43 protein-coding genes and 1 pseudogene (2 of these 44 running past the window's edge) are annotated in these 57,671 nt (G+C 59.1%); 12 read left to right on the forward strand and 32 right to left on the reverse strand.

From position 1 onward, the window contains the following. The 3 genes in view from BN5935_RS11260 to BN5935_RS11270 are tightly spaced (at most 3 nt apart) and all read right to left on the reverse strand, a layout consistent with a single transcriptional unit that may run on beyond the window. Positions 1-683, reverse strand: partial view of a TolC family protein gene (locus BN5935_RS11260; protein WP_064976165.1) — the 5' portion only. It extends 682 nt beyond the left edge of the window; the window shows 683 of its 1,365 coding nt (coding positions 1-683); it begins with the start codon at positions 681-683; its stop codon lies off the left edge, out of view. A gap of 3 nt (positions 684-686) precedes the next feature. After that, a complete protein-coding gene (locus tag BN5935_RS11265; RefSeq protein ID WP_064976166.1) occupies positions 687-3,869 on the reverse strand; it encodes an efflux RND transporter permease subunit in 3,183 nt (1,060 codons plus the stop codon). Positions 3,870-3,872: 3 nt separating this feature from the next. Continuing rightward, positions 3,873-5,045, reverse strand: coding sequence for an efflux RND transporter periplasmic adaptor subunit (locus BN5935_RS11270; protein ID WP_064976167.1), 1,173 nt, complete (start codon positions 5,043-5,045; stop codon positions 3,873-3,875). A 164-nt stretch (positions 5,046-5,209) separates the two neighbouring features. On the opposite strand from BN5935_RS11270, the gene BN5935_RS11275 reads away from it, so the two are divergent. The 10 genes from BN5935_RS11275 (at position 5,210) to BN5935_RS11320 (ending at position 15,805) form a co-directional block, all read left to right on the forward strand. After that, positions 5,210-6,058 carry a helix-turn-helix domain-containing protein gene (locus tag BN5935_RS11275; protein WP_064976168.1) on the forward strand — a complete coding sequence of 283 codons (849 nt, stop codon included), beginning with the start codon at positions 5,210-5,212 and terminating at the stop codon, positions 6,056-6,058. A 93-nt stretch (positions 6,059-6,151) separates the two neighbouring features. Beyond that, the gene (locus BN5935_RS11280; RefSeq protein ID WP_064976169.1) at positions 6,152-7,204 is read left to right on the forward strand and encodes a class I fructose-bisphosphate aldolase; all 1,053 of its coding nucleotides are present in this window, start codon (positions 6,152-6,154) and stop codon (positions 7,202-7,204) included. A gap of 14 nt (positions 7,205-7,218) precedes the next feature. Then, positions 7,219-8,238: a 2-hydroxyacid dehydrogenase gene (locus BN5935_RS11285; RefSeq protein WP_064976170.1), complete on the forward strand. Its 1,020-nt coding sequence runs from the start codon at positions 7,219-7,221 to the stop codon at positions 8,236-8,238. A 2-nt stretch (positions 8,239-8,240) separates the two neighbouring features. Then, positions 8,241-8,990, forward strand: coding sequence for a 2,3-diphosphoglycerate-dependent phosphoglycerate mutase (gpmA, locus tag BN5935_RS11290; protein ID WP_064976171.1), 750 nt, complete (start codon positions 8,241-8,243; stop codon positions 8,988-8,990). Between the two features lie 423 nt (positions 8,991-9,413). Then, a complete protein-coding gene (locus tag BN5935_RS11295) occupies positions 9,414-10,256 on the forward strand; it encodes an aldo/keto reductase (RefSeq protein WP_064976172.1) in 843 nt (280 codons plus the stop codon). A 5-nt stretch (positions 10,257-10,261) separates the two neighbouring features. Continuing rightward, a complete protein-coding gene (locus BN5935_RS11300) occupies positions 10,262-10,801 on the forward strand; it encodes a flavodoxin family protein (RefSeq protein ID WP_064976173.1) in 540 nt (179 codons plus the stop codon). Positions 10,802-10,830: 29 nt separating this feature from the next. Beyond that, positions 10,831-12,312 carry a 4Fe-4S binding protein gene (locus BN5935_RS11305; protein ID WP_064976174.1) on the forward strand — a complete coding sequence of 494 codons (1,482 nt, stop codon included), beginning with the start codon at positions 10,831-10,833 and terminating at the stop codon, positions 12,310-12,312. Between the two features lie 12 nt (positions 12,313-12,324). After that, complete coding sequence (locus BN5935_RS11310) at positions 12,325-13,707, forward strand: aldo/keto reductase (protein WP_064976175.1); 1,383 nt, start codon at positions 12,325-12,327, stop codon at positions 13,705-13,707. 106 nt (positions 13,708-13,813) lie between these two features. Further along, the gene (locus BN5935_RS11315; protein WP_064976176.1) at positions 13,814-15,169 is read left to right on the forward strand and encodes an MATE family efflux transporter; all 1,356 of its coding nucleotides are present in this window, start codon (positions 13,814-13,816) and stop codon (positions 15,167-15,169) included. A gap of 54 nt (positions 15,170-15,223) precedes the next feature. Further along, positions 15,224-15,805, forward strand: coding sequence for a Crp/Fnr family transcriptional regulator (locus BN5935_RS11320; RefSeq protein WP_064976177.1), 582 nt, complete (start codon positions 15,224-15,226; stop codon positions 15,803-15,805). Positions 15,806-15,813: 8 nt separating this feature from the next. Here the strand turns inward: BN5935_RS11320 and BN5935_RS11325 are convergent, their stop codons facing one another. From BN5935_RS11325 to BN5935_RS11335, 3 genes are read right to left on the reverse strand one after another with little or no spacing between them, the layout of a single operon-like run. Continuing rightward, entirely contained in the window at positions 15,814-17,211 is a 1,398-nt protein-coding gene (locus BN5935_RS11325) for an efflux transporter outer membrane subunit (RefSeq protein ID WP_064976934.1), read from the reverse strand. Continuing rightward, the gene (locus tag BN5935_RS11330) at positions 17,208-20,306 is read right to left on the reverse strand and encodes an efflux RND transporter permease subunit (RefSeq protein ID WP_064976178.1); all 3,099 of its coding nucleotides are present in this window, start codon (positions 20,304-20,306) and stop codon (positions 17,208-17,210) included. Before BN5935_RS11330 ends, BN5935_RS11325 begins: the two co-directional genes overlap by 4 nt. A 6-nt stretch (positions 20,307-20,312) precedes the next feature. Continuing rightward, a complete protein-coding gene (locus BN5935_RS11335) occupies positions 20,313-21,578 on the reverse strand; it encodes an efflux RND transporter periplasmic adaptor subunit (RefSeq protein WP_147625817.1) in 1,266 nt (421 codons plus the stop codon). A 244-nt stretch (positions 21,579-21,822) separates the two neighbouring features. Between BN5935_RS11335 and BN5935_RS11340 the strand changes: the two genes are divergently transcribed. After that, positions 21,823-22,899 carry an MBL fold metallo-hydrolase gene (locus tag BN5935_RS11340; RefSeq protein WP_064976179.1) on the forward strand — a complete coding sequence of 359 codons (1,077 nt, stop codon included), beginning with the start codon at positions 21,823-21,825 and terminating at the stop codon, positions 22,897-22,899. A gap of 38 nt (positions 22,900-22,937) precedes the next feature. On the opposite strand, the gene BN5935_RS11345 is transcribed toward BN5935_RS11340, so the two are convergent. The 19 genes and pseudogenes from BN5935_RS11345 to BN5935_RS11430 form a co-directional block, all read right to left on the reverse strand. Then, complete coding sequence (locus BN5935_RS11345; protein WP_064976180.1) at positions 22,938-24,647, reverse strand: sensor histidine kinase; 1,710 nt, start codon at positions 24,645-24,647, stop codon at positions 22,938-22,940. Between the two features lie 3 nt (positions 24,648-24,650). Beyond that, on the reverse strand, positions 24,651-25,772 hold the full coding sequence (locus tag BN5935_RS11350; RefSeq protein WP_064976181.1) for a histidine kinase: 1,122 nt from the start codon (positions 25,770-25,772) through the stop codon (positions 24,651-24,653). A 2-nt stretch (positions 25,773-25,774) separates the two neighbouring features. Next, on the reverse strand, positions 25,775-26,530 hold the full coding sequence (locus BN5935_RS11355) for a hypothetical protein (protein ID WP_204244909.1): 756 nt from the start codon (positions 26,528-26,530) through the stop codon (positions 25,775-25,777). Positions 26,531-26,534: 4 nt separating this feature from the next. Then, positions 26,535-27,104 (reverse strand): K(+)-transporting ATPase subunit C, encoded by a 570-nt coding sequence (locus BN5935_RS11360; RefSeq protein ID WP_064976182.1) that lies wholly within the window; start codon positions 27,102-27,104, stop codon positions 26,535-26,537. Between the two features lie 15 nt (positions 27,105-27,119). Continuing rightward, positions 27,120-29,162 (reverse strand): potassium-transporting ATPase subunit KdpB, encoded by a 2,043-nt coding sequence (kdpB, locus tag BN5935_RS11365; protein WP_064976183.1) that lies wholly within the window; start codon positions 29,160-29,162, stop codon positions 27,120-27,122. A gap of 13 nt (positions 29,163-29,175) precedes the next feature. Continuing rightward, the gene (kdpA, locus tag BN5935_RS11370) at positions 29,176-30,867 is read right to left on the reverse strand and encodes a potassium-transporting ATPase subunit KdpA (protein WP_064976184.1); all 1,692 of its coding nucleotides are present in this window, start codon (positions 30,865-30,867) and stop codon (positions 29,176-29,178) included. A 4-nt stretch (positions 30,868-30,871) separates the two neighbouring features. Then, on the reverse strand, positions 30,872-30,985 hold the full coding sequence (locus tag BN5935_RS15220) for a potassium-transporting ATPase subunit F (protein ID WP_317041640.1): 114 nt from the start codon (positions 30,983-30,985) through the stop codon (positions 30,872-30,874). A gap of 358 nt (positions 30,986-31,343) precedes the next feature. Next, complete coding sequence (locus BN5935_RS11380) at positions 31,344-32,678, reverse strand: sigma-54-dependent transcriptional regulator (protein WP_064976186.1); 1,335 nt, start codon at positions 32,676-32,678, stop codon at positions 31,344-31,346. Positions 32,679-32,816: 138 nt separating this feature from the next. Further along, positions 32,817-34,814, reverse strand: coding sequence for a glycoside hydrolase family 97 protein (locus BN5935_RS11385; protein WP_064976187.1), 1,998 nt, complete (start codon positions 34,812-34,814; stop codon positions 32,817-32,819). Between the two features lie 17 nt (positions 34,815-34,831). Continuing rightward, positions 34,832-37,054 carry a glycoside hydrolase family 3 N-terminal domain-containing protein gene (locus BN5935_RS11390; protein WP_064976188.1) on the reverse strand — a complete coding sequence of 741 codons (2,223 nt, stop codon included), beginning with the start codon at positions 37,052-37,054 and terminating at the stop codon, positions 34,832-34,834. A gap of 93 nt (positions 37,055-37,147) precedes the next feature. After that, positions 37,148-37,702: an RNA polymerase sigma-70 factor gene (locus tag BN5935_RS11395; protein WP_064976189.1), complete on the reverse strand. Its 555-nt coding sequence runs from the start codon at positions 37,700-37,702 to the stop codon at positions 37,148-37,150. An 85-nt stretch (positions 37,703-37,787) separates the two neighbouring features. Then, positions 37,788-38,000, reverse strand: a pseudogene (locus BN5935_RS15730) (glycoside hydrolase family 95-like protein); the annotation flags it as partial. 119 nt (positions 38,001-38,119) lie between these two features. After that, positions 38,120-39,712 (reverse strand): DUF4832 domain-containing protein, encoded by a 1,593-nt coding sequence (locus tag BN5935_RS11400; RefSeq protein WP_147625818.1) that lies wholly within the window; start codon positions 39,710-39,712, stop codon positions 38,120-38,122. A 4-nt stretch (positions 39,713-39,716) separates the two neighbouring features. Further along, positions 39,717-41,243, reverse strand: coding sequence for a DUF4874 domain-containing protein (locus BN5935_RS11405; RefSeq protein ID WP_162272073.1), 1,527 nt, complete (start codon positions 41,241-41,243; stop codon positions 39,717-39,719). 26 nt (positions 41,244-41,269) lie between these two features. Then, positions 41,270-43,117 carry a SusE domain-containing protein gene (locus BN5935_RS11410; RefSeq protein WP_064976192.1) on the reverse strand — a complete coding sequence of 616 codons (1,848 nt, stop codon included), beginning with the start codon at positions 43,115-43,117 and terminating at the stop codon, positions 41,270-41,272. Between the two features lie 35 nt (positions 43,118-43,152). Continuing rightward, a complete protein-coding gene (locus tag BN5935_RS11415; RefSeq protein WP_064976193.1) occupies positions 43,153-44,526 on the reverse strand; it encodes an FISUMP domain-containing protein in 1,374 nt (457 codons plus the stop codon). A gap of 19 nt (positions 44,527-44,545) precedes the next feature. Continuing rightward, complete coding sequence (locus BN5935_RS11420; RefSeq protein WP_064976194.1) at positions 44,546-46,081, reverse strand: RagB/SusD family nutrient uptake outer membrane protein; 1,536 nt, start codon at positions 46,079-46,081, stop codon at positions 44,546-44,548. Positions 46,082-46,094: 13 nt separating this feature from the next. Next, positions 46,095-49,457 (reverse strand): SusC/RagA family TonB-linked outer membrane protein, encoded by a 3,363-nt coding sequence (locus tag BN5935_RS11425; RefSeq protein WP_162272074.1) that lies wholly within the window; start codon positions 49,455-49,457, stop codon positions 46,095-46,097. Positions 49,458-49,516: 59 nt separating this feature from the next. Beyond that, entirely contained in the window at positions 49,517-50,506 is a 990-nt protein-coding gene (locus BN5935_RS11430; RefSeq protein ID WP_064976196.1) for a FecR family protein, read from the reverse strand. A gap of 205 nt (positions 50,507-50,711) precedes the next feature. On the opposite strand from BN5935_RS11430, the gene BN5935_RS15340 reads away from it, so the two are divergent. Beyond that, positions 50,712-50,879 carry a hypothetical protein gene (locus BN5935_RS15340; RefSeq protein WP_162272075.1) on the forward strand — a complete coding sequence of 56 codons (168 nt, stop codon included), beginning with the start codon at positions 50,712-50,714 and terminating at the stop codon, positions 50,877-50,879. Positions 50,880-51,330: 451 nt separating this feature from the next. Here the strand turns inward: BN5935_RS15340 and BN5935_RS11435 are convergent, their stop codons facing one another. The 7 genes from BN5935_RS11435 to BN5935_RS11465 all read right to left on the reverse strand — a co-directional run. Further along, positions 51,331-52,272, reverse strand: coding sequence for a GDP-L-fucose synthase family protein (locus BN5935_RS11435; RefSeq protein WP_064976197.1), 942 nt, complete (start codon positions 52,270-52,272; stop codon positions 51,331-51,333). A gap of 6 nt (positions 52,273-52,278) precedes the next feature. Next, positions 52,279-53,367 (reverse strand): GDP-mannose 4,6-dehydratase, encoded by a 1,089-nt coding sequence (gene gmd, locus BN5935_RS11440; protein ID WP_064976198.1) that lies wholly within the window; start codon positions 53,365-53,367, stop codon positions 52,279-52,281. A 156-nt stretch (positions 53,368-53,523) separates the two neighbouring features. Beyond that, on the reverse strand, positions 53,524-54,282 hold the full coding sequence (locus tag BN5935_RS11445; protein ID WP_064976199.1) for a WecB/TagA/CpsF family glycosyltransferase: 759 nt from the start codon (positions 54,280-54,282) through the stop codon (positions 53,524-53,526). Positions 54,283-54,386: 104 nt separating this feature from the next. Further along, positions 54,387-55,232 carry a hypothetical protein gene (locus tag BN5935_RS11450; protein ID WP_064976200.1) on the reverse strand — a complete coding sequence of 282 codons (846 nt, stop codon included), beginning with the start codon at positions 55,230-55,232 and terminating at the stop codon, positions 54,387-54,389. A 1-nt stretch (position 55,233) separates the two neighbouring features. Then, complete coding sequence (locus tag BN5935_RS11455) at positions 55,234-56,253, reverse strand: glycosyltransferase (RefSeq protein ID WP_064976201.1); 1,020 nt, start codon at positions 56,251-56,253, stop codon at positions 55,234-55,236. Between the two features lie 5 nt (positions 56,254-56,258). Continuing rightward, positions 56,259-56,801, reverse strand: coding sequence for a serine acetyltransferase (locus BN5935_RS11460; RefSeq protein ID WP_064976202.1), 543 nt, complete (start codon positions 56,799-56,801; stop codon positions 56,259-56,261). Between the two features lies 1 nt (position 56,802). Further along, on the reverse strand, positions 56,803-57,671 hold the 3' portion of the coding sequence (locus BN5935_RS11465) for a glycosyltransferase (RefSeq protein ID WP_064976203.1). 163 nt of this gene lie beyond the right edge of the window; 869 of the gene's 1,032 nt are visible here — the last part of the coding sequence; its start codon lies off the right edge, out of view — the gene reads right to left on this strand; the stop codon is at positions 56,803-56,805.

Below are 57,671 nucleotides of genomic sequence, written 5' to 3' on the forward strand. Positions count from 1 at the left end.
CGCTGGTATGCGATGTCGTGCAGCGATGCCTCGATCGAAAGCGTATTGCCTTCGTACTGGGCCACGCCGGCTTCGTTGGTCATACCGGCCTCCTTCATGGCGCGCATCGTCTCGACGCTCTGACGCCACTTGGCCGCCGTCTCCTCCGTCACCGCATACTGGCTGTCGAGCATCAGCAGCGTGTAGTAGAGGTTAGCCACGCTCGAGATGAGCTGGGTCTTTACAGCCTGCTCGTACTCTTTGCTCTGGAGATAGAGCGCTTTGGCTTTGCGCTTGGCGTTCGTCAGGCCGTTGAAGATGTCGATCTGCCAACTGGCCGTCACGGGAATCGAGAAGCTTTTCGACGGTGCGGAACCGTCGAAGCTGCTCAGGCTGCCCTGCGGAGCGAAGTTGAACGACGGCAGATAAGCCAGACGCGCCGATTTGAGCGTCGCCTCGGCCTCCTTCACGCGCCAGCCTGCCGACTGCAGGTCGGTGTTGTTCTCCAGCGCCAGCGCGATCAGCGCTTGCAACTGGGGATCGGTGAACATCTCCTGCCAGCGGATGTCGCCCAAGGTCGTCGAGTCGGCGGTCTCCGCCGTGCCGTAGAGCCCTGCGGTGGTCACCTCGGGACGGGTATAGGGTTTATAGATGCCGCAGCCGGTCAGCGCCGCTGCCGCGCATATTATCAGGATCTTTTTCATGTGTTACTCCTCTTTCTCATTTTTACACTCTTCCAGTTCGGCACGCACGGCCCACTGGGGGTCGGGGTCGAATTCCAAGGGTTTAACCTTCTCCTGCAGCGTCTGGAAGATGATGAACAGCGTCGGCACGAGGAACAGCAGCGCCAGCGTTCCGACGATCATACCGCCGATGACACCTGCACCGAGGGTCGAGTTACCGTTGGCGCCTACGCCGTGCGAGAGCACCAGCGGGATCATACCGAACACGCAGGTAAGGACGGTCATCAGGATAGGACGCAGACGGGCCTTGGCAGCCGATACGGCGGCCTGCGTGAGGCTCATGCCTGCGGCGCGGCGGTCGGCGGCGTACTCGGTGATCAGAATGGCCGTCTTCGACAGCAGACCGATCAGCATGATGATACCCGTCTGGAGATAGATGTTGTTTTCCATACCCATCATCTTGGCCAGCAGGAACGAGCCCATCAGACCGCACGGTACCGACAGAATGACGGCGAACGGAATGAGGAAACTCTCGTACAGGGCGCTCAGGATGAGGTAGATCAGCAGGATACAGATACCGAAGATGATAACCGTGTTGCTGCCCGTCTGCGCCTCCTCACGCGTGATACCGTCGAACTCGTAGCCGTAGCCCTTGGGCAGGACCTGTGCGGCGACCTCCTGAATGGCCTTGATGGCGTCACCCGACGAATAACCGTCGGCGGCCGTACCGTTCACGGCGATCGAGCTGTACATGTTGAAGCGGTTCAACACTTCGGAGCTGTAGACGCGCGTCAGGTTCACGAACTGGCTCAGGGGAGCCATCTCGCCGCTGTTCGAGCGCACGAAGACGTTGTTCAGCGACTCGGTGTCGAGACGGTATTTCGGGTCGGCCTGCATCGTCACATAGTACATCTTCGAGAAACGGTTGATGTTCGAGACATACTGGCCGCCGTAGTAGCCCGCCAGCGTCGAGAGGATCGAGGTCGGCGATACGCCGGCACGCTTGGCCTTCGCAGCGTCGATGTCCACCATGTACTGCGGGAAGTTGATGTTGAAGGTCGAGTATGCGCGGGCGATCTCCGGACGCTGGTTCAGTGCGCCGATGAATTGCAGGTAGACGTTGTAGAAGTCGGTCAGCTCGCCGCCGGCCTTGTCCTGCAGGTTCATGGAGAAACCGGTCGAGGTACCGTAACCCGAGATCATCGGCGGTGCCACGGCGAAGATCTGTGCGTCCTTGATATCGGCGGTACGTCCGTAAATCTGGCCGATAACGGCGTTCACGTCGTCCTCCTTCTTCGGGCGCTCGTCCCAGTCCTTGAGTTTGATGATGGCCATACCGTACGACGAACCCTGTCCGGCGATCATACCGTAACCGGCCACCTGCATGTAGTCGCGGATCTGCGGGATGCCGTCGATGCGCGCCGAAACCTGCTCCATGACCTTGTGGGTCTCTGCGAGCGAGGAACCCGGGGCCGTGGTGACGTTGACCATGATCGTACCTTGGTCCTCGTCGGGAACCAGACCCGTCTTGGTGGTGTTCATCAGCAGCACCAGCGCCGCCATGGCGAGTCCGAGCGTCGACCACATCAGCCACTTGTGCTTGATGAAGAGCAGTACGCCGTGCTTGTACTTGTTGACCAGCGCGCTGAACGACGTGTTGAATGCCTTGCGGAAGCGTGCTGCGAAGTTGTCGCGCATCTCGCCGTTCTCGTCGAGGTACGGCTTCAGAATCATGGCGCAGAGGGCCGGCGACAGCGTAAGTGCGTTGACGGCCGAGATACCCACGGCCACGGCCATCGTGATACCGAACTGCGTGTAGAACACACCCGACGTTCCGCCCATCATGGCGACGGGGATGAACACGGCCATGAAGACCAGCGTCGAGGTTACGATAGCCGAGGTGATACCCGACATGGCGTCGACGGTGGCCATGAAAGAGGACTTATATCCCACGTCGAAACGTGCTTGGACAGCCTCCACCACGATAATGGCGTCGTCGACGACCGTTCCGATCGCAAGAACCAGTGCGAAGAGGGTCAGCAGGTTGATCGAGAATCCGGCGAATGCGAGGAAGCCGAACGTACCGACCAGCGACACGAGGATCGAAGCCGTGGGGATGAGCGTCGAGCGGATGTCCTGCAGGAAGACGTAGACCACTAGAATCACGAGGAGGATAGCCTCGAACAGGGTCTTGACCACCTCTTTCATCGAGGCGTAGAGGAAGTCGTTCACACTCTGCAGGTGGGCGACGGCGACGCCTTTCGGCAGTTCGGCCTGCACCTCGTCAAGCAGTGCGTTGACGTCGTTCACGACCTGCGTGGCGTTCGAGCCGGCGGTCTGGAAAATCATGGTGCTGACGCCCGGGTGGCCGTTCGTATAGCCTTTGTAAGCATAGGATTCGCTGCCCAGCTCGATGTCGGCGACATCTTTCAGGCGCAGGACCGAACCGTCGGGCTTGGCCGAGATCACGATCTCGCCGAACTCTTCGGGCGTCTGGTGGCGTCCGCGGTATTTCATCGTGTACTGGAACGTGTTCTGGGAGTTCTCACCCAGCGTACCGGTCGCCGACTCGATGTTCTGTTCGGCCAGCGCTGCCGTCACGTCCGACGGAATGAGCTTGTACTGAGCCATGATGTCGGGCTTCAGCCAGACGCGCATCGAGTAGTCGGCGCCGAGGGTGAACACCTCGCCGACACCGTGGATACGCTGGATACGCGGCTCGATGTTGATCTTCGAGTAGTTCGACAGGAAGGTCTCGTCGTAAGAGTCGTCGGGGCTGTAGAGCGAGAAGATCTTCACCATGGAGGTCTGACGCTTCATGGTCATGATACCGATCTGCGTAACTTCGGAGGGAAGCTGGCCGGTGGCGCGCGATACCTTGTTCTGCACGTTGACGGCCGCCATGTCGGCGTTGATGCCCTGACGGAAATAGACCGTTACGGAGGCGCTTCCGACGGCTGCGCTGGAGGTCATGTAGGTCATGTCCTCCACACCGTTGATGGCCTGCTCGAGCGGTACGATGACCGACTTCTGAATCGTCTCGGCGCTGGCGCCCGGATACGAGGCGCGCACCATAACCGTCGGGGGTGCGATGTCCGGATACTGCTCCACGGGCAGCGTCGCAAGACCGATCAGACCGGCGATTACGATTACGATTGATATGACCGACGCCAGTACGGGTCGTTCGATAAAATGCTTGAGTGTCATAGGTTATTCCTCTTTTTCGGTTTGGGACTGGGCGGCAGCCTCATCGGTTGCGGGAGCGGCGGCTTCGGCTGCGGCCTGACCCTTGATACGGATGGGCGTGCCTTCGCGCAGCAGACCTACGCCTTCGGCTACGATCACGTCGCCCGGTACGAGACCCGTGCGTGCGATGTATTCGCGGCCGTTGGAGATCTTCTCGACGTCGATCATCGACGAAACGGCCTTGCCGTCCACTACCTTATATACATAGACTTTGTCCTGAAGTTCGAACGTTGCGGCCTGCGGAACGGCGATGCAATCCTTGTAGATGCTCGGCAGGATGACGTTGCCGGCACCGCCGCTGTGCAGCAGTCCGTTGGGGTTGGGGAACGCCGCGCGCAGCGACACGCTGCCCGTCGAGGTGTCGATGACGCCGCTGATCGACTCCACGCGGCCCGCCTGATCGTAGATTGAGCCGTCGCTGAGCTGCAATTGTACGGCCGGCATGCTCTTGAGCGTCTCGGCGATCGAACCGTACTGGCGCGTGAGACCCAGCAGTTGGTTCTCGTTCATCGAGAAGTAGACGTACATCTCCGAATTGTCCGACACGGTGGTCAGCGGCTGCGGAATCGAAGCGCTCACCAGTGCGCCGACACGGTACGGCAGCGTGCCGACCACGCCGTTGGCCGGAGCCTTCACGACCGTATAGGAGAGGTTGTTGGCGGCGTTCACGCGCTGGGCTTCGGCCTGTGCGAGCTGTGCCTTGGCCGTCAGCAGGGTGTTGTTGGCCGTCGACAGGTCGTACTGCGAAACGACGTTCTTGGCAAAGAGTTCCTTTTTGCTGTCGTAGGTGAGCTGTGCCGTGGCTACGCCGGCCTTGGCGGCCTCGACGTTGGCTTCGGCAGTCTGCAGGGCTGCCTTGTAGGGCACCTGATCGATGATGAAAAGGGTCTGGCCTTTCGATACCTGCTGGCCCTCGTTAACGCAGAGTTCCGAGATCGTGCCCGAAACCTGCGGATAGATTGCGATGTCCTGACGTCCGCGGATGGTCGCCGAGTAGTTGCTCGGGATCTCGCGGTCGGTGGTGGCGACGGTCATCACGGCGTATTCGCCGGGTCCCATTGCCGTAGGCGCCTGCCCACAGGCGACGGCTGCCATGCAGTAGGCCACTAAGGCAGCCTTCACAAATGTTTGCTTCATAACTTTTCCTTAACTTTATATACTAAAAAACTTTTTCAGGTGCAAAAGTATCTTAAAAACGGTGATGATGTGCCTTATATTGCGAACAGTTTTGGGACTTTTCGGAACAAAAATGGGAGTTTTATCGAATAATTCACTATTTTTGTTCGAAAAAAGAAATAACTATGGCTCAAGTAAATCCGATAATCACCACCCCGGAAGAACAATTCGTCGTCGGAGAGTCCGATTTCGCCTTCTTCAGCAACTACGCGTGCCGGATCGAAGGCGGAGCGTTCCTGTTTTGCCGCAGCGGCCGTGCCGAGGCTTCGGTCAATCAGTATCAGGGCGAGGTGCGGCGCAATACGATGGTGCTGCTGCTGCCGGGCTCGGTGCTGATGCTCACCGACCGCACGGAGGATTTCCGGGTGACCTTCTGCGCTTTTTCGCGCGACCTCTTCTCCGAGGCGGCGTTCCGCTTGGACCCTTCGTTCTTCCGCGCCCTGCGCGAGCGCCCGATCTCCTACCCGCCGACGCGGATCGTCGAGGGGGCTGCGATCTGGTTCCAGATGGCGGCCTACACCTACCGCGACCGGAGCAACGTGTTCCGGAACACGATCATCAAGAACCGCCTGCAGAACGTGCTGCTGGAGAGTTACGACAAGATGCAGCGCTTCGCCGCGCGGCAGCCGCGGACACCCGAGATCACCACGCGGCAGACCGACCTTTTCCAGCGTTTCGTGGCCCTCGTGCACGAGCATTGTTCGCAGGAGCGCGAGGTTTCGTTCTATGCCGACAAGCTCTGCATCTCGACCCGTTACCTCTCGACCATCGTGCGGAGCGTGGCGAGGAGCTCGGCCAAGGAGTTCATCGACCGTGCGGTGATCCTCGAGATCAAGATGATGCTCCAGTCCACCGACCTTTCGGTACAGGAGATCGCCTACCGGCTCCGGTTTCCCGACCAGTCGTATCTGGGGCGCTTTTTCAAGAAGCGCACCGGGGAGTCGCCCACCGAGTACCGCAACACGCGGAAATAACCTGCCGGGGATGAAACTTGCGGCGGCAAGGATCGTATTGTATTTGGAACCGGATTTGCAAGTAAGATATAAATCCTTAAAACGCGTCTGATTATGAGCAAGACTGTTGAAATTCTCGGGGAGCAGGCCGGCTACTACCTCTCCCATGTATGCCGTACCATCGACAAGAAGTCGTTGTACCTGCCGGGTCCCGACACCGTGGACCGCATCTGGACGGATTCCGACCGCAACATCCGCACGCTGGGCAATCTCCAGTGGATTCTCGCCAACGGCCGTCTGGGCGGCACGGGCTATGTCTCGATCCTGCCTGTGGATCAGGGCATCGAGCACTCCGCGGGGGCCTCGTTCGCCCCGAATCCCGCCTATTTCGATCCGGAGAACATCGTCAGACTGGCCCTCGAGGGCGGCTGCAACGCCGTGGCTTCGACTTTCGGCGTACTCGGGTCCGTGGCACGGAAATATGCGCACAAGATTCCGTTCATCGTCAAAATCAACCACAACGAGCTGCTCTCCTACCCCAACACCTATGACCAGGTGATGTTCGGAAACGTGAGGGAGGCCTGGAACATGGGCGCCGCCGCCGTGGGGGCGACGATCTATTTCGGCTCGGAGCAGAGCCGCCGGCAGTTGGTCGAGATCGCCCGCGCCTTCGACGAGGCCCACGGACTGGGCATGGCGACGATCCTGTGGTGCTACCTGCGCAACGAGGGTTTCAAAAAGGAGGGTGTCGACTACCACGCTTCGGCCGACCTGACGGGGCAGGCCGACCATCTGGGCGTGACGATCAAGGCCGACATCGTGAAGCAGAAACTCCCGTCGAACAACGGCGGGTTCCGGGCCGTCGGGTTCGGCAAGACCAGCGACAAGGTCTACACGGAGCTGACCTCCGACCACCCCATCGACCTTTGCCGCTATCAGGTGGCCAACGGCTACATGGGCCGCGTGGGGCTTATCAACTCGGGCGGCGAGTCGCACGGGGAGTCCGACCTGAAGGAGGCCGTCACGACGGCCGTCATCAACAAGCGCGCCGGCGGCATGGGCCTTATCAGCGGCCGCAAGGCTTTCCAGCGCCCGATGAAGGAGGGAATCGCACTGCTGCACGCCATTCAGGACGTTTATCTCGACGACGAGGTGACGATTGCATAAATACGTTTAATCGCATGAAAATAACGCTTTTCGGAACACAACCTTACGACAAGGAGTCTTTCGAGCGCATCCGCGACGCTTACGGATTCGACATATGCTACCACCGCAGCCACCTGAACGCCAATAACGTGGCGCTCGCCAAGGGTTCCGACGCGGTCTGCATCTTCGTCAACGACACGGCCGACGCCGAGACCATCCGCCAGTTGGCCGATCTGGGCGTGAAACTGATTGCGCTGCGCTGTGCGGGTTTCAACAACGTCGACCTGAACGCCGCGGCCCGCTGCGGCATTCCCGTGGTCCGGGTCCCGGCTTACTCGCCGCACGCCGTGGCCGAACATGCCGTGGCGCTGATGCTGGCGCTCAACCGCAAGGTCCACCGCGCCTACTGGCGAACGCGCGACGGCAATTTCTCGCTCCACGGCCTGCTGGGATTCGACATGTACGGCAAGACCGCCGGCATCGTCGGCACGGGCAAGATCGCCCGCGAGCTGATCCGCATCCTCAAGGGCTTCGGCATGGAGATCGTGGCCAACGACCTCTACCCCGACCGGAAGTACGCCGCCGAGGCGGGCATCGCCTATGTGTCGCTCGACGAGCTTTACAGCCGTGCGGACATCATTTCGCTGCACTGCCCCCTGACCGACCAGACGCGCTACATGATCGGCGACGTGGCCATTTCGCACATGAAACCCGGCGTCATTCTCATCAACACGGGCCGCGGCCAGTTGATCCACACCGAGGCGCTGATCGACGGCCTGAAGGAGAAGAAGATCGGAGCCGCGGGACTGGATGTCTACGAGGAGGAGGCCGCCTATTTCTACGAGGATACCTCGGACCGCATCATGGACGACGACGTGCTGGCGCGCCTCTTGTCGTTCAACAACGTGATCGTCACCTCGCATCAGGGGTTCTTCACGCGTGAGGCATTGGATAATATAGCGCACACGACAATGCAGAATATCAGCGATTTCGCGGACTGCCGCGAGCTGGTCAACGAGGTGCGCGCCGAACCCGAAAACGCAGTTGCAAAATAGCTATGAAAAAGATCGTTTTGCTCCGCCACGGCGAGAGCGTATGGAATAAGGAGAACCGGTTCACGGGGTGGACCGACGTGGATTTGAGCGAGAAGGGCGTCGCCGAGGCCGTGAAAGCCGGAGAGACGCTGCGCAAGGAGGGCTTTTGTTTCGGATGCGCCTATACCTCTTATCTGAAACGGGCCGTGAAGACCCTCGACGCCGTGCTCGACAAGATGGATCAGGACTGGATTCCGGTGACCAAGACGTGGCGGCTCAACGAGAAGCATTACGGCATGCTCCAAGGGCTGAACAAGCGCGAGACGGCCGAGAAATACGGCGACGAGCAGGTGCACGTCTGGCGCCGCAGTTACGACGTGGCCCCCGCGCCTTTGGCCGAGGACGACCCGCGCAATCCGCGCTTCGATCCCCGTTATGCCGGGATTCCCGACGCCGAACTGCCCCGCACCGAGTCGCTCAAGGACACCGTGGCCCGCACGATGCCCTACTGGGAGTGCGAGATACTGCCGGCGCTGGCCCGTTACGATCAGGTGCTGGTCGTGGCCCACGGCAACAGCCTGCGCGGTATCATCAAGAGTCTGAAAGGCATTTCCGACGAGGCTGTTTCGGAGTTCAACCTCCCGACGGCCGTGCCCTATGTCTTCGAGTTCGACGAGGGGCTGGGCTATGTGAAGGACTATTTTCTGGGCGACCCCGCCGAAATCGCCAAACTGATGGAGGCGGTTGCCAATCAGGGGCGCGGGGCTGTGTAGGTAATAGTCGGTTTGTTCGCTCTGGGGCCGGTTCTTTGCTGTCAGGCATAGGGCTGGCCCTGAATGTGTAAAATTGGTATGCCGAACCGTAATCCGGGTACGGATTTATTGCACGGACCGCCCTAATTTTGCATCGTGAAACCAAACCCGCACGAACCGATGAAAGTATACCGTTGCAACGCCCCCCCCCTTTCCGTTCGGTCTTTTCCGAAGGAATACCGGCAGATGGGGAAAAGAACCCCGAATTATTTGAAATTTTTGATAACTTTGCGCTCGGCGAAGTGCCCGGGCGCGGCTGACGTGCATCTTGGCGTCGAACGTCGCTTCGCAGGGCTACGCCGCATTCCGGGCGACGCTCGATGCGGCGCTCGGGACGGGCGTCATACCTGCGCAGCATTACCCGAAAAATAAAAATTGAAAGTTATGAAATATGTGAAATTGAATAACGGCGTCGAAATGCCGATCCTCGGCTTCGGCGTCTACCAGATTTCGGACCCCGAGGTCTGCGAGCAGGCCGTTTACGACGCCCTGACGGCGGGTTACCGCTCGATCGACACCGCTGCGGCCTATGAGAACGAGGAGGCTGTGGGCCGCGCGATCCGTCGCAGCGGCATCCCCCGCGAGGAGCTGTTCATCACCACGAAACTGTGGATCAGCGATGCGGGCTATGATGCTGCTAAAAAGGCGTTTGAGGAGTCTATGTTAAAGTTGGGCTTGAACTATCTGGACCTCTACCTGATCCACCAGCCGTTCGGCGACGTCTACGGTTCGTGGCGCGCCATGGAGGAACTTTACAAGGAGGGCCGCATCCGGGCCATCGGCGTGTCGAATTTCTATCCCGACCGCCTTCAGGACCTGATCCTGCACAACGAGGTCACGCCGGCGGTCAATCAGGTCGAGACGCATCCTTTCCACCAGCAGACCGCCGCCGGGGAGTTCATGCGCTCGAAGGGCGTGCAGATCGAGTCGTGGGCGCCGTTCGCCGAGGGTAAGAACGGGCTGTTCGCGAATGAGCTGTTGCTGAAAATAGCCGCCAAATACGGCAAGACGGTGGCGCAGGTCGTCCTGCGCTGGCTGATTCAGCGCGACGTGGTCTGCATCCCCAAGTCGGTGCACAAGGAGCGCATTGCCGAGAATTTCGACGTTTTCGGTTTCGAACTGGACGACGACGACATGGCGGCAATCGCCACGCTGGACCGTCCCGAAAGCAGTTTTCTGGATCACCGCGATCCGGAAGTCGTTGAATGGCTGAGTAATCTGCATTAGAAATTATGGCAAAGAAAGTTTTGATACTCTCCTCCAGCCCGCGCCGCGGCGGAAATTCCGACCTGCTGTGCGACCGTTTCATGGAGGGAGCCCGCGAGGCGGGTCTCGAGGTCGAGAAGGTGTTTCTCAAAGACCTGAAAATCAACTATTGCACGGGGTGCAACCGCTGTTACAACGGCGAGCATCCCTGCCCGCAGCAGGACGATGCGGCCGGAGTGCTGGCGAAGATGGTCGCCGCGGATGTGATCGTGATGGCCTCGCCGGTCTATTTCTATACGGTGTGCGGCCAGATGAAGACGCTGATCGACCGCTGCTGCGCCCGCTATACCGAGATGACCGACAAGGAGTTCTATTTCATCCTGACGGCCGCCGAGGAGAGCATCCCGATGATGGAGCGCACGGTGGAGTGCTTCCGCGGTTTCCTCGACTGCCTCGAGGGTCCCACGGAGCGAGGTGTGGTCTACGGTGTCGGGGCTTGGCACGTCGGCGAGATCAAATCCTCGCCCGCGATGCAGGAGGCTTACGAACTGGGCCTTCGGGCGTAAAAAGGACTGTGTAACAAACTTAAATAAAAATGCTGCGAAAAATCCGGATCGCTGCGGCGCTCCTCTTCTTCGTACTGATCACGCTGCTGTTCCTCGACTTTACGGGGACTCTCCATGCGTGGTTCGGGTGGATGGCGAAAATCCAGTTCCTGCCCGCCCTGCTGGCTGTGAATGTCGGCGTGGTGCTCTTGTTGGTGGTGTTGACCCTGCTTTTCGGACGGGTCTACTGTTCGGTCATCTGCCCGCTGGGGGTGATGCAGGACGTCGTATCGTGGTTCGCCGGGCGGCGTAAGAAGCACCGCTACCGTTTCAGCTACTCCCCGGCGCTCACATGGCTGCGCCGGACGATGCTCGCGGCGTTCATCATGGCGATGCTGGCGGGCGTCGGGTGGCTGATCGCCCCGTACAGCGCCTACGGCCGCATCGCTTCGAACCTTTTCGCGCCGGTTTATGCGTGGTGCAACAACGGATTGGCGTGGGCGGCCGAACGCATGGACAGCTACGCGTTCTATTCGGTGGAGGTGTGGGTCAAAAGCCTCGGGATGTTCCTCATCGCCGTCGTGACGTTCGTGGCGCTGGCGGTTCTCGCTTGGCGCAGCGGGCGCACATGGTGCAACACGGTCTGTCCGGTGGGAACGGTGCTGGGGGCGATTTCGCGTTATTCGCTCTTCAAGCCGCGCTTCGACGTTTCGAAATGCAACGGCTGCAAGCTCTGCTCCCGCAACTGCAAGGCGTCGTGCATCGACCCGGCGAACCATACGATCGATTACAGCCGTTGCGTGGCCTGCATGGACTGCCTCGAATCCTGCCGTCAGGGAGCCATCACCTATACGATGCGGCGCCCCGAACGAGCATCAGCTTCCCAAGCTGATGCTCGCCGGACCGACGTTTCGCGGCGCCGGTTTTTCGGCGTGGTGGGGCTTTTCGCCTACACCGCCCTGCGTGCGCAGGAGAAGAAGGTCGACGGCGGGCTGGCCGTGATCGGGGAGAAGAAAATCCCGAACCGTGCCGTGCCGATCCTGCCCCCGGGAGCGCAGAATACGCGCCACTTCACGGCGCACTGCACCTCGTGCCAGTTGTGCGTGTCGGTCTGTCCGAATCAGGTGCTGCGTCCTTCGGGGCGGTTGTCTATGCTGATGAAACCCGAGATGTCGTACGAGCGCGGCTACTGTCGTCCGGAGTGCGCCCGGTGTGCCGAGGTGTGCCCCACGGATGCTATCCGCCTTGCGGACTTCGCGGAGAAATCGGCGACGCAGGTGGGCCATGCGGTGTGGATCGCCGACAACTGCGTGGTCAACACCGACGGTGTGACCTGCAACAACTGTGCGCGGCATTGTCCCACGGGGGCGATCAAGATGGTTCCCCGCGATCCCGGCGACCCGAAATCGCCGCGCATCCCGGCCGTGAACGAGGAGCGCTGTATCGGCTGCGGGGCCTGCGAGAACCTCTGCCCGGCACGTCCGTTCAGCGCGATCTATGTCGAAGGTCACCAGCGTCAGCGAATCATTTGAAAAACGGAAGAGATGGAGAAGAAAAAGATAGACCGCCGCGAGTTTCTGAAGGTCCTCGGAGTCGGGGCCGCCGCGACGACCGCGGGACTTTACGGATGCGGAAAGCGGGGACAGGGGACGGCGACCGCCGCCGTCGGCGAGGTTCCGACGGATAAGATGACTTTCCGCACGACGCCCGCGACCGGCGACCGGGTGTCGCTGCTGGGCTACGGCTGCATGCGCTGGCCCTTGCTCGGGACGCCTGCGGCCGACGGCAATCCGATCGATCAGGAGGCTGTCAACGAGTTGGTCGACTATGCCATTGCCCACGGGGTCAACTATTTCGACACGGCGCCTGTCTACATTCAGGGTTTTTCCGAGAAATCGACGGGCATAGCCCTCAAACGGCATCCGCGCGACAGGTTCTTCGTTGCGACGAAGATGTCCAATTTCTCGAACTTCACGCGCGAGAATTCGCTGGCCATGTACCGCCAGTCGCTGGCCGACCTGCAGGTCGATTACCTCGACTACTACCTGCTGCACTCGGTGGGCGGCGGCAAGGGTGTCGAGACGTTCGACGAACGCTTCATCGACAACGGCGTGCTCGACTTCCTGCAGCGCGAGCGCGAGGCGGGGCGCATCCGCAACCTCGGATGGTCGTTCCACGGCGACCAGAAGGTCTTCGACCATCTGCTGGCGATGCACGACAGTGGCGAGGCCAAGTGGGATTTCGTGCAGATACAGATGAACTACGTCGACTGGAAGCACGCTTCGGGGCGCAACGTCAATGCCGAATACCTCTACGGCGAGCTGGAGGAGCGCGGTATTCCGGCCGTGATTATGGAGCCGCTGTTGGGCGGCCGGCTGTCGCGGTTGAACGACCATCTGGTCGGGCGTCTCAAGGAGCGGCGGCCGACGCAGAGCGCCGCTTCGTGGGCGTTCCGCTTCGCGGGTTCCTACCCCGGGGTGCTGACCGTGCTGAGCGGCATGACCTACATGGAGCACCTGCAGGACAACATCCGCACCTATTCGCCGCTCGAGGAGCTGGCGCCTGCGGAGTACGAACTGCTGGAGGATACGGCGCAGGTGATGCTGAAATACCCCACCGTGCCCTGCACCGAGTGTCAGTACTGCATGCCCTGCCCCTACGGGCTGGATATTCCGGCGATCTTCGCCCACTACAACCGCTGTGTGAACGAGGGCAATGTCCCCAAGGACCGGCAGGACCCGGCTTACCGGGAGGCCCGCCGGGCGTTCCTCGTCGGTTACGACCGCTCGGTTCCGAAACTCCGGCAGGCGAGCCGTTGCATCGGCTGCGACCAGTGCGTGTCGCATTGCCCGCAGTCGATCAAAATTCCCCAGCAGTTGCGCCGTATCGACCGGTTCGTCGAGCAGCTCAAACAGGGAACGCTCTGACGCCGCACACAAGGCCCCTCCGGAAAATCGGAGGGGCTTTTTTTACCAAATGATAACTTTTGCCCGGCCGGAAGACCCTATCTTTGCAGTCCAAAAAACAGGAGTTATGAAAGACAGTATCGATTTCGGCAGCATGGATATTCCGAAATTGTTCCGGAAATTGCTGATCCCCACCGTACTGGGGATGGTTTTCTCGGCCGTGTTCGTCATCACGGACGGGATTTTCGTGGGCCGCGGCATCGGCAGTGATGCCTTGGCCGCGGTCAACATCACCGCCCCGCTGTTCCTCATCAGCACGGGCGTCGGGCTGATGTTCGGCGTCGGGGCCTCGGTCGTGGCCTCGATCCACCTTTCGCAGGGGAAGGTCAAGGTCGCACGCATCAACGTGACGCAGGCCGTGGTGGTTTCGTCGCTGCTGCTGGCGGCATACAGCTTCCTCATCACTTGGTATGCTCCCGGGGTGGCCCGGCTGCTGGGCAGCTCGGAGCGTCTGCTGCCGCTGGCCGTGGAGTACATGCACTGGTTCGCGCCGTTCCTGCCCTTCAGCGCCCTGCTCAGCTCGGGGATGTTCTTCATCCGTCTCGACGGGTCGCCCAACTACGCGATGCTCTGCAATGCCGTTCCGGCGGTCATCAACATCGCGCTGGACTATGTTTTCATCTTCATCTTCGGTTGGGGGATGATGGGCGCCGCGCTGGCCACGAGTCTGGGCTATATCGTGGGCGCCGCGATGATCCTCGTCTACCTCGGCGACCGCCGGCGGGTCGTGCGCTTCGAACGGGTGAAACTGAGCCGTAAAAGCATGCGCCTGACTGGGCGCAATGTGGGATATATGTGCCGTCTGGGCCTTTCGACTTTCCTGTGCGAGGGGGCCATTGCGACGATGATGTTTGCCGGAAACTACGTCTTTATCCGCCATCTGGGCGAGGACGGCGTGGCGGCGTTCAGCATCGCCTGCTACTTCTTCCCGATCATTTTCATGGTCTACAACGCCATCGGGCAGTCGGCCCAGCCGATCCTGAGCTACAATTTCGGTGCAGGCAACGGCGTGCGTGTGCGCAAGACGTTCCGGCTGGCGCTGATGACGGCCGTGGTGCTGGGACTGGCCTTTTTCGGCGTGACGGCGCTTTTCAGCCGTCAGATCGTGGCAATGTTCATCGACAGCGCCTACCCCGCTTACGACATTGCCGTCCGGGGACTGCCGCTGTTCGCGTCGGGATTTGTCTTCTTTGCCGTGAACATCGTGGCGATCAGCTATTTCCAGAGTGTCGAGCGGGCGCGTCCGGCCATGCTCGTCACCGTCCTGCGCGGGTTTGCCTTCATGGTGGCCTGCTTCTTCGGGCTGCCCCTGCTGCTGGATGTACGGGGCATCTGGCTGGCCGTGCCGCTGGCCGAGGTACTGACATTCGGGGTCGTCATGGCGATCTACTATCGGACGAGGCGGCTTGTGGCGGCCCGATAAATTTGCTGCTGCTCTCGATTTGCACTATCTTTACCACCTCAAACCTTGTAAGGCATGGAGGCATTTATCGAAAAATTCAGCCGGAAGTACAATCTTCCCGCGGCAGACTGCCAGCGGCTCGTGGGCAAAATGGAGCGGCGGGCATTCCGCAAAGGCGAATGCGTGGTCCGCGAGGGCGAGCGCAACTCCGATTTCTACGTCGTGAGCCGCGGCATCTGGCTGGGCCGTTACTGTAACGACGGCGTGGATGTCTCGGTGTGGTTCGCGGGCGAGGGTGAAGCGCTCTTTTCGACGTGGGGATATGTCGGCAACGAGGCTTCGAAAATCACCATCGAGGCGATGTGCGATGCCGAACTTTACGGCATCTCCAAGGCCGATCTGGAGGAGTTTTTCGCCTCGTCGGTCGGGGCGGCCAATTTCGGGCGGTGGATCTTCGAGGAGCAGTTCCTCGCATTGGAAAACTGGCTGCTCGGCGGCGGAGGTATTTCGCGGGCCGAGGAACGTTATCGGGCGCTGATGGCCGAGAGCCCCGAACTGCTGCAGGTCGTGCCGCTGAAGCATATCGCCTCCTACCTCTGGATCACTCCGCAGTCGTTGAGCCGTATCCGGGCCAAAATGGGGAAGAAAAAAGGCTGACCTGAAGGTCAGCCTTTCTTTTCGTGCTCCGGGGTCTCCCATCCGCCGCCGAGGGCCTTGTAGAGCCCGACCAGCGCCAGATGCTCGTTGCGCACAGCCTTGCTCTCCTCGACCTGTGCGTCGAAGAATTTCCGCTGGGCGTCGAGTACGTCGATGTAGCGGATCACCCCGTTTATGTACTGCAACTTGGCCAGCACGACATACTGCCGGGCTGCCTCCTTGAGGTTGAATTTCAGTTCGGCGGTCCGGCGCATGTTGCGGTAGGCCACCACGGCATCGTTGACCTCCCGGAATACCTCCAGCACCTTCTGCTCATAGGCCAGCCGGGCCTGATCGTAGGCCGCCAGCGCCGCGCGGTATTTCGCCCGTTTCGACCCGAAGGCGAAGAGCGGCGTCGTGAGATTGCCGACGGCATAGGAGAACGGCGATTCGATGAGCCCTTTGAGGGCGTCGTTCTCGAGTCCGCCCGTCAGCGAGATCGTCAGCCGCGGGAACCGGTCGGCATAGGCCATTCCGGCGGCGGCCATCGCCGCCTTGAGGTTCTGCTCCGACTGCCGCACGTCGGGACGGCGCTGCAACAGTGTCGAGGGCAGTCCCACGGCCAGCGAGTCGGGCATCGTGACGTTCATGTTCATCTTGCTGCGCGCCACGCGGGCGGGATAGCCTCCCGCGAGCACCGATATCTGGTTCTCCTTCTGGGCGATCTTCAGTTCGAGGTCGGGGATCAGCGCCGAGGCGCTCGCCAGCTCGACTTTCGCCTGCTGGTAGGCCGTCTCGGAGGTCAGGCCGCCTTCGAAACGCAGCCGGGCCTGCCGCATGCTCTCCTCGCGGGTCTCCACCGTGCGGCGCACTACGTCCAGTTCGTGATCCAAGGCCGTCAGTTCGAAATAGGCCGTGGCGACCTCGGCGATGAGCGTCATCTGCAAGGCCCGCGCCGCCTCGACCGAGGCGAGGTACTCCGCCGCCCCTTTCCGCTTGGCCCACCGCAGGCTGCCCCACAGGTCGGCCTCCCAGCTCAGGGTCGCCTTGACGCTGAATTCGGCGTCGCTCGTCGATTTCTCGCCGTAATAGTCGTTGGTCTCGTTGTCGGCCAGCACCAGCCCGCCGAGCGACGGAAGCCGTGCCGCCTTGCTCACGCGGTAGAGCTCCTCCAACTGGCGGATGCGCGCTTCGGCGGACTGCATGTTGCGGTTGCGGTCGAGCGTGCGGCCGATCAGCCGGCAGAGCGTCGTGTCGGTGTAGACCTCCCACCACGCCAGATCGCCGATGGTCAGCGAGTCGCTGCGTCCGGCGACGATCTGGGCCGGGAGATTCAGTTCGGGGGCCGGGCATTTCTTCTGCACGGAGCAGCCGCTCGCCGCCGTCAGCAGCAGGGCCCCGAGGATATATAAGTTGCTTCGTTTCATCGTGTAGTCCATTTTTCTTTCGCTTTATACACCCAGACGAAGAACAGCGGTACGAAGACGATGCCGACGGTGATGGCCACCAGCATGCCGAAGAAGACGCCCGTGCCGATGCCCTGCCGGCTGGCCGACCCGGGACCGCTGGCGAAGACCAGCGGCAGCATGCCGAGGATGAAGGCCAGCGAGGTCATGACGATGGGCCGGAAACGCAGGTGCGCGGCCATGATGACGGCCGTGAGGATGTCGCGGCCCTTTTCGACCTCGTCCTTGGCGAACTCGACGATCAGGATGGCGTTCTTGGCCACCAGACCCACAAGCATCACCAGTCCGATCTGGAAGTAGATGTTGTTCTCCAGCCCGCAGGCCCAGTTGCCCAGATAGGCGCCGATACCGGCGATCGGCAGTGAGAGAATCACCGCAATGGGGATCAGCCAGCTTTCGTACTGCGCCGCGAGGAACAGGAAGACGAAGAGGAAAGCCAGCGCCAGCACATAACCCGTCTGGCCGCTGACGTGCTTCTCCTGATAGGAAAGGCCGCTCCACTCGACGCCGATCGACTGCGGCAGGTGGCGGCGGGCGATCTGTTCGAGGATGGCCATGGCCTGTCCCGAACTGTACCCTTGGGCCGCCTCGCCCGAGATGGTCGCCGAGTTGAACATGTTGAAGCGCCGGATGGTGCCCGGCCCCGTGGTGTAGGAGGTCGTGCCGAGGGCCGTGATGGGAATCATCGCCTTGTCGGCGCCCCGCACGAAGAAGAGCCCCAGATTCTCCCGCTGGGCCCGGTACGGGGCTTCGGCCTGGATGTAGACGCGGTAGATGCGGTTGAACAGGTTGAAGTCGTTGACATAGACCGACCCGGTGAAGGTCTTCATCGTCGAGAAGATGTCGGCCATCGGCACGCCCAGCATCTGGGCCTTGTCGCGGTCCACGTCGAAATAGAGCTGCGGGATGTCGTTCTGCATCGACGCTGAAAGGCCCGTCAGCTCCTTGCGCTTCGAAGCATAGTGCAGCAGCGTGTCGACGGCGTGCTGCAGGTCGCTGTATGAGGCGTTTCCGCGGGCCTCGAGCACCAGTTCGAAACCGCCCGAGGCGCCCAGTCCCGGAATGACGGGCGGCGTCGAGAGGTAGACCTTGCTTTCGGGATAGCGGCGCATCTCCTCGCGGATGCCGTTCATCAGTTCGCGGATGTCCGAGGTCTTGCGTTCTTCCCACGGCTTGAGGATCACCGTCAACTGGCTGCGCGACTGGTTGGTGCCCACGCGGGGGCTCGATCCGGTGACGTTGAGCACATATTCCACATCTTCGAGCGACATCAGGTACTCCATGGCGCGGTCTGTCACGCGGCGCGTGCGTTCGAGCGTGGCTCCCTCAGGAAGTTCCAGCTCGACGGTGAAATAACCTTGGTCCTCCTGCGGCATGAAGCTCTGGGGTACGACCCGGTTGAGCACCCACAGCGCCACGAGCGTCAGCCCGAACAGCGCCAGCATGCGTTTCGAGTGGCGCACGCCGCCGCGGATCATCCGTTCGTAGAACTTGTTGCCGTTGGCCAGCCAGATGTTGATGCGGCGGAACAGGCGGTTTTTCTTCCGCCCCGAATCGGGACGCAGAATCAGGGCGCAGAGGGCCGGCGAAAGCGTCAGGGCCACGAACGTCGAGATCAGCACCGAGACGGCGATGGTGATGGTGAACTGGCGGTAGAGCTGGCCGGTGATGCCCGAGAGGAAGCTCACGGGGACGAACACGGCGCACAGCACCAGCGACGTGGCGATGATGGCGCTGCCCAGTCCGCTCATGGCCTTCTTGGTGGCTTCGTAGGGCGAGAGGCCCTCCTCGTCCATCGTGCGTTCTACGGCCTCGACGACCACGATGGCGTCGTCCACGACGATGCCGATGGCGAGGATCAGTCCCAGCAGGGTCATCATGTTGAGCGAGAAGCCGAAGGCCAGCATCACGCCGAACGTTCCGATGAGCGAGATCGGCACGGCGATGGTCGGGATCAGCGTCGCGCGCCAGTTCTGCAGCGAGAGGAAGACCACGAGGATCACCAGCAGCAGCGCTTCGAACAGCGTGTGGTAGACCTCCTTGATCGACTGCGAGATGTAGGAGGTCATGTCGAACGGTATTTTATAAGAGATGCCCTCGGGGAAACTGCGGCTGATCTCCTCCATCGTTTCGCGCACCGAACGCGCCACCTCCATGGCGTTGGCGCCCGGCAGCATGTTGATGTTCATCACGGCTGCGTTGCCGCCGTTGATGCCGCTCTCGGTGCTGTACGACGAGGCTTCGAGCGAGATGCGGGCCACATCGCGCAGACGGATGAGCGATCCGTCGGGGTTGGCGCGGACGACGATCTCCTCGAATTCGCGCACCGACGAAAGGCGTCCGCGGGCGGTGATCGGGATGGTGACGTCGAGTCCCGAAATGGGCTGCTGGCCCAGTACGCCCGCCGCCGATTCGCGGTTCTGATCCTTGAGGGCCTTCTGCAGGTCCTGAACCGTCAGTCCGAGGTTGGCCAGCCGGTCGGGCTGCACCCAGACCTGCATGGCGTAGTAGCGGCTGCCGACGTTCGAAACGCTGCCGACGCCCTTCACGCGGCGCAGCATGTCCAGCACGTTGAGCGTGGCGTAGTTCGAAAGGTAGATTTCGTCGAACTTGGGGTCGTTCGACAGCAGCGTGATGGTCATCAGGCGGCTCGAAGCCTGCTTCTGGACCGAGATGCCGTTCTGTATGACTTCGGCCGGGAGGCGCGCCTCGGCCTGCTTCACGCGGTTCTGGATCTCGACGGCCGCCAGATCAGCATCCGTTGAGATGTCGAAGGTGATCGTGGCGGAGAAACCGCCCGAGTTGCTGCTCGTCGACTCCATGTAGAGCATGCCGGGCGTACCGTTGAGCTCCTGCTCGATGGGTGTGGCGACGGCCTGCGTCACGGTCTGGGCGCTGGCACCGGGATACGATGCCGAGACCTTCACCACCGGGGGCACGATCTGAGGATACTGGTCCACGGGCAGCAACACCAGTCCCAGCAGGCCGACGATGACAATGACGATGGAGAGAACGGTCGAGAAGACGGGCCGGTCGATAAAGAAATCCGATTTCATGGCTCGTTATTTTTCAGACGTCTCCGTCTCGGTTACAGGGCCCTTTTCCGGGGCGGGTACGGGGTCCACCTTGTCTCCGTGGGTGAGTTTGTGGAAGCCCTCCACAACGATTTTCTCGCCGGGAACGACGCCCCGCTCGACGATCACGCGGTTGTTGACCTCGGGGCCGAGTTCGATCATGCGGCGCTCGGCGATGCTGTCGGGCCGGATGACGAAGACATAGGCGCCACCCTTCTCGATGACGACGGACTTGGTCGGGACGACCGTGGCGTTCTCGCGCACGTCCAACAGCAGGCGTACTTTGGTGATCTGCCCCGGCAGCAGGATGCGGTCGGGGTTGGCCATCTCGGCCCGCACGGAGAAGGTTCCCGTTTCGGGATCGACCTGCGGGTCGGCGAAATCCACCAGTCCGCGCAGCGGATACTGCGTGTTGTCGGCCAGCGTGATGGTGATGTAGGGGTCCCACTTGCGGGTGGAGTCCTTCTGGCCCAGATTGACGTTGCGGGCCTTGCTTTTGAGGTAGTCGAGACCCGTCATGCTGAAATCCACGCGCACGGTGTCGCTCTTGACCACCGTCGCCAGCAGCGATTTGCCGTTGGGACCCACGAGCGTGCCGATGTCGACGCTGCGCTCGGAGATGTAGCCCGAGAGCGGCGAGCTGACGGTGGTGTAGCTCAGGGCCGTTTCGGTCTGCGTGAGGTCGGCCTCGCTCATAGCAACGGCTGCCGTGGCGCTCTCGTAGGAGGCGATGGCGTTGTCGAGGTCCAACTGGCTCGCGGCGTTCTGCTCGTAGAGCGGACGGATGCGCTTCAGGTCGCGCTCGGCCTTGAGGGCCATGGCCTTGTCCTTGTTCAACTGGGCCTTGGCCTTGTTGGCGCGCGCCTGATAGAGCTTGGGGTCGATGATGAACAGGGGCTGCCCTTTGCGGACATAGGTACCCTCTTCGAACATCATCTTTTCGAGGAAGCCCTCGACGCGGGCGCGGATCTCGACGAACTGCTGGGCGCGGATGCGTCCGACGTATTCGCCGTAGAGTTCGATATCGTCGGTCTGGACGGGTTCGACTTCGACCACGGGCCAGACGGGTTTTGCGGGTTCGGGACGCAGCCACCACCACACTCCTCCGGTCGTCACGACGGCAACTGCGGCGATGATGATCCAAGTGCGTCGGGAGAAGCGGCGGACCTTGCTGCCGGCCTCTCTGCCCAGTTTCAGCGTGCGGCGGCCTGTCAGGACCGCCTGCTGCCTGATTGTATCACGGGATATTTTCATTGCTTGACATCTATGTATTGATTGCCTGGTATGGATGTCCGGTATTAAGGTGCAAAATTAGGATTTTTTTGTCAATCTGCTTTCCATCCGAACACAAATTGGGCGAATATGGTGCCGAAATGCCTGTTTTTGTTGTATAAAAGATGGTCCGAACGGTAATTCCGGTAACAAAATCCGTAATCCGTATACCAAAAGGCCGGAAAAACGGGTTTATATTTGTACGCTGATTAAAACGCCTTTACGAATGTCCTGCCGAAAAACAAAACGTGTCATGCTCATACTCCTCGGAATCGTCTGCCTGCTGGCCGCTGCGGTCGTGCTGTTCATCAACCAGCCTTCGTTCGGGCGGCTGCCCCGCGGTGAGCGGCTGGCGCGGATCGAACGTTCGCCCAATTACCGCGACGGGCAGTTCCGCAACCGCGAACGCACCCCGCAGTTCACCTCCGACCGGGGGCGTGTGCGGACCATGCTGGGATTCCTGTTCCGTTCGACGGACGACCTGCGCCCCGCGGAGCCCGTTCCGGCCGTCAGAACCGACCTGCTGTCACTCGATCCCGCGCAGGACCAACTGGTCTGGTTCGGCCACTCCTCCTACCTGATCCTTTCGGGCGGACGGCGGATACTCGTCGACCCGGTTTTCCGGAGCGCCGCTCCGCTGGCGTTCCTGAACAAGGCTTTTAAGGGCAGCGACCTCTACCGCCCGGAGGATATGCCCGCGATCGACCTGCTCGTCATCAGCCACGACCATTGGGACCACCTTGACTACCGCACGGTCCGCGAACTGAAGGACCGCATCGGAAAGGTCGTCTGTCCGCTGGGCGTCGGCGAACATTTCGAGCGCTGGGGATTCGCCCCGGAGCGGATCGTCGAACTGGATTGGGACGAGGATGCCAGCCCCGTGGAAGGATTCCGGGTCTTCTGCCTGACTTCGCGCCATTTTTCGGGCCGGGGACTGAATCCCAACAAGTCGCTGTGGGCCTCCTACCTGTTGGAGACCCCTTCGCAGACTATCTACATCGGCGGCGACGGCGGTTACGGCAGTCATTTCGCGCAGATCGGGCAGCGGTTCCCGGAAATCGACCTTGCGATTCTCGAAAACGGGCAGTACAATGCCGACTGGCGCTATATCCACACGCTGCCCGATCAGTTGCCGCGGGCCGCGGCCGATCTGGGGGCCCGGAGAGTGCTGACGGTCCACCACTCGAAATACGCGCTGGCGCTGCATCCGTGGGACGAGCCGCTGAAGACCGCCGCGGCGATGGCCGGGCATGAGCCGCCCACCGTCCTGCGTCCCGTCATCGGGGAGGTCGTCGAACTCTGAATGAAGAAGCCGCCGGAATTCCGGCGGCTTCTTTTGTGTCAGGCCGGGAGCAGAATCGAGAAGCAACTCCCCTTGCCTATCTCGCTTTCGACCGAGATCGTGCCGCCGTGGGCCTCGACGAACTCCTTCGAGATGGCCAGCCCCAGCCCGCTGCCCTGAACTTTGGTTCCGGGAACGCGGAAATAGCGTTCGAAGATACTCGTATGGTAACGCGGGTCGATGCCGCGGCCGAAGTCGCGCACATAGATCTCCACAGCCTTTTCGCGTTGCACGGCGCCGATGATGATGCGCGATTTCTCGGGCGAGTGGTGAATGGCGTTCGACAGCAGGTTGGTGATGACCCACGCGATCTTCTCGTTGTCGACGAAGAGTTTCGAGATCTTCTCGGGGTAGTCCACCTCGACGAAGCAGCAGAACCGGTCGGCCAATACCTGCGTCGCCTTTACGGCGTAGTTTATCAATTCGATAGGCTTGGTTACCTTAGGTATCAGTTTAAGTTTGCCGGTCTCGATCTGGGTCATATTCAGCAATTCGCCGGTGATCGACAGCAGGCGGTCGCTGCTCTCCTTGATGCTCTCCACGAGCTGTTTCTGTTCGCCGTTGAGCTCGCCCAGACGGGCGTCGCCCAGCAGTTGCAGGCTCATCAGGATCGAGGAAATCGGGGTTTTCATCTCGTGCGAGACGGTCGAGATGAAGTTGGTCTTGGCCGAATCAAGCTCCTTGAAGCGGGTGATGTTGTTCAGCACGATCAGGTTGCCCACGAACTGCCGTTCGCTGCCGCCCACGGGGGTGATGAAGAGCGGCGTGTTCTCCACCTGAAAATAGCTCTCCTTGTTGTCGGCATAAATTTTCAGCGGTTCGGGGTCCTCTTTCTTCTCGCAGAGTCCGCGGATCAGCCGCCGCAGCAGGTCGTTCGAGAGGGCTACTTCGGTGGCGTTGCGCCCCACTACCTCCCGCGGAAGATTCAGCACCGAGAGCGCCTCGCGGTTCATGAAGAGGATGCGGCGGTCGGGGTCCAGCCCCACGATCGGCTCGTGGAGCGTGTCGACGATCGCTTCGATCCGTTTTTTAGCCGCCATCAGGTCGTCGAGCGAACTGCGGCGGTATTCGTCCAATTTGGCGGCCATGTCGTTGAACGACTCGGCGACGGATTCGAATTCGCGGTTGCCCGGGAAGTCGAGCCGCTGTTCGTAGTTGTGGTTGGCGATCTCGGTGATGCCCCGTTTCAGGGCGTCGATCGGCCGCAGCACCAGCCGCGGGAACCAGACGAGGATGGCCCCGGCGATCACGGCGCAGAGCCCCGCCACGACGATCAGCCACCACATGACATAGTCGGCACGCTGCTCGACGGCCGAGCTCTTGGCACGGATGGCCGCCATGTTGAGTTCCATGATGCGGAAGAGGTCCTGCCGCACGGTCCGGATTTCGGCCTCGGTCACGGGATCGCTCAGCGAGGCGATGTGGCGTGAGAGCGCCGAGGTGCTCTCACGCTCGCTGATCTCGGTGATGTTCTGCTGCTGCAGGGCGAGGTTCTCGCGCAGGATGTGCCGCGAAACGGAATCTTCGCCGATGTTGTTGAGCGATTGCAGCATGCCGCCCGCATACTGCAGCGAATTGTAGTTGTCGGCGAGGATGGTTCCCGTCGCCTGCGACAGTTGCCGCACATAGCTGACGGACTGGATGCCCAGCAGCAGGATCATGGCGAAGAGGATGCCGATGCCCAGCGTGATTCTCCGTTGTATTTTCATAATTTATGAAAAGATAAAAAGATCGATGTTCATGCGCGACAGCTTTCCGATGAGCCGCCGCAGGCCGAATGCGCCTTTCAGCAGCGAAATTAGCGAAAATTCGGGACGTCCGATGCAGACGATGTTGATTTTTTGTTCGCGGCAGAATCCGACGATGGTCTCCACCGGGGCGTTGGAGTGTTCACGGCGGATTTCGCCCCCGAGTTCCGCGGCGAGGTTCAGGTTGTTCATCAGGTAGCGCTGGCGGGCCAGCGGGATGCGGTCGGCGGCCTCGCGGTCGCTCTGGACGTAGAGTACCGTGAACGAGGTGTTCAGGTGCGTGGCCATGCGCGCCGTCTTGCGGATGACCCGGCGGGCGCGTTTCTCGCTGCTGTCGATCACGGCCAGCAGTTTGTCGTGGCGGAGCTTGTCCCCCTCGGCCATCTGGTTCTCGACCTTCTTCTCGACGCGCAGCGCCACCTCCTTCAGCGCCAGTTCGCGCAGTTGCAGCAGGTTGTCCTGAGTGAAGAAGTTGCCGAGCGCCGCGGCGATCTTGTCGGGACGGTAGATCTTTCCGGCCTTCAGGCGGCCGATCAGCTCGTCGGCCGTGAGGTCGATGTTCACCACCTCGTCGGCCATGGCCAGCACGCTGTCGGGAACCCGCTCGCGGACCTCGACGCCGGTGATCTTCTCCACGGCCTCGTTCAGCCCCTCGATGTGCTGGATGTTGACGGCCGAGATGACGCTGATTCCCGCGTCGAGAATCTGCATCACGTCCTGCCACCGCTTGGGATTGCCGCTGCCCTCGATGTTGGTGTGGGCCAGCTCGTCCACAACGACGATTTCGGGATGCAGGTTGATGATCCCCTGCGTGTCCATCTCCTCGAGCTCCTTGCCCTTGTAGAAGAGCCTGCGGCGCGGCACGAACGGAAGCCCTTCGACGAGGGCTTCCGTTTCGGTGCGGCCGTGCGTTTCGATATAGCCGATGCTGACGTCCACCCCCGCATCGAGCAGTTGGCGGGCCTCCTGCAGCATGCGGTAGGTCTTGCCCACGCCGGCGCTCATGCCGATGTAGACCTTGAACTTGCCGCGGTGCGAACGCCGGATCAGTTCCAGAAAGCGCTGAACGCTGTCCTGCTTCTCCATCGTTACATCCGGAATGAGAATCCGCCCACGAAATTCACGTCCTCCGCCGCGGGGTTCCAGCCCAGCGACGTGAAGATGCCGAGTTGGAGCGATCCGAGCACGGTCCAGCTCTTCCCGGCGTTCAGGAAGATGTTCTGGACGTAGAAATCGCGGTCGATGCCGTAGGTGCCGACGGCGTTCCACGGCACGATGCCGATGCCGGCCTTCATCTCCACGCCCTTTACGGCGAAAGGATACGAGGCTTCGGCATAGGTGGCGTAGGCACGCTCCCCTTTCGTGTTGACATCGGCGGCGCCGAACAGCACGGTGTTCCACGCCAGCGTGAGGGGTACCTGCTCGCTGATGCGCCATGCGATGCCCGCCTCGACGCGGTGGGGCGAATCGGCCCCGAAGCGAAAGTAGCTGTGGCTGACCGTACCGCGGTCGCCGGCGCCGCCCTCCCAGTAGAGGTCGGCCAGCGAGAGGGTCACGGGACCGAGGGTGTAGGCTAACGTCAGGTCCATCTCCTTATAGGAGGTGGCGGCGAAGTCCACTGATCCCCATGTCGTCGCCGAGAAGTTCCCGGCGGTCATCGTCAGCGTGGGTTGCAGGCTGGCTCCGGCTTCCCAGACGCCGCGCCAGATGTAGCCGCTCACCACATCCGTGCCTCCCGAGAATTTCACGCCGCGTTCTTGGGCACAGAGGTCGGCGGTCAGGAAGACCGCCAGTGCGGTCATCAGGATGAATATCCAGCGTTTCATGGTCTTGTCGATTTTCATGGGTTTAGTTTTTACTCATTTCTTCCAGCGCGACGTTCAGGCGCAGGACATTGACTTTTGCCGTTCCGAAGAGTCCCAGCCACGGTTTTTGGGTCTGGGTGTCGACTAGTCGCTGCACGGCCGCGACGTCCAGTCCGCGGGCTTCGGCCACACGCTGCACCTGAACCTGTGCGCCGCGGGGCGAGATGTCGGGATCGAGACCCGAGCCGCTGGCCGTGACCATTTCGGCCGGAACCTCTTCGCGCGAAAGGTAGGGATGCGCCGCGAGGAAATTCTCGATGCGCTGTTCCACCTCGGCGAGGTATTCGGGGTTGGTCGTGGCCTTGTTGCTGCCGCCGGAGCCGCCGCCGTTGTAGTCCACGGCCGAGGGACGGCCCCAGAAATGGGCGCTGTCCGTGAAAGACTGCCCCACGTTCGCGGCGCCGACGATCTGTCCGTCGAGCGTCACCACGTCGGCCTTCCCGCCGTTGGGACCTGCGACGGCCGATACGCCGCGCAGTACGAGCACATAGCCCACGCCGAGCAACAGGCACATTGCCAGCGTTATTTTGAGTGAAATCCAGAGGTTTTTCATGGTTGAAGCGATACTTTAAAAGAACACACTTATTAACATATCAATCAGCTTGATGCCGATGAACGGAACGATCACGCCGCCCAGACCGTAGATGAAGAGGTTGCGGCGCAGCAGGGCCGAGGCTCCGATGGGTTTGTAGGTCACGCCGCGCAGGGCCAGCGGGATCAGCAGCGGGATGATCAGGGCGTTGAAAATCACCGCCGAGAGGATGGCGCTTTCGGGCGAATGGAGGTGCATGACGTTCAGGGCGCCGAGTGACGGGATCGAGGCAATGAACAGCGCCGGGACGATGGCGAAATACTTCGCCACGTCGTTGGCGATGGAGAAGGTCGTGAGCGTGCCGCGCGTCATCAGAAGTTGCTTGCCGATCTCGACGATCTCGATCAGCTTCGTGGGGTCGTTGTCCAGATCGACCATGTTGCCCGCCTCCTTGGCGGCCTGCGTGCCGCTGTTCATTGCCACGCCCACGTCGGCCTGCGCCAGCGCCGGGGCGTCGTTCGTGCCGTCGCCCATCATGGCTACCAGCTTGCCCGACTGCTGTTCGCGGCGGATGTATTCGAGCTTGTCCTCGGGCCGGGCTTCGGCGATGAAGTCGTCGACGCCCGCTTTCTCGGCGATGTATTTGGCTGTCAGCGGATTGTCGCCCGTGACCATCACGGTCTTCACGCCCATCCGGCGCAGGCGCTCGAAGCGCTCGCGGATGCCGGTCTTGATGATGTCCTGCAGTTCGATGACGCCCATGATCCGCTCGTTCTCGCAGACCACGAGGGGCGTGCCGCCGTTTTCCGAAATGCGGCGCGTCGTGGCGGCGATCTCCGCCGGGCAGGTGTTGTCCTGTTCCGCGGCGAGACGCAGGATCGCTTCGGCGGCGCCTTTGCGGATGCGGCGTCCGTCGGGCATGTCGACGCCCGAACTCTTGGTCTCGGCGGTGAATTTCACCATGCGGACCCCGACCATCGACACCGGGTCGATGCGGACCCCTGCGTCGGCGCCCAGTTCGACGATGGATTTGCCTTCGGGCGTCGGGTCGGCGACGGACGAGAGGACGCAGAGACGGATGAACGCCTTTTTGTCGACTCCGTCGACCGGGTAGAAATTCGTGGCCTTGCGGTTGCCGATGGTGATGGTGCCGGTCTTGTCCAGCAGCAGCGTGTCGATGTCGCCGGCGGTCTCGACGGCCTTGCCCGACTTGGTGATGACATTGGCCTGCAGGGCGCGGTCCATGCCCGCGATGCCGATGGCCGACAGCAGGCCGCCGATGGTGGTAGGGATCAGGCAGACGAACAGCGAGATGAAGGCCGCGACGGTGATGTTGGCACCCACATAGTCCGCAAAGGGTTTCAGTGTGGCGCAGACGATCACGAAGACGAGCGTGAAGCCTGCCAGCAAGATGGTCAGCGCGATCTCGTTCGGAGTTTTCTGGCGCGAGGAGCCCTCGACCAGAGCGATCATCTTGTCGAGAAAACTCTCGCCGGGCCGCGCGGTGACCTTCACGAGGATGCGGTCCGAGAGGACTTTCGTGCCGCCCGTGACGGAACTTTTGTCGCCGCCCGCCTCGCGGATCACCGGGGCGGATTCGCCCGTGATGGCGCTCTCGTCGATCGAGGCGAGGCCCTCGACGATCTCGCCGTCGGCGGCGATGGTGTCGCCCGCGACACATTCGAAGAGGTCGCCCTGTTTCAGGGCCGAACTGCTGACGATGTGCGACTGTCCGTCGGGCTCGATGCGTTTGGCGGGGGTCTCCTCGCGGGTCTTGCGCAGCGAGTCGGCCTGCGCCTTGCCGCGGGCCTCGGCGATGGCTTCGGCGAAGTTGGCGAAGAGCACCGTGAGCAGCAGCACGAAGAAGACCACGGTGTTGTAGAGCAGCGAGCCCTGCGATGTGTTGCCCGTCACGGCGATCCAGACCAGCAGCAACAGCATGGCGAAGGTGACGACCTCGACGGTGAACATGATCGGGTTCTTGACCATCTGCCGCGGATCGAGCTTCGTGAACGAAGCGCGGAGGCTCCGGCGCAGCAGCGTGCGGTCGAAGAGGGAGTTATTTTGATTTTGTTTCATGGCGGTAGCTTGTTTAGAAAGTCAGGTAATCGGCGATCGGACCCAGTGCCAGTGCGGGAAAGAACGAGAGGGCCGCGACGATGATGATGACGGCGAAGGTCATCAGCGAGAAGGTGCCCGTGTCGGTGCGGAGTGTTCCGGCGCTCTCGGGAATGCACTTTTTCGAGGCCAGCAGTCCCGCGATGGCGATCTGCCCCACGATCGGGAAATAGCGGCCCATGATGAGCGCGATGCCCGTCGAGATGTTCCAGAACGGCGTGTTGTCGGCCAGCCCCTCGAAGCCCGAGCCGTTGTTGGCGGCCGAGGAGGTGTATTCGTAAAGCATCTCGCTCAGTCCGTGGAACGAAGGGTTGTTCAACCACCCTATTTCGGGGTTTGCGGCGGCTACGGCGGCCGAGATACCTGTGCCGACGAGGATCAGGAAGGGGTGCATCAGCACGACCAGCGTGGCGATCTTCATCTCGCGCGCTTCGACCTTCCGGCCGAGGAACTCGGGCGTGCGGCCCACCATCAGTCCGCTGATGAAGACGGCGATGATGAGGAAGGCGAAGTAGTTCATCCACCCCACTCCGACGCCGCCGAACCAGCAGTTGATCTGCATGTTGAGCATCTGCATCATGCCGCTCAGCGGAGTCTGCGAGTCGTGCATCGAGTTGACCGAACCGTTCGAGGTGACGGTCGTCACCATGCCCCACATGGCCGAAGCGGCCGAACCGATGCGGATCTCCTTGCCCTCCATCGAGCCGAGGTCCTGTGTGATGCCCATTTCGTCGATATTGGGGTTACCGCCCGTCTCCTGCGGAACGGAGACGAAGATACCTGCCGTGAAGGCGAAGAGCATCACGCCGAAGATCCATGCCGCGAGTTTGCGGCGGCGGGTGTAGAATCCGAAGGCGAAGACCATGGCCATCGGCAGGATCAGGATCGACCAGCATTCGAGGATGTTGGTGAAGGCGTTGGGGTTTTCGAGCGGGTGCGCCGAGTTGGTGCCGAAGTAGCCGCCGCCGTTGGTGCCCAGCTGTTTGATGGGCACGATGGCTGCCGTGGGGCCCTGCGAGATGACCTGCTCGGCGCCTTCGAGCGTCGTGAGCGACTGCTTGCCGTCGAAGGACATCGGGGTGCCGTTGACGACCAGCAGGATGCCGACCGCGAGCGACAGCGGCATCAGGATGCGCGTCACGCTGCGGGTGAGGAAGACCCAGAAGTTGCCGATGGTCTTCGTCGTCTTGCCCGCCAGCGCCTTCATGACGCCGGCCATGGCGGCCATGCCGCAGGCGGCGGTGACGAACTGGAAGAGCATGATGACGAACAGTTGGGTGAAGTAGCTCAGGCCCGTCTCGCCGCTGTAATGCTGCAGGTTGCAGTTGACCATGAACGAGATGCAGGTGTTGAACGCCAGATCGGGCGACTGTCCCGGATTGCCGTCGGGATTGAGCGGCAGCCAGCCCTGAAAGACGAGCAGCAGCATACCCCAGAAGAACCAGAAGAGGTTGACCGTCAGGAGCGCTTTGAGGAACTGTTTCCAGTTCATCTCCTGCGCGGGGTTGATGCCGCAGAACTTATAGATACGACGCTCGACGGGAGCCATGAAATCGAGCCATGTACGCTCGCCGCGGTAGACTTTGGCCATGTAACGTCCCAGCGGATAGCAGAGCGTCACCAGAAGGGTCCATTGCAGGATGACGCCTAAAATTTCGGTATTCATCGATTCAGAATTTTTCGGGTTTTACGAGCACATACATCAGGTAGATGAACCCGGCGATGCTCAGAATAAGTAGTCCTGTAAACATTTTCTTCAGATTTTTTCGAACCAATCCACACATTTGAAATAGAACCCGTAGCATAGTGCGCCGAGGGCGCAGAGCAGCAGGAACAGTACGATTTCATTCATTTTCGCTTCTTTTTTGAGTTAGACATCAATTTTACATAACCGCACAGCATCCGGTCCAGCAGCAACATGGCGCCGCAAAACAGCGCGATCAGCAGTATGATTATCAGGGTTGCCATGTCGAATCTTCCGTTTGGTTTCGCTCCATAGCATACGAAGGCGGTGCCAGAACCGGAATTTACGGGTCAAGTGATTGGTGGATAGGATGTTGCGTTTTTCGGAGGTGTGCCAAAAAAGAGGGCCGCCCTATCAAAATGATAAGGCGGCCCTCTCGGAATGAGAAGCCGGGGCGGTTATTTCACCCCGTAGCTTTCGAGTTTGCGGTAGAGCGTGGCGATGCCGATACCCAGCAGGCGGGCGGCTTCGGCCTTGTTGCCCGCGGTGTGTTCCAGCACCCGGAGGATGTGGCGGCGTTCGAGGTCTTCGAGCGCCAGCGAATCGGGGGCGGCGGTGCCGGCCGCCGTGTGGAATTCGGGGGCGAGGCAGTCGACTGTGAGGCTGTTGCCGTCGGCCATGATCATGCTGCGCTCCACGGCGTTGCGCAGTTCGCGGACGTTGCCCGGCCAAGGATGGCGTTCGAGGGCCGCGATATAGCGGTCGTCGATCGTGTCGATGCGTTTGCCCATCTTGGCGGCGAACTGCGCCGCGAAGAAACGGACGTATTCGGGGATGTCGCCCCGCCGTTCGCTCAGCGGCGGCAGTTGGATGCGGAAGACCGAGAGCCGGAAGAAGAGGTCCCCGCGGAAACCGCCTGCGGCAATCTCCCGTTCGAGGTCGCGGTTCGTGGCGGCGATCAGGCGCACGTCGACCCGCGTGGGGCGCGTTTCGCCGACCTTGATGAACTCCCCGCTTTCGAGCACGCGCAGCAGTTTGGCCTGCAACTCGGCGGGCATCTCCCCTATTTCGTCGAGGAACAGCGTGCCTTTGTCGGCCTCCTCGAAAAGTCCTTTCTTGTCCTTGGTGGCTCCCGTGAAGCTGCCGGCGCGGTGGCCGAAGAGTTCGCTTTCGAGCAGTTCCTTCGAAAAGGCCGAGCAGTTGACTGCGACGAAAGTCTCCTTGGCCCGCGGGCTGGCGTGGTGGATGGCTTGGGCGAAAACCTCCTTGCCGGTGCCCGTTTCGCCCGTGAGCAGCACCGAGGTGTCCGTTACGGCGACTTTGCGGGCCAGTTCCACAGCCCGGCGCAGGGATTCCGAACGGCCGATGATCCGCTCGAACGAGTGCTGTTCGGACAGGGTGTCGTCGATGCGGGCCAGCCGTCGCTGCATCCGGGCCTTTTCGACCGCACGGCTCAGCAGGGGCAGGATCTTGTTGTTGTCGTCGCCTTTGGTGATGTAGTCGAAAGCGCCGTTTTTGATGGCCTGCACCCCGTCGGGGATGTTGCCGTAGGCTGTCAGGAGGATGACCTCGGCCGACGGCGCGGCCTCCTTGATCCGGGCCACCATGTCGACGCCGTTGCCGTCGGGCAGCTTCACGTCGCACAGCACCACGTCGGGATCGCAGCGGCGGAGCGCCTTCAGTCCCGAGGTGCAGTCCGCGGCCTCGGTCACGTCGTATCCTTCGAGCGAGATGATCCGGGCCAGCAGTCCGCGCAGTTGCTCTTCGTCGTCGATAATCAGAATCTTAGCCATAGTTTTTGCGAGTCGTTCCCGGCACAAAGATATATCATTTCGGCGGTATCCGCTATCGCCGGGCTGAAAAACGAAAAGAAAAACGGCCGCCTGCGGGTCGTATCCGGTGCAGGCGGCCGTTGGGATGTGCCGTGCGGCTTATCGGGCGGGGGTAAGCGCAGCGGCGAACCCGCCCCCGGGTGCGAGGTGCAGTTTCAGGGGTTCGGAGGCGTCGACGCGGAGCGTTTCGCGCTTGTAATCGCTGGCCTTGCGGTCGGCGTTCACGCCGTCGCGGAACAACACGGCGTCATAGGCTCCGCCGAGGAACGAGAGGTCGACCTCCACGTCGCGGGGCGTCCAGTCGGTAATGCCGCCGATGTACCACGTCGTACCCTTGCGGCGTGCTGTCAGGATGTATTCGCCCATCCGTCCGTCGAGGATGCGCGTCTCGTCCCACACGGTGGGGATCGCGGCGATGAAGTCCGCCGACTCCTTTTCGCGCAGGTAGGCGGTCGGCGAGTCGCACAACATGTTCAGCGGCGAATCCAGCACGACGTAGAGCGCCAGTTGGTGGCAGCGCGTGCCCTGACTCATCGGTTCCGAATTGCAGGGGTGGTAATTCTTCTTTATGGCATTCCGCATCGCCCCCTGCGTGTAGTCCATCGGGCCTGCGGCCTGACGGATGAAGGGGATCGTCGCGTCGTATTTCATCTGGTCGACCGTCGGCGGCTGCCATTTCATCTGTTCGAGGCCGTGCACGCCCTCGAAGTTCAGGACGTTGGGCCATGTGCGGTTCAGGCCCGCGGGTTTGTGGGTGCCGTGCAGGTCGAGGAGCAGTTTGTACTTGGCGGCGGTCTCGGCGGCGCGGTAGTTGAAGGCGGTCATCTGCTGGTCGTCGCGGTCCATGAAGTCGACCTTGAAACCCTTGACACCCATCTCCGAATAGTGTTTGCAGACCCTCTCCAGATCGCGATCGAAAGCCCAGTAACCTGCCCAGAGGATGATGCCCACGCCTTTCTGCCGACCGTAGTCCACGATCTCCTGCAAGTCGATGGCCGGGACCACCTGCATCAGGTCGGCCTGCTTGTTGACGGCCCACCCCTCGTCGAGGATCACATATTCGATACCCTCCGATGCGGCGAAGTCGATGTAGTATTTATAGGTCGCGGTGTTGACGCCCGCACGGAAATCCACGCCCGAGAGGTTCCAGTCGTTCCACCATTCCCAAGCCACCTTGCCCGGCTTGATCCATGCGATGTCGTCGAGGCGCGACGGTGCGGCCAGCAGGTAGCTCAGGTTGCTCGCGGCGAGGTCGGTGTCCGAACCGACGATCGCCACGCGCCACGGGAACGCACGCGGGGCGTCGACCTTTGCGATATGGTCTTTCCGTTCCCGGACGAGCATCTGGAGCCGGTTGTGACCGCCCTGCTCCTGCTTTTCCGGATAGGGCGCGAAGACCCCTTTCAGGCCGTTCTTCGCAGCTCCGGCATTGGTCAGATAGAGCCCCGGATAGTTTTCGAGGTCGGTTTCGGTGATGCAGACCTTCACCCCGTCGCCGGCGTCGACCACCAGCGGCAGGAACATCAGGCGTCCGGAATTCAGTTCCGAAAGTCGCGCCGTCGTGTAGGTGTTCTCGAACGAGTTGTAGAACTGGTCGTCGAAATCGCCCTCCTTGCCCCTTGCCACATAGGGAACCGTCGCTTCGAGATCGGCGGGGAAACGGAAGTCCGCCTGCTCGCTCACGATGTTGAACGGCTTTTTGGCGCGGCTGACGAAGCGGTAGGCGACGCCGTCGTCATAGGCCCGGAACTCCACCGACCAGTCGCCTTTCATGCGCAGCGTCAGTGCGTTGTAGTGGTCGCGGATCGAGTCGGCGCGGTAGAACGGCGAAGCGATCATCTTGTCGGCGCTTGTGCGGGTGACGCCCGCCACGCGCGGATCGGCGTCCCACGTCGTGCCGTTGTCCAGCGTCAGCGAGAGCGGCGAGGTGTCCAGTATCGTTCGGCCGTCGAACGTGACGGCATAGGTCAGCGCGTCGCCCGCGGCGACGGTCGTTTGCAGGCGGCCGTCCGGAGAGGCCAGCGTATAGGTTTTTTGGGCCTGAACGGAAAAAGTGCAGGCGACGGTGGCTGCAAGCAGCAGAAGCGTTTTTCTCATCGGTATTACTTATATGTTTAGAGTACTGTAAATCGAACGGGACGGAGCCCTGCGGAGTTGCCGCCGATGAAGAGCTCGAACTCCCCGGGATCGGAGACGACGGAGCCGTCGGCCAGCACATATTCCAGCTCGGAGCGTGTGATGTCGAAAGTCACGTCGGTAGATTCGCCCTTCTTGAGGAAAATCTTCCGGAATCCTTTCAGCTCCTTCACCGGGCGGGTGATCTGCGCCTTGAGGTCGCGGATGTAGAGCTGCACGACCTCTTCGCCGTCGTAGTCGCCCGCATTGGTTACTTTTACCGTCGCCGTGATCGTGCCGTCGGCGGCCATCCGGTCGCTGCTGAGCGTCGGCTCGCCGTATTCGAAGCGCGTGTAGCTGAGTCCGTAGCCGAACGGATAGAGCGCATCGACCGGGGCGTCGATGTAGTGCATCACATAACGCTGATTGGGCTCGAACGGGCGCCCCGTGTGCTTGTGGTTGTAGTAAACCGGGATTTGGCCGACGTTGTAGGGGAACGACATGACCAGTTTGCCCGAGGGGTTGTATTTGCCGAACAGCACGTCGGCGACGGCGTTTCCGGCCTCGGTGCCCAGAAACCAGGTCTCGACGATCGTCTCGATATTCTCCTTCTCCCACGCCAGCGTCAGCGGCCGGCCATTGCTCAGCAGCAGGACGACGGGTTTTCCGGTCTTTTTGAGCTCTTTCAGCAGCTCCTGCTGGACGCCCGGCAGACCCAGCTCCGAGCGGCAGTAGCCCTCGCCGCTCATGTCGGCGCTCTCGCCCAGACAGGCGATCACCACGTCGGCGTTGCGCGCAACGCCGACGGCCGCCGCAAAACCGCTCCGGTCGCCGCCCGTCACGTCGCAGCCCTTGGCGTAGGTGATCCGCGTGCCGGCTCCGGCGGTTTTCTCGATGCCCCGGAGGATCGTCACGACCTCCTTCGGGTCGCCTTTGGCCCGCCATTCGCCCAGCATGTCCACCGGGCTGTCGGCCAGCGGCCCGACGACGGCGATGGAGCGGGGTTTGCCGAGAGGCAGCACCGATTTGCGGTTTTCCAGCAGCACGATCGACTTGCGGGCCATGTCGCGGGCCGCTTCACGGTGCGCCGCCGAGAGGGTCACCTCCTTTTCGCGCTGTTCGTCGCAGTAGCGGTAGGGATCGTCGAAGAGTCCCAATTCGTATTTCAGCCGGAGGATGCGGCGGACCGAGCGGTCGATCTCCTTTTCGGAGACCTTGCCCTCCCTCACCAGCTCTTCGAGCGAACTCGGATAGCAGTCGCCCTCCATGTCGATGTCGCACTCGTTCTTCACGGCCAGCAGTGCGGCCTGTTTCTTGTCCTCGGCGACGCCGTGGGGAATCATCTCGGCCACGGAACCCCAGTCGGAGACGATGACGCCGTCCCAGCCCCACTCGCCGCGCAGTATCTGCTTCACGAGGAATCGGTTGCCGGTCGCCGGGACGCCCGAGAGTTCGTTGAACGAGTTCATGAAAGTCGCGGCACCCGCGTCTGCGGCGGCTTTGAACGGCGGCAGGTAGAGTTCGCGCAGCCGCTGGTCGGAGATGTCCACCGTATTGTAGTCGCGGCCGCCCTCGGAGGCTCCGTAGCCTGCGAAATGCTTCGCGCAGGCGAGGATGGTGTTCGGCGCCGAGAGGTCGTCGCCCTGAAATCCCCGGACACGGGCCCGGGCGATGTGCGACCCGAGGTAGGGGTCCTCCCCCGCTCCCTCCATGACGCGGCCCCAGCGGGGATCGCGTGCGATGTCGACCATCGGGGCGAAAGTCCATTGCAGACCCGCTGCCGAGGCTTCGACGGCGGCCATCCGGGCCGAGGCTTCGATGGCCGACATGTCCCACGAACAGCTCTCGGCCAGAGGCACGGGCGAAATGGTCTTGTAACCGTGGATCACGTCCAGCGCGAAGATCAGGGGAATGCCCAGCCGGGTCTCCTCGACGGCGATCCGCTGGAGTTCCCGTGTCGTGGCGGCTCCCGTGACGTTGAGCACGGTTCCGATCTTTCCTTCGCGGACGCGCCCTTCGAGTGACGAGTACTGTTTCAGGACGCCGGTGGGGTTACTCTGGCCCGAGACCTGATTCATCTGGCCGATCTTCTCGGCGAGCGTCATGCGGCCCATGAGCCGATCGATCTCCTTGTCGTAATTCCGGCCGGGGGACTTGTCGCCTCCGCAGCCTGCGACCGCCAGACAGCAGCCGAGCCATAAAATTCTGTAGGGTTTCATCATTCGGTATGTATTGTTCGTTAAATTTCCTATTCCGGGAAAGGTCCGGCGGATAAAGATACGCATTTTTGCCGGAATAGACCACGGTTGTGGGGATTAACGGATGCCCAGCAGGAACAACAGCAGGGGCGAATAGTTTTTCAGCACCGCGCGGAGCTTGCGGTAGGCAATGGCCATCTGGCTTTCCACGGTGTTGACCGAGATGCCGAGCGTCCGGGCGATCTCATATTGTTTCCGGCCTTCGAGCTTGCTCATGACGAAGATTTGCCGGCAGCGTTCCGGCAGCGCGGAGAGTGCTTCATTGAGCATCCGTTCCAGTTCCTCGGCAGAGGAGACGTCGTCGAAAGCGGTGAGGGCTTCGTAATTGAGCTGCAGAGTCAGACGGTATTCCCGGGTGATATGCTCTTCGGCCCGCAGGGAGACGCTCCGGCGGCGCAGAAAGTCGATGCTCCGGTTCTTGACGGCCAGATAGAGGTAGGCGAACAAGTTGGCCGAATCCTGCATCCGGTCCCAGTTGCCCCACAGTTCGAGGAAAACATCCTGCACGATGTTCTCGGCATCCTCCGCCAACACGACATATTCCCGTGCGAAACGTTTCATACGGGCGTAGTAAGTGATGTAGATGTGCGAAAAATCTTTCCGGTCCGACATGGATTTCTCTCGAATAATAACGGGCGCAATCAGTTCTATCTCCATCCAAATATACGAAATTTAGGTTTGCCGCCAATCCAAAAAGTCAAATTCGGGCAATTCCCCGAAATGTCAGACGTCTTTCCTCTCCGGCGCGGCAGGCGACGGATACAGGTTCCCGGCCCGGAATGCACAGCAGAAGCGGGCTGTCTGCGGCGCTGCAAAGCGTCACTTCGCACACCTGACCGTTCCGCCACCGACAGCCGACCGTGACGTTGCCGCGGGCTTTCAGACCCCGGTATTCTCCGTCCGCCCAAGCTGCGGGCTGTGCCGTCGTACCACAGCGTCAGGCTGTCGTGCTGCGGGTCGTGTGTGCGACAGCCGACCGTCAGCAATGTTATTGCCGCAAGGATGGTCCGGAGTTTCATGGTCGTGCCGTTATTCCAATTGTACCTCGCCCAAAGGGATCAGTCCGTCGGGTGTGAGGTGTTTTTCGCCCAGCCCCACTTCGATTCTCCGGTCGAGGTGTCGGTCGTAAAGTTCGATGCAGAGCCGGTATTTCCCCGGGGGGCAGGTGTCCGGAATGTCATAGACATATTCTTCGGTCCGGGCTTCGCCGGGCATCCAGCGGAGGTTGTCCGCATCGACAGTCAGTACCGTACTGTTTTCGCTGCCGGTCAGGTGCAGGCGCAGGACGAAGGGGTTGTAAGCGGGTGCGACTCCTTGGTTGAGCCAGCGTACGGCGAGTTTGTTCCCCGTTCTTCCGACTGTGGGCTGCCACGTTGCCGAGACCGGGAAATACCAGTAACCCGCACGGTTGGCCAGATGCACCGAAAGGTCGGGATTGTCGGCGAACCACTCGCTGAGATAACCGTGGTACCCGATGTAGGAGGCATGCGCCACTTCCATCGATTTCTCGAAGAATACCGCCCCCGAGTAGCCGTAGCGGTTGACGCCTTCGCCGTTTTGCCCGAACCAATGCCCCTCGCGTTTGGCATAGGAGTAGTGCTCCAGTTCGTAGATCACGGGGCGGTCGGGATACATTATTTCGAACAGGTAAGGGCGGGTCACCGACCAGTTCCCGGTTGAGGTCTGCATGTAGTAATCCACCAGAAAACTGTCGCTGCGGAAAGCCACGCCCTTGCGGCGGCAGTATTCGGCCAGATCGAGGATGCGTCCGTTGCCCTCCCTCGCACCGTCGAACGGCTCCTTGAGGTAGCAGAAAAGTCCTTCGACCGCTACGAGGAGCGAATGACGGTAGTATTTGCAGTAGAGGTCGATGTGTTTCTTGATCACCTCGTTGGAGGTTTCCTGCCGGGTCGAGAAATGGGTGTGTCCCTCGCCCCAGTCCCCGACCGAACCCATGTCGACATAGCGGAGCCACGGTTTGCCGTCGTAACGCGCGGCAAAGGCCCGGTGGAAGTTCTCCAGCTTGGTCAGAAAGATGGAATCGCCGTAGTCCGGCGACCACGAGTGTGCCGAGCCGTTATAACCGGCCGGGAGGTCTGTCCCGGTGGCCCCGGCATCGCGCACCCACTTGGGCGTCGCATAGTTGATCCCGTCGACGCACTGCCCCACGGCTCCCGGACAGCTACCCGTCTCGCGGCAGGTGATGCGGAATGAAATGCCGTAGCCGAGCGGTACATATTTGTTCACCACTTCGTCGATCAGGCTCCAGTCGAAATGCCCCTCCTCGGGTTCGAGATAGCTCCACGCCAGACGCAGATAAAGGTGGTCCATGCCCGGGAACTTCTCCAGCAGAGCGAACTCTCCGGGACGCAGGGCGTCGTCCTCGCCGATCCCGTCGCCGCCGATGCCATAGGCCCACACGCCGTTGTCGTAGTAGTGGTGGTACCACCCTTTGTAGGGGTTTTCCAGCAGGCGCGATTCGTCCCACAGGTATTCGTAACTGCGGTACATCATTCCTTCGGCCGCCGGTTGCAGGGCCGCTCCGGAGGGGGCTCCGGCCATGGCGGCCCTGCATGCGAGCGCCGCCAGCAACAAGGCTGTCGGTTTGGGAAAGTATCTCACGGCATCAGATTTCAACGGTTCCCACGATGTTCACGCGGCGCATCTCCCCGGCGTCGGTCCAGTGTTCGGCCAGCGGCCCCGGAGCCCACAGCAGGTCGTAGTCCCCGCCGCGGCCCTCGTTCAGCGGATCGGGCATCCAGATGCCGACCTTGTAGCTGCCGGAGAGTCCGGCGGCGGGAACTGAAGCCGAGATGGTGTGTTGCAGGGGTGTGTAGTTGCCCGAAGCGGGATCATAAGGCTGCCAGCCGAGCGGATCGACATCGGTCAGTTCCGTCGCGGAAGCAATCGTTCCATCGGTTCCGATAAGCACAAGGAAGACCTTGCGCGGGTTCAGCGGAGCGGCGAATCCGGTGTTGGTCAGCGTGATGTCGCAGCGGATGCTGCCTCCGGAGACGGAAATTCCGACTGATTTCGCGTTGATGCGGTAGCCGAGGTGGTCGCGCACGAACTCGTAGAAGGAGCGGTTGACGACGTTCTCGCCCTGCTGGAAATAGGTTTCGTCATAGAGCATGTTGTTGGCGTCGAGCAATGCGGGATAGACTTTCTGCACCTTCCAGTTCTGGATGTTGAGTTCGTAGTTCTGGGTGATGTCGAAAGCCGAGAAGTGCTGGTCGCGCAGGATGACCATGACTTTCGAGATATCCATGATCTGCACGAATCCGTATTCGTCTTCGACATAGGGAATCTCTCCGGTCATATAGAAGTGCGGCGACTGCTCTTTCATGCGGTTGTACTCCTCGCCGGGCATGCTCATCTTGTCGATGGGGTCCATGCCGGCCGTGAAGAAGTCGCTGTGGATGCCGATGCGCGGGTAGTCGGACGTGTTCCGGAGCGCCAGCGCATCTTTCCGGGCGAGTTCGCGCACCTGCACGCCGCGTGGCGCCGGGAAGATTTCGAGCAGGCCGTTCACCACGTCGTCCTTGATCTGCTGGTCGTTGTCCGTCAGCGGTGACGAGTGCCATTCGCCCCATGCCCCGAGGAACCCGGCCTGCATCGTGGCGACGAGTCCCGTGTTCGCCTCCAGCAGCGGTTTGAGCTGTTCGAGGTGGCGGCGGATGGTTTCCGGTTTGTCGAGTCGGTTGTTCACATACATGTCGTCGTTGTAGGCGAAGCGCAGGATCACCTTGAATCCGCCGGCCCGCACGATGTCGAACGCCTTTTGGATGTTGTCCAGCGCCGACTGCGGCAGGTCCGAACCGGACCACTGTTTGAGGTAGATGTAGAGTTGGATCAGCCGCGAACTGCCGTCGTACCCCCAGCGGCCGACCAGTTCGGGAATGCTGAACAGCGCCTCGGTCTCGGGGTCGGCGACGGAGCCGTTGTCCAGCAGCGTCTTGTGGGCATAATAGGCGTATTCGAGGTGGTAGCCTCGTTCGGGGTTGGCCAGCGCCTCGACCGGCTTGATGGGACCGGGAGGCGGCGAGGGCGGCAACGTCTCCCTGATGAAGGGCGGCGGGTCGATCATGTTCTCGCACGCGGAAACCGTAACGGCCGCGGCGGCCAGCAACGTTATTTTCAGGAATGTCTTCATCGTCGTGTGTTTTTTGAGGGTTCCGGTCATCGTCCCTTGTAGATCAGGCGTGCAGGGGCCAGCGAGTTGGCCGAACCCCACCAGCCCGAGGCACCTTCGGCGCTGTAAGGCGGTTCGCCGGCCGACCAGTAGTAGAAGAACTTGCCGTTCTGGGAGGCGTCGCCCTGATAGTCGTAGACGTAGAACATCTCGTGGGCGGAATTTCCTTCTCCGCTGAAGTCGGTGCCCCAGTTGAAATAGACGTAGGTGTTGTATCCGTAGTAGAAGCGTCCGTTGGGGCCCATGTTCATCTGCCATGTGTTCCACTCTTCGCGGGCGGGCGACCATTGGTAGTCGAATGTCGGCGTGCCGTGCTCGTCGGCGGCATAACGGTCGTAATCCTTTATGACGTAGCATCCACCGCCCTCAGCAGCTTGTCCTGCGGCGTCGAAAAGGGCTTTCCATTCGGCGAGCGTCGGCAGTTTCCACGCTCCGGAGGAGAGGTAACCGGCCGTCGATGCCGAGCAGCGATAGTACATCGTCTTCAGATCGAGGAAATATTGCGGGATCACCTTTGCATTCGCGGCTCCTGCGGCCTGTCCTTCGTAGGTACGGCCCGGGCCGGCGAATTGGTTGAACTCATTGCCCGAATCTTCGGTCACACGGGTCAGGTCCTGACCGTCGGCGGAGTACGATGTGCGCAGGTCGTCGGCCAGCCAGACGGCCTCGTAGCCCGCGGCTTTGATGACGGCGACGCGGTAGACGTTGACCTCCTGTCCGTTGTTGCGCTTGTCGACGAAAACCATCATGCCCCTCAGCGAGAAGGTCCCCGGTTCGTCGGCCATCCACTTTCCGTCGGCCTTGACATTCCAGTACAGCGGGTTCGGCAGGTAGCGGCGGAGTCCGAAGGCATCGGGTTCAATCAGCAGTTCCTGCAGTTCGGTGTGGGTGAACGACCGGGTATTTGTCGTCAGTCCTGTCACCGGGATGGGGGCGGACATGTCGGCGTTGGCGCTGAATACGAGTTCGTAGGAGGAGGCACCGTTGTCGGCCCATTCGAAGACGACGGGTGTCGGAGCCTCTCCGCCGTCGGGCGTGTATGTCAGCATGATCGAGGCATCCTTTTCCGGCCGGACGAGGCTCAGAGCGATTCGTTGGGCGCGGATGCTCCGCACTTGCGTTCCGACCTCTTCGTGTCCTTCGGCCGGGAGGACGCTCCAATAGACGGTCTTTTCTTCTCCTGCTCTCAGCCCTATCTGCGCCAGCACGGCGTCGAAGGCATCGACGGAGGCGTATTTGAGCGATTTCAGGTCGCCCGCGTCGACCGAAACGGGGTCGGTCAGCTCCTGCGACAGGGAGAACAGCACGCTACACTGTGTAACCTCGGCCGGTTTCGACCAAGAGAACTCTACGGTCAGTGTCTTATCATTGAGGTCCATCGGGGCGTTGTCGGCCGGCGACAGCAGTGCGATCACGGCGGCCTGCGTCTCCGTCCGGGTCAGGTCGATGACCCGGACCTGTGTCTTCACCGGCTTCGAATCCGCCGGGGTCACGCTCCAGTAGATCTTGCGCTGTTCACCGTCTCCGATTCCGAGCGCTGCGGCCGCGGTGTCGAAATCCGTCGCCGTGAGGTAGAAGGGATTGCCTTTCATGGTGAAGGTCTGCGGGTCGGTTAATTCTTCGGAGAGACTCAGCACGAGCCTGTAGTCGGCGATGCCGTCGACGGCTGTCCAGCCGAAGGTGGTCGAGGCTCCTGCGGCGAGATTTACACGGGCGTTGTCGGCGGGATTGGTCAGGGCGACGGTCGGGACGGCGGCTTCGTCGTCCCCGTCCGAACTGCATGACCACCCCGTGAAGGTGGCAAGGGCTGCCAACAGAATGATATGGTGTTTCATTGTGGTTTGAAGTTTGGTTATCGGGTTGTCGTTTTTCAGGGATTGCCGTAGACGAAGCGCACCGGAGCGTAGAGTGTCTGCTCGGGGTACCACAGTTGGGCGCCGCCGTCGTGGAGCAGGGTGACGTTGGTCTTGCCGCGCATGTGTTCGGGCAGCGTCGCAATGTGGAAATTGGCGTATTTCTTGTTGAACTCAATATAGGAGCCCCATTCCAGATAGCGCCCGGCCGCGGTCATGTTCATCTTCCACGCGTTGACATGGGTATCGGTGCTTGTGATCCCGCCCGAGTAGAAGACGGGGTCTTTCAGAACGACTACCCCGCCGTCGGCCAGAGCGGCTTCGTTGAACAACTTGACGAACTCCTCGTTGGTCGCCAGATGCCACCCTTCGGGGGCGATGTCGTTACGGATGTCGAAGCGGTAGTGGCCGCCGTAGACGTGCTGGTATTCCGCGATGCGGTCTTCCGGCACCGGATTGCCGTTCTGCGCATCCCGCAGTTCCTCGGCGGAGGGCCACCGGACGTCGTCGGGCCCGAGGTCGCTGCCGTCCGTGAATCTGGAGCCCCGGTAGTTATCCGCGAACCAGACCACTTCTTCCCCGTCGCTGTAAATCAGTTTCACGACCCGGTAGACCTCGCCGTCGCGCGGGTCGGTGTAGATCGGCATGCCGTCGAGCAGCAGTGTCGCCGGGGCGAGCGAAACCCATGTCCCGTCGGATTTGATGCGCACGTTCCAATAGACGGTGTTGAGATTGAAGGGGTCGAGGGCCAGTTTGCCGATGAGCGTCTGCAACTGTTCGTGGGTCAATGTGGCTTTACGGGAACCGTTGGCATCGAACACTGCGGTTTTCGCCGCTTCGAACTGCGGTCCGGAGGAGAAGATCAACTCGCAGGACTCCGTTTCGGAGAGTCCCTCTGCATCCCATGCAAATTCGCAGGGTGTGTCCGGTTCGTCGTAGCTCAGGGCCAGCCGGAAGCGGTCTTCAGGGGCTTCGAGTTTCGATACGAGACGCCGCACCGCCAGCGGGCGGATTTCCGAGGAGGCGATGGCAAGGTTGTCCGCGGGCTTCACCGACCAGTAGAGCTGTGCCGACTCTCCGGCTTTGAGCCCGAAGAGAGCCAGTTGCTGATCCAAAGCCTGATAATCGGCCGTATAGCTGCCCGTACTGCCGGCTTCGATGACATAGGGATTGAGCAGGTAGGGACTTTTGCTCAGCACGAGCGCATACTCCCCGCCGTCGGGGTCCCAGCCGAAGCGATAGTCGTCGCCGAGGTCGTTCAGGTCGAACACGGCTCCGGCGGCAGGCGCCTGCAGAGCGATGTTCGTTTCGTCCACCCGGACACGGTAGTTGTCGGTGCAGCTGCAGAAAAAGAGGACTGTGGCGACTGCCCAGCATATCTGTTTTTTCATGGTTCTGTCGTTTAGTGCGTTAATACCCCGGGTTCTGGAGGATGACGCCTCCGCCCTGATTGACAATTCCGATCGGTATAGGCAGGCGTTCGTAGTCGTAGCGGAATCCGTCGGTCTTCTGGTAGATCTTTTGCAGCCGGGCATCGGTCAATACGCCCGCGAAACGCATCTTGGTCTCGTTCACTTGGATGAATTTCCCGTGGCGGATGAGGTCCTGACGACGAGCACCCTCCATGTAGAGTTCGTGTCCGCGCTCGGCCAGCAGCACTTCGAGGAATTTCGCCACGGTCGGGACCTGTCCCATCGTATATTCGGCGAGTCCGACCCGGCGGCGCACTTGGTTGAGGTACTCCAACGCTTCGTCGGTCACGACCTCGCCGTCCCGTACGATAGCCTCGGCCAACAGCGTGATGGCGTCCGCATAGCGGTAGACCGGAATGTCTATTTCACACTCCTGACCGATGGTCCCTTCGAGACCGTATTTCAGCGGGACGGGACCATAATAGAGCCCGGTACGGTCGGCGTTCGAACGGTCGGCGCGGCTGTGGACCGTACCGGTGGTGCCCGTGTATTCGGCATAAATCTTTTCGAGCCGCCTGTCGCCCGCTTCGAACGTGTCGTAGAAGGGCCACGAGAGGTGGAACACGCCCCATTGCATCAGGTTTAGCCCTGCCGGGACCGGGAAATCAGAGGGAAGCGTATGCGCCAGCCACGAGTGCGTCATGCCGTAGCCGTTCTTGGCCGTCGCGGAGAAGATCACCTCGGTGTTCTTCTCGCCGGCCAGCGTGAAGAGCGAATGGTAGTCGGGAACCAGTTCGTAGCCGTAATCCTTTTTCGTGAGTTCGCGCCCGATACGGACCGCATCCTTCCAGCGGCGGGCCATCATGTAGTATTTCAGGAGGACCATGTTCGCACACCCTTTCGTGAAGCGCCCGTAACCCGATTCGTCGTATTTGTACGGCAGGTCGGGAGCCGCCGCCAGCAGGTTGGATTCGATGAACGCCTGCATTTCGGTCTCGGTCGCCCGCGGGATCTTGGCATCCGAGAGCGGGTCCTTGAGTGCCTCGAGGTTGGGCAGCGAGATCGGTCCGTAGAGGTCGTAGAGCATGAAGGCGAGGAATCCCATGCCGCAGCGCAGTTCGGCGTTGAGTCCCGCGCGCTCGGCGTCGGTCATCGGGACGTCCTTGATGCGGTCTATGGCCAGCATCATCCCCGAGAGGTATTTCGAATGGTAGTAGAGCGGCGTGCGGCTCTCGTCCGTGACGGGATAGCCCCCGGCTCCGGTCATGTCGAAGCCGATGTAGCAGGCCGGCCAACTGCACTCCATCTCGTCGGTCTGCATGAAGGAGAGCATCGGGTAACCCCATCCCGTGTTGAACATGTTCCATGTGTTGAAGGGATGGTAGGCGGCCGAGATGACCAGCGCATCGGCGTCCTCCTTGCTCTTGGGGAAAGTCGAGGGGTCGATCTTGCCGTATTCGACCGTCTCCAGTTCGCAGGCCGTACCGAGCAGGAGCGCGGATAAGGCAAGCAGTTGAAGTATCTGTTTTTTCATGGTTTGCAAGGTGTTAGAAGGTGATGTTCAGCCCCACGGTGTAGGTTCGCACGTTGGGATAGGAGAAACTCAGGTTGTCGGTCTCGGGATCGAGACCCTTCCAGTTGGTGATTACGAACGGATTGCTTACGTCGGCGTAGACGCGGATGTTGCGGAGGAATTTCTTGTCGACGGGGATCGTGTATCCGAGATTGATGTTCCCGCACCGGATGTAGTAGACGTCCTGCGTGTAGAAATCGCCCCAGCCGTTGCCGCCCGAAATGTACGACGGGCGCGTCCCGCTGCGGTTGCTGTTGGTGAAGGATTCGTAGGCATAGCGCGTCACGTTGTAGCCGCTCTGCATCTGCGTCCAGTTCTCCATGTACGAAGCGCCGCGGGTCATGCCGAACTCGCCGTAGAAGTAGATCGAAAAATCGAGGTTCTTCCACCGCAGCGAGTTGTTCAGGCCGATGAAGAGGTCCGGGGCCGAGGCGCCCATATAGACCATGTCGCGGTCGTCGAGTGTCTTGTCGTTGTTCTTGTCCAGCAGTATCACCATGCCCGGCAGCAGCGTGGACTGGTGTACCGGAGGAGCGTCGGCGTCGGCCGGCATGAGCCCCAGCGACTTGTATGACCACCATGCGGTTTTCTGATCGTCGACCTTTTGATATGGGGCCGGTTTCCAGTAGGGAGGGCGTTCTTTCCAGCGGTCTACATAACGGGAGGCCGTGAACGTCGTATTCCATGTGAAATCTTTACGGTCGATATTGGTGGTGTTCAGCGTCAATTCGAAACCCGTTCCCCGGGTGACGCCGCCGTTGGCGATCACCGACGATACGGGATAGTAGTACATCAGACTGTTCCATGTGATCAGGTCGCGGATGGTCCTGCGGTAGTATTCGAAGGCCACCGAGTAGCGGTTGTTCTTGAAGCCGATGTCGATGCCGAGGTTGAATTCACGCGTCGTCTCCCATGTGAGCTTACTGTTCCCGACGGTCGAGTCGGTGATGCCCGCCACGATCTTGTCGCCGATGACTGCCGCAGGATACTGGATCGAGAAGGAGTCGTAGACCTGATACGGCACGTTGGAGTTTCCGGTTTCGCCGAACGAAGCCCGGATTTTCAGGTTGGAGAGCCATTTCCGCGCCGACTGCATGAACCTCTCCTCGCTGACCACCCATCCCACGGCCACCGACGGAAATATGCCCCAACGGTAGTCGGGATGGAAATTCGAATCCCCGTCGGCGCGCATCGAAACCTCCAGCAGGTAACGCTGTTCATAGTCGTAGTTGATACGCCCGAAATAGGACGAGAGGGTCTTGCGACCCCCGTCGGAGCCGACCTCGGGTTTGTCGGCCTGTCCGGCCCACAACTGATAGTAGAGCGAGCCATCGATCATGAAATCGGTGTTGCGGGCGCTCACATACTCGTAGTCGCGTTTCTCGTAGGAATAACCGGCCAGCACCTTGAGGCGGTGTTTGCCGAACGTCTTGGTATAGGTCGCCGTGAGGTCCATCAGATAGCTGTCGTCCTCGCGCTGCCGGATATTCGCGTCGCCGTTGCGTCGCATGCCTTCGAGCACCGTCTTGGGCAGGTAACTCGACCGTTTCTGGAACTGGCGGTCGGCCCCGAGCTGGAATTTCAGTTCCAGCCCCTCGACGGGCTTCGCAGTCACGAATGCCGACCCCATGATGCGGTCGAAGACCGAGATGTCCGTGATCTCGAGCAGCGACACGGGGTTGGGAGAGGTAGGACGTGCCGGGTCGATGCTGTAATCGCCGTTCACGTCGCGGATCGGGATCGTGGGGTTGGCCATGGCTGCCGCCCGCAGGATACCGGCGTTTTCGTGTTCGCCTTCGCCGAGCGGGATATTGTCGTACTTGTTCTGCGAATAGGTCGCTGTAAATCCCGCCGAGACCCATTTGCTGATGTCCCAGTCGAGATTCGAACGCACGGTGATGCGCTGGGCCGTATTGCCCCGGATGATGCCCTGCTGTTTCATGTAGTTGGCCGAGGCCATGTAGCGGAACGACTCCGTGCCGCCCCGCACCGAAACGTTGTGCTGGTGGAGGATGCCCGTGCGGGAAACCTCGTCGGTCCAGTCGGTGCCTTTCAGGTGTTTGATCTGGTCATCGGTGTAGGCCGGAACGTATTCGGGGATGGTGCCCGACGGTGCCGTCATGAACCGGGAGTACATACCCAAGGCATAGGTCCGGAGGTACTCCTCATAGCTCTGCCGGTTATACATGTCCATGTACTGATCGGCGGAGAGCATTTCGTAGTGCTTGGCGACGGTTTGCACCGAGATATTGCCTGAATAAGTCACTACGGGGCGCTCTTTCGCACCGCGTTTGGTTGTGATGAGGATGACGCCGTGACCCGCGCGCGAGCCGTAGATGGCCGTCGATGCGGCGTCCTTGAGGACGGTTATCGACTCGATGTCGTCAGGGTTGAGCGAACCGAGCAGGTTGTCCGTAGAGCCCGATTCGTAGATGTTGCCCGAGCCGAGCGTCGAACCCTCCGTGACGGGAAGCCCGTCGATGACCACCAGCGGGCTGTTCGACATGTCGGACAACTCGCCGCGGATGCGGAATTTCACGCCGCCTCCGGCTTGGGCCGATACCTGATTCACGCGCAGGCCTGCGGCACGTCCCGCCAGCGATTGGGAAACGGTCGATTTCGAACTCGTTTCCACGTCGGCCATCTTGACGACGGAGACCGATCCGGTCAGGGTTTTCTTGTCCTGCGTGCCATAGCCGACCACGACAACCTCGTCGATCAGCCGCTCGCTCTCCTGTAATCGAACCTGAAGCTCCGTGCGGCCGTTCACCGGTATTTCGGATTTTTGATAGCCCAGAAACGACACTTCCAATACGGCGTCGGACGGTACGGAGATTCGGAAACTTCCGTCCGCGCCGCTGATCGTTCCGTTGGAACTTCCCTTTTCGAGCACCGTCGCACCGGCGATGCCCGCTCCTGCGGCGTCGCTCACCGTACCCCGGACCGCTGTCCGGCCGTCGTCCGACGGCGCTTTCCGGTCGCCTGCGGGAGGTGTATTCTGTTTCCGGACAGCTTTCAGGATGATGTAGTTGTTGTCGAATACGCCGTCGATTCCCATCGGCGCAAAGACCTCCTTTATTAGTTTCGCTGCCGTCATGGAGCGGGATTTCAGCCGCACCTGCCGCGAAGTTTCCACCTCCTGCGAGCTGTAGACCACGAGGCATCCGGTCTGTTTTTCGATCTCCGAGATCAGCGTTCCGATCCGCACCGTATCGGCCGATACGGTCACGATCCTCTCCTCAGGCTTTGTCGCGGAGGCGTAAGCCTGCGGGCCCGTGTACAGGCAGACGAGCGGCAGCAATGCGAGCGTCAGCACCCGGGTGAATCTGGTAAACAAAGGGGTAAAGTTCATATCATAAGGTTGGTATTAGGTTAGTCTCGGTTCGTCGGCGTAGCTCAGTCGATGTAGATCACTCCTGTCGAATCGTCCTTGGTGATGCTGAAGCCCTGCGCCTGCTGCAATAGCCGCAGGATCTCGTAGACACCGTCCTTCTGCCGGAATTTACCCGAGTAGCGGGCGGTAGCGGCCTCCGGATTGCGGATAACGATATTCGTATGGTAGTAGAATTCCAACTGTCCGGCGATCTCCCGGAGCGTGGCGTTCCGGAAGGCATGGATGCCTTCTCGCCACAGCAGTTCATCGTGGTTGAACCCATGGGACAGCCGCAGTTCACCGTTTGCATAGTGGACCTGATCTTCGGGTTTCATGTTCACCGACCCTTCGGCCGAGCTGCCGGCCGTCACCTCTACGGCGCCCTCCACGAGCGAGATGGTGGCTGCGGCGGGCTCGTAGGCCGAAACGTTAAACTTGGTGCCCAATACCTTGATTTTCATGTCTCCCGTCGAGACGATGAACGGCCGATGCTCGTCGCGGGCCACCTCGAAGAACGCTTCTCCCGAGATATGGACCTCCCGTTGCCCGGTTGCAAACCCGGCGGAACAGGACAGTGTCGAACCGGCATTGAGCCACACTTGCGTGCCGTCGCCGAGCTTCACCTCGGCCCGTTGTCCCCACGGTGCCGAAACTGTATAGGGGGCATCGCCGGACGAGGACTGCCCGAAACGGGCCGTTATTCCCCAAGTGATCCCTGCAGTCAGAAGTACGGCGGCGGCGTAGCGGACTGCGCTGTGTGAAATACGTCTGAAAAGCATCTTTCGGCAGTTTTTTCGAAATACATCGTATGCCTTGCGGCCCTCTTCCGCATCCTCCGGAAGTTCCCGGAGCGCGAAGGCCGCGGAGATGTTGCGGCAGGTTTTATACTCCTCGCAGAGCTTTTTGTCTTCGGCCACGGCGGCCATATAGTCCGACGACAGGCTGCTACCCTCTTCTCCGGCATTTTTCAGGGTGTCGTCCCAGTTCAGAAATCCATCGACCCGTTTTTCCATGTGTGTCTGTTTTATTAAGAAGCGGACATCCGGCGAAATTCCGCCAATGGATCGTGACAAAATCGTATGGCTTTCTTTGTACGCCTTTGAGGTTGCGGACCAACCATCCCTATGACAACCACCGTTTCGACCATACCGGCGAACGGGCCGTGCCCAACTGCATTGTAGTATGCAGTAAAATCCGGAAATAGCGTCGCCGAGAAGAATGGATCTGCCGGATGATAAACAGTTGCTGAGACGTCTCAAAGAGGGTGACAAGGAGAGTTTTCGGATCATCTTCGAGCGGAACGCTCCGGTTTTCCTCGCCTTTGCACAGCGTCTGCTGCGTGATGCCGACGTGACCGAGAACAATCCGCGCGGTACATTTCTGTAACTTGCAACTGTGTATCCGATTAGGCACTTCGGAGACTTACTTTCGCATGTGTCTTTGCTGTGGTCTCAAAATGAAATAATCCCACATATCATCGATATGCAGGACTATTATTCTTTCTACGTCGTATTGTACTACAAAAAAGAGGTCTTCTCAGACCTCTTGCGAGTGGAAAACGGAACTCGGACCTATTGTCTTTGTTCTTTATGTATCAATATGTTATAGCAGTGCTTTGTTTTTGAGGTCACGCGGTTGTAGCGATTGTTTTACTCCTCATTACATCTCTATGCTATGATACAAAAATACGAATTATTTTTGATATTTCCAACAGTTGATCTGAGGAAAAAATCAATTTGATTTTCGAGTTTCTGTCGATAGTTATCTGACAATGTTTTCCTTGATCTGGTCGACGATATAATGTACATCCTCAACACATAGAGATCATGGGACAAGGTTATCGTTCGGCTCGCATGGGATTTTCCAGAAAATCCCGATACGACAGCCGAATACCCTCCTCCAGTTCGGTTTTGTAAGTCCAGCCGAGCGCCGCAGCCTTCGACACATCCAGCAGTTTGCGGGGCGTACCGTTGGGTTTCGAGGTGTCCCACCGAATCTCTCCGCCGTAACCGATCACTTTCGCCACGAGTTCCGTCAGTTCCTTGATCGAAAGTTCCTTACCCGTCCCGGCATTGACCGTCTCGTTGCCGCTGTAATTGTTCATCAGGAATACGCACAGGTTGGCGAGGTCATCCACATAGAGGAACTCGCGCAACGGACTCCCGTCGCCCCAGCAGGTGACATATGGCAGTTTTTGTTCCTTGGCTTCATGGAAACGGCGGATCAGTGCCGGCAGCACATGGCTGTGCGTCGGATGGTAGTTATCGTTCGGCCCATAAAGATTGGTCGGCATTACGCTGATATAATTCGTGCCATACTGGCGGTTGAGATACTCGCAGTACTTCAGTCCCGAGATCTTTGCCAGCGCATACGCCTCGTTCGTTTTTTCGAGTTCCGAGGTCAGCAGACACGACTCCTTCATCGGCTGAGGTGCCATGCGCGGATAGATGCACGAAGAGCCGAGGAATTCCAGCTTCTTACAGCCGTTCTGCCACGCCGCATGGATAACATTCATCTCAAGGATCATATTCTCGTACATGAAGTCCGCCAGAGCACTCTGGTTGGCCTCGATACCACCGACTTTCGCCGCCGCCAGAAAGACATACTCCGGCTTCTCTTCGGCGAAAAATCGTTCGACAGCGTCCTGACGCGTAAGGTCCAGCTCCCGATGCGTACGGGTAACGATATTCGTATATCCCTGCCGCTGCAACTCACGCACGATCGCCGATCCGACCATGCCCCGATGCCCGGCGACGTATATTTTAGCACTCTTTTCCATATTCCGCTATTTTACAATGCCCTTTTCGAGATACTCGGCGAGGTTTGTCCGTATCTCCTCACCGGCTCGTTCCACAGCCACCTTCGCCATATCGGCATCGACCATGATTCGAACCAGTTGTTCGAAACTTGTCCGGGTCGGGTTCCAGCCCAGTTCGGCCTTCGCTTTGGTCGGGTCTCCCCAGAGATTTACTACATCCGTCGGTCGATAGAAGTCCGGTGAAACCTCGACCAGTACCTTGCCCGTAGCTTTGTCGATTCCCTTTTCATCTTCGCCCTCGCCGACAAACTCCAATTCAATGCCGGCATATTTGAATGCAAGGTAGCAAAATTCCCGCACGGAATGTTGCTCACCCGTGGCGATGACGAAATCTTCCGGCGTCTTGTTTTGGAGAATCAGCCACATACATTCTACATAGTCTTTGGCATAGCCCCAATCGCGGAGCGACGACAAGTTGCCCAAATACAATTTATCCTGCTTTCCTTGAGCGATGCGGGCGGCGGCGAGGGTGATCTTGCGGGTCACGAACGTTTCACCCCTACGTTCCGATTCATGGTTGAACAGGATACCCGAGCAGCAAAACATTCCGTAGGCCTCGCGGTACTCCTTGACGATCCAGTAGCCGTAGAGTTTCGCCACGGCATAAGGCGAGTAAGGATGGAACGGGGTGTTTTCATTCTGCGGTACTTCCTCCACCTTGCCGTAGAGTTCCGAGGTCGAGGCCTGATAAATGCGACATGTATCGGCAAGACCGCATTGACGCACGGCTTCCAGAATGCGCAGTACGCCCGTGGCGTCGACATCGGCTGTAAACTCCGGAGCGTCGAACGACACCTGAACATGACTTTGGGCTGCAAGGTTATAGATTTCATCCGGACGGATCTTGCCAATGACCTGCAACAGACTCATCGAGTCACCCAGATCGGCATAGTGCAGATGGAAATGCGGCAGACCCTCCAAATGGGCAATCCGCTCCCGAAAATCTACGGAGGAACGACGTATGGTACCATGTACGTCATAGCCTTTTTCCAATAAAAATTCCGCCAGAAACGATCCGTCCTGACCTGTAATCCCGGTGATTAAGGCTGCTTTCATTTTTTAAGAAATAAATGTTATGGAATATTGCTAATGATGCAATGGATAGAGCACAATGCTTTTAAAATCGACATGACGCATTATAGCTCAGGAATGGGAATAGAAAGATGCGGCAGGACTATTTTCCAAATGTCCGCGCCAAATGAAAATTTATGATTAACATCCTGTATGGACATTGTGCCGCTTACGCCGCCATTCCTGCCACAGAAGGCGAGGCAGCGAGCCAAGAATACCTGTGCATCGGGAGAGTTGTTTACGCGGTTCCTTAAAGATACGGTGCACAAACTCAAGGTGACAACGGATCATCCACTGAGGGGCACGCGAAACCTCCGTCCCGCTGAAGAATTTGAACGCGGCACCTACAGCAATCATAACACCATGATGCAAATAGGGTTTCAACCTGCTCATGAAAATCTCCTGTTTGGGAGCTCCTAACGCGATCCAAATAATATCAGCGCCATCGGTCTCAACAATCCGGGCAATCTCCGGATAATCGAACTCCTCTACTTTGCGGAACGGCAGTTCAATGAACTGCATCTGTGCCACGTCTGGATTTTCTTTCTGCAGATTGGCTTTCAATCCATCCAAAATAGTCTGTGAGGTCCCCATGAAAATCATCCGATACTTCCAGCTCTTTACAATGTCCATAAAAATCTGACTACCGCAATACTGCTTATAACGCTTGCCATAGTAGATCCATCGGATATAAAGCGGCACATAGCTGCTGTCGCAGATGGAGAACATTCCCCCATTCACCACTTTTAGGTAGTCCGGATTGCGATTGGCAATATTGAGTATCACTCCATCTGCCACGCAGATATAATTTGCCCCGGGCTGCTCAAGCCTTTTCTTGATGGCCTGATGTACCATCTCCCGATCCATTTCATAGCGTATATTGAAGTAGTATTCTGTCATGTATTACTGAATTTTGGTAATCATTGCGGATTAGGTATCTTGCATTTCCTACCTTTTGAATGTTATGGCATAGGGAGAAAAATATAATTGCTCCATGTCTGTTCTCAGAATTTGGACTTTATCCATTTCCAGAACAAAGAAAGTGTTAGGTCTTGGTATTTTATTCTCATACAGGGATTTATAAAAAAGTTGCAATATCCTCGTTCATACATCTGACGATATATAGACCTATGCTCGCAATATACTTCGACTCGATCATCATCGTTTGGTTCCAATTCATATCGGAGACCTTTGATGGCTTCCCACCGATATATCGCTAGACCACCGAATGCCGATGAGACCGGAAGTAGAGATTCCGACAACCTGTAGCTTTTGAAATCATCTTGGCTACCAAAGATGTCATGTTCTGTCTGTGGTTCAGAATAGGCCACTGTCTTTTTACGGTATGCGTATGTGTCGTGATATCTCTCTCTTAACTTCGGAGATAGACTATAACCGTATGCGGAGACTGCATCCCATTCCAAAGAAGTCTGGAATGATTCTAGAATTGTTTTTGCACATAGCTCCGCTACATCCAAATCAACAATCATTAGATAGTCTCCATCCCAGCCGGATTCTTCCACATAATTTAGATATTGGTTTCTTAGGAACACCATTTTTTCGATTCTCTTTCTACTGAAGAATGGATTGACTCCGTCCGGGCTTGCAGGAGACGCCGGAACGTGAATGTTGTTGTTCAATGAGATATTGACAATGGACGGGTGGCGTTCCGCCCATTCTTTCAATAATTTTTTTGTACCGTCAGTACTGTCATTCTCATAGACGAACACTTTGACAGACCGGAAAGAACCAAATATTTCCTCTATTACGGGAATATTTTTTCTCAAGCCCTTTTTTGCATTCCTTACGATGCTACATATGAAAAGTTTTGATAATTGAGTTTTTTTCATTTTATGCTTGATCTAATATTTTTTCAATATTGTCAATGACTTCTCTAGTGATTTTCCCACTTTCAAAAACAGCAGATGATTCCTTGGCAGATTTTGAAAATCTGTCATAATCATTTAATATGGTCAGGATGGCATCCACATACTCCTCGTCTTTGAAATCTAACGGAAATATAAAACCATTTTTATTGTTTTTTAATACTAAACCAATGTCTCCGGGATTGGTGGATATGACTGGAACTCCAACAGACAGAGCTTCCGCAATGGCTGTGGGCAGTCCTTCTTGAGTTGATGCCATCAGAAAAATCCGTTTGGTGGAATCGATTTCTACAATTTCCTTATTGGGCATGTTCCCAAGGAATTTGACATAATCAGAGAGACCTATTTTTTTTACCAACTCTTTTAAAGTCGTCTCCTGTGTGCCATAGCCAGCTATATAAAGATGATGTTCTTCTTTTATATCTTCCGGAAGTCTGGAGTAGATGAGTATAATTCTGTCGACGTTCTTGATCTGCTCTAACCGCCCGGCAAAAATGAAACCTTTTCTTAAGGCATATGGTTTTATCGACACATTATGACATATGGGATTGAATAACTTCTTCCTATCAGCAAAAGCTGGTCCGACGGTGTATTTAAGACAGGAGGTTTTCTCTATCCGTTTGAAAAAGATATTGAAAAGGCCACGGAAATACTTACCTAATCGATATCTCGACTGGGTCATCGGATTGTCGTTGCCATGATATATATGGCAATAAGGTTTTCCTGTAAACGATGCAACAAACGAACCTTCTGGGACATGGCTCAATATGAAATCACATGACTTCAGTTCCTTACGGCGTATTACCAGAGAAATCATCAGTTTGATTCTACCGGGGATGAACTTGTTGGTCCAGGATGTCGGTATCGTGAAATACTCAACATCATATTTCTTGCTTAAAAACGGATGCATATTTCGCATGAATGGAGCAACTCCTCCATAGCTGCAATCCATGGGATCACTGTTTATTATTGCTATTTTTCTCATATCAGTTACGACGATTTTTTTAATTTTGCCGGAATCCCTACCGCTGTCGAGCCGGACGGGACATCGCTGACCACTACGGCGTGCGCCCCTACTGTGACATTGTCTCCGATTTTGACTGTTCCGAGGACTGTGGTATTTATTCCGAAATAGCAGTTGTCGCCTACATAAACATGATCAGTCGTGGATAATTCCGTCTTATTCCCGAAAACAAGGCCGCTGACTATAGTACAGTTTTTTCCTATATGCACATTGGGCCCTATATGCAGAAAGGAACCTGTATGATAGATTCTTAATCCAGGCCCTGTCGTACCCGGATAGATAGCCATGCGTAGACGGGCGCCCAGTCGTTTATAGAAAAACAAATGGTATAGCATTAGAGGCTTATACAATATGCCTTTGTTCATGTAGTATTCCACATATCGCATATGGCGGATGTAATGGTAGATGAACCATCCTTCATTTCCAAGCAACCAATCCTTTAGACAAGGTTTTTCGTTAAATCTCGCAGCATCTGCTGCAAGTGTTGTTTTCAATGTTGTGATATCCATATTACCGATGGTAGAGTTTGAAAATTGCGAATAACAACATCGCTTGTTTCCATAATGTCAGCCTGAGTATGACTTTATGCTTCATGGGCATGGAGTCGACAGGGTATCTTGTTTTTATCAACTCCCAGTTGGAGCAATGGCAGAGACTGTTAATGCGTTTTATTTTATCTTTAGCCGTAATACTTGTGTGATTGACGATAAAATCCATATAGGACCGGATATAGCCTGCAAACAGGCGGTCGGTCCTTATCATAAAATCGTCATCATCCATGAACTGAGGATATCTTTTCTGAATATGATTATGGAACTTCTCGAAATCGGCTCTTTTGTCTTTTGCCGTGTTACAGGTGATTGATTGCTGATTGGTATAATAATGATAAAAGCAGTTAGGTATTATCACAACCTTTCCGGCGTGGCTGAGATAATCAAGGTTGAATAATAGATCCTCACTGATCAACGAGCGCTCACTTTCGAATCTGATTCCATGTGTGTCTATGATTGACTTGCGGTATAGGGCAACCTTTGCTGATACCTGGATAGGTCGTTCAATATCTATATGTGGTTCTGACGCAATCATATTTTTCATCAATACACCTATCTCGGGTTTGGTGGAAAAAATCTCGATTGACGCCGGATGTGGAAGCGTCCCAATAGCCATAGTTCCGTTATTTCGTTCTAATCCCGAAAACACAATATCCGCTTCATGGGAACTTGCGATGTCTGTCATTTGTTTATACATATTGTTGTCCACCCAGTCATCGGAGTCCACGAATGCCACATATTCGCCAACAGCGATATTAAGCCCTGTGTTACATGCCATGCCAAGGCCTGCATTTTGTTTATGGACCACCTTTATGTTGGAATGGATTG

The organism is Alistipes provencensis (genome assembly GCF_900083545.1).
Taxonomy (GTDB): Bacteria; Bacteroidota; Bacteroidia; order Bacteroidales; family Rikenellaceae; genus Alistipes; species Alistipes provencensis.

Bases quoted from the DNA above. Each gene is read 5' to 3' on its own strand.
- BN5935_RS11265 (WP_064976166.1), bottom strand. From the start codon at position 3,869: ATGACACTCAAGCATTTTATCGAACGACCCGTACTGGCGTCGGTCATA.
- BN5935_RS11270 (WP_064976167.1), bottom strand. From the start codon at position 5,045: ATGAAGCAAACATTTGTGAAGGCTGCCTTAGTGGCCTACTGCATGGCA.
- BN5935_RS11275 (WP_064976168.1), top strand. From the start codon at position 5,210: ATGGCTCAAGTAAATCCGATAATCACCACCCCGGAAGAACAATTCGTC.
- BN5935_RS11280 (WP_064976169.1), top strand. From the start codon at position 6,152: ATGAGCAAGACTGTTGAAATTCTCGGGGAGCAGGCCGGCTACTACCTC.
- BN5935_RS11285 (WP_064976170.1), top strand. From the start codon at position 7,219: ATGAAAATAACGCTTTTCGGAACACAACCTTACGACAAGGAGTCTTTC.
- gpmA (WP_064976171.1), top strand. From the start codon at position 8,241: ATGAAAAAGATCGTTTTGCTCCGCCACGGCGAGAGCGTATGGAATAAG.
- BN5935_RS11295 (WP_064976172.1), top strand. From the start codon at position 9,414: ATGAAATATGTGAAATTGAATAACGGCGTCGAAATGCCGATCCTCGGC.
- BN5935_RS11300 (WP_064976173.1), top strand. From the start codon at position 10,262: ATGGCAAAGAAAGTTTTGATACTCTCCTCCAGCCCGCGCCGCGGCGGA.
- BN5935_RS11305 (WP_064976174.1), top strand. From the start codon at position 10,831: ATGCTGCGAAAAATCCGGATCGCTGCGGCGCTCCTCTTCTTCGTACTG.
- BN5935_RS11310 (WP_064976175.1), top strand. From the start codon at position 12,325: ATGGAGAAGAAAAAGATAGACCGCCGCGAGTTTCTGAAGGTCCTCGGA.
- BN5935_RS11315 (WP_064976176.1), top strand. From the start codon at position 13,814: ATGAAAGACAGTATCGATTTCGGCAGCATGGATATTCCGAAATTGTTC.
- BN5935_RS11320 (WP_064976177.1), top strand. From the start codon at position 15,224: ATGGAGGCATTTATCGAAAAATTCAGCCGGAAGTACAATCTTCCCGCG.
- BN5935_RS11325 (WP_064976934.1), bottom strand. From the start codon at position 17,211: ATGAAACGAAGCAACTTATATATCCTCGGGGCCCTGCTGCTGACGGCG.
- BN5935_RS11330 (WP_064976178.1), bottom strand. From the start codon at position 20,306: ATGAAATCGGATTTCTTTATCGACCGGCCCGTCTTCTCGACCGTTCTC.
- BN5935_RS11335 (WP_147625817.1), bottom strand. From the start codon at position 21,578: ATGAAAATATCCCGTGATACAATCAGGCAGCAGGCGGTCCTGACAGGC.
- BN5935_RS11340 (WP_064976179.1), top strand. From the start codon at position 21,823: ATGTCCTGCCGAAAAACAAAACGTGTCATGCTCATACTCCTCGGAATC.
- BN5935_RS11345 (WP_064976180.1), bottom strand. From the start codon at position 24,647: ATGAAAATACAACGGAGAATCACGCTGGGCATCGGCATCCTCTTCGCC.
- BN5935_RS11350 (WP_064976181.1), bottom strand. From the start codon at position 25,772: ATGGAGAAGCAGGACAGCGTTCAGCGCTTTCTGGAACTGATCCGGCGT.
- BN5935_RS11355 (WP_204244909.1), bottom strand. From the start codon at position 26,530: ATGAAAATCGACAAGACCATGAAACGCTGGATATTCATCCTGATGACC.
- BN5935_RS11360 (WP_064976182.1), bottom strand. From the start codon at position 27,104: ATGAAAAACCTCTGGATTTCACTCAAAATAACGCTGGCAATGTGCCTG.
- kdpB (WP_064976183.1), bottom strand. From the start codon at position 29,162: ATGAAACAAAATCAAAATAACTCCCTCTTCGACCGCACGCTGCTGCGC.
- kdpA (WP_064976184.1), bottom strand. From the start codon at position 30,867: ATGAATACCGAAATTTTAGGCGTCATCCTGCAATGGACCCTTCTGGTG.
- BN5935_RS15220 (WP_317041640.1), bottom strand. From the start codon at position 30,985: ATGTGTGGATTGGTTCGAAAAAATCTGAAGAAAATGTTTACAGGACTA.
- BN5935_RS11380 (WP_064976186.1), bottom strand. From the start codon at position 32,678: ATGGCTAAGATTCTGATTATCGACGACGAAGAGCAACTGCGCGGACTG.
- BN5935_RS11385 (WP_064976187.1), bottom strand. From the start codon at position 34,814: ATGAGAAAAACGCTTCTGCTGCTTGCAGCCACCGTCGCCTGCACTTTT.
- BN5935_RS11390 (WP_064976188.1), bottom strand. From the start codon at position 37,054: ATGATGAAACCCTACAGAATTTTATGGCTCGGCTGCTGTCTGGCGGTC.
- BN5935_RS11395 (WP_064976189.1), bottom strand. From the start codon at position 37,702: ATGTCGGACCGGAAAGATTTTTCGCACATCTACATCACTTACTACGCC.
- BN5935_RS11405 (WP_162272073.1), bottom strand. From the start codon at position 41,243: ATGAAGACATTCCTGAAAATAACGTTGCTGGCCGCCGCGGCCGTTACG.
- BN5935_RS11410 (WP_064976192.1), bottom strand. From the start codon at position 43,117: ATGAAACACCATATCATTCTGTTGGCAGCCCTTGCCACCTTCACGGGG.
- BN5935_RS11415 (WP_064976193.1), bottom strand. From the start codon at position 44,526: ATGAAAAAACAGATATGCTGGGCAGTCGCCACAGTCCTCTTTTTCTGC.
- BN5935_RS11420 (WP_064976194.1), bottom strand. From the start codon at position 46,081: ATGAAAAAACAGATACTTCAACTGCTTGCCTTATCCGCGCTCCTGCTC.
- BN5935_RS11430 (WP_064976196.1), bottom strand. From the start codon at position 50,506: ATGGAAAAACGGGTCGATGGATTTCTGAACTGGGACGACACCCTGAAA.
- BN5935_RS15340 (WP_162272075.1), top strand. From the start codon at position 50,712: ATGGATCTGCCGGATGATAAACAGTTGCTGAGACGTCTCAAAGAGGGT.
- BN5935_RS11435 (WP_064976197.1), bottom strand. From the start codon at position 52,272: ATGGAAAAGAGTGCTAAAATATACGTCGCCGGGCATCGGGGCATGGTC.
- gmd (WP_064976198.1), bottom strand. From the start codon at position 53,367: ATGAAAGCAGCCTTAATCACCGGGATTACAGGTCAGGACGGATCGTTT.
- BN5935_RS11445 (WP_064976199.1), bottom strand. From the start codon at position 54,282: ATGACAGAATACTACTTCAATATACGCTATGAAATGGATCGGGAGATG.
- BN5935_RS11450 (WP_064976200.1), bottom strand. From the start codon at position 55,232: ATGAAAAAAACTCAATTATCAAAACTTTTCATATGTAGCATCGTAAGG.
- BN5935_RS11455 (WP_064976201.1), bottom strand. From the start codon at position 56,253: ATGAGAAAAATAGCAATAATAAACAGTGATCCCATGGATTGCAGCTAT.
- BN5935_RS11460 (WP_064976202.1), bottom strand. From the start codon at position 56,801: ATGGATATCACAACATTGAAAACAACACTTGCAGCAGATGCTGCGAGA.